The following is a 55,705-nucleotide window of genomic DNA, read 5'->3' as shown; positions in this document are numbered from 1 at the left end:
CACCTTCGTCTTCCTCGGGGTCAGCCTCACGCTGCTCTCGTTCTGGGCGACGCGGGCGCTCACCGCGCCGCTGGCCGGCCTTGCGGCGGCGGCGGAGGCCTTCGGCACGGCGGAGGAGCCGCCGCCCCTGCCCCAGCGCGGGCCGGAGGAGGTGCTGGCGCTCGCCCGCGCGCTCGACCGGATGCGCACCCGCCTGCTGCGCCTGCTCGACGACCGCACGCAGATGCTGGCCGCCATCAGCCACGATCTGCGCACGCCGATCACCCGCCTGCGGCTGCGCGCCGAGTTCATCGAGGACGAGCGCGCCCGCGAGATGACCCTGCGCGACCTCGACCAGATGAACGGGCTCGTGGAATCCGCACTCTCCTATGTCCGGGACGGGCAGGGGACGCCGGGCGAGGGCCAGACCACGCTGATCGACCTCGCCTCGGTGGTGCAGACGGTGTGCGACGGGTTCAGCGACATCGGCGCGGCGGTGAGCCTGGAGCGGACCCGCCACGTCCTCGTGCGCGGCCGGCCCGACGACCTCCAGCGGGCGATCACCAACCTCGTCGACAACGCCGTGAAATATGGCGGCGGCGCCCGCCTCGTCATGGGGCCGGCGGGCTCCGGCGACCAGCCCGGCGTGGCGATGGAGGTGATCGACGACGGCCCCGGCATTCCCGACGCCGAACGCAGCGCCATGCTCAAGCCCTTCGTGCGCGGCGACCGCGCCCGCAACCTCGATTCCGCGAGCGGCTTCGGCCTCGGCCTGTCGATCGTGCTCGCCATCGTCGAGGGCCATGGCGGGCGCCTGACCCTTGAGAACCGCCCCGGCGGCGGCTTCTGCGCCCGCATCGAGCTGCCGCTCGCCGCCGGACGCTCTCGGGAGGCGGGGCCGGCCAAGGCGGCGTGAACCCTTCCGCAAAGTATGCGCCGGGGCAGGGTAGCCGCCCCCGAGCGCCGTGTGCCCGCTCGCGCAATCGGCGGCGCACGGGCTGCGAGGTCCGGCGCCGGTGCCGGCCTTCGGCCCCTCACCGGAGACCCAGCGCCCGATCGCACCCGGCTGGCCCGTGGCGTCATCCACTGCCACGCGCCAGCCGCTGCCGCGGGTGATCTGGCAGACATCCCAGAGGAGACCCGATTCCATCCGGATCGGCGAGGCAACGCCGCACGTGTCGGGGAAGCCTGCTTCCGCCGCCGCAGCCATCGCGATCTTGGCTGCCCGCTCAGAGCTGAGCTGCCCTTGGGACACGGCTCCGTACCGGGTCGAGCGGGAGATCAGGCGTCTCAGGAATGCCGCGATCCGAACGCGTCCGCGCAGCATCGTCATCCTCACCTAGGATCACCCCCCAGGTTCTAAAACTCCATGTCGAGCTCTTCGATCTCCTCAGGCTCGCTCTCAGCGAGCGCCGCCCACTCGCTCATCAGATCCCAGGCGAGGATCGTGTCGCGGTAGGTGGCCGATGTGAAGGGGAGGGCGACGTCGTAGGTGCGGAAGCGGGTGCAGACCGGGGCGTACATCGCATCCGCCAGGGTCGGCTGGGCACCGAACAGATAGGGCCCGCCCGAGCGCGACAGGCAATCCTCGAAGATCGCGCAGATGCGCTCGATGTCGCCCTTGGCGCCGTTGAAGATCTTGAAGCCGCGATGGAGGCTGCGCAGGTTCATCGGCAGCGCCGAGCGCAGGTTGACGAAGCCGCCATGCATCTCGCCCGAGACCGCCCGGCAGCGTGCGCGCGCGGCGGGCGCTTCGGGCAGGAGGCCGGCTTCGGGCCGGATCTCGTTGAGATATTCGGCGATGGCGAGCACGTCCCACACCACGATCGCGTCGTGTTCCAGCCGCGGCACGAGGAAGGACGGCGAGAGGTGGAGCAGTTCGGCCCGCGTCGAGGCGTCCGAGCCGGACAACACCTCCACCGAGAGATCGAGCCCGGCCATCCGGCACAGCAGCCAGCCGCGCAGGGACCAGGACGAGTAATTGCGGCTGGAGATCGTGAGCGTCGCCTCGGCCATGGCCCTCTCCCCGGATGCGCGTTGCTCGGGCCTGCTGCCCGGAACCCGGCTTTCGCGATTTTTATGGCAAGCCCTGTGCCGGATCGCGGGCCCTCTCCCGGCCTTTTCGGCAATAGAATGCCTGTTTCGTAAGCCCCTATGCACGGTGATGCATCCACATCACAGCAGCGCGATATATACTTTTGATAGGTTGCGCCCAATCCAGAACCGCTTAGCCTGCTCCATCCGGCAGCGTCACGTGGGGCGGCAGTGGCGACCGGGAAATGAAGCGGGCGAATCCGGGCCGTTCGGGACGTTCGCGAGAGATGGATGCGTGCAGGCACCTTGCGCGCTTGGAGTTTGCGCCCGATGCTCTACCAAGCCTTCGATGCCCAATCGGACATCGCCCGGCACACCCGCCAATGGGGCCGCCTCCTGCAGGAAGCCTCCGCGCCGTGGATGCGGACGCCCTGGCACGATGCCGCGAAATGGTGGTCGGCGGGTGCGCGCATGATGATGCGCGCCGGCCTCACCTTCGCGCGGCCGGCCTACGGCATCCATTCCGTCATGGTCGGCAACCGCGAGGTGCCGGTGATCGAGGAGCCGGTGCTCGCGACACCCTTCGGCACCCTGCTTCGCTTCCGCAAGGACATCGACACCGTCCAGCCCAAGGTGCTGGTGCTCGCCCCCCTCTCGGGCCACTTCGCCACGCTGCTGCGCAGCACCGTGCGCACGCTGCTGCCCGACCACGACGTCTACATCACCGACTGGCACAACGCCCGTGACGTGCCCCTCTCGGAGGGGCGCTTCGGCTTCGACGATTACGTCGATCACGTGGTGCGCTTTCTGGAGACCGTCGGCGAGGGCGCCCACCTCATCGCCGTGTGCCAGCCCGCGGTGCAGGCGCTCGCCGCCACGGCACTGATGGCGCACACCAAGAACCCGGCGCAGCCGCGCAGCATGACCCTGATGGCCGGGCCGGTCGATTGCCGCGTCAGCCCAACCTCGGTGAACCGGCTCGCCATCTCGAAGCCGATCGAGTGGTTCGAGAAGAACCTGATCGAGACCGTGACCGGACGCCACAAGGGGGCGGGGCGGCGGGTCTATCCCGGCTTCACGCAGGTGTCGGCCTTCGTCTCGATGAATGCCAAGCGCCACAGGGACGCGCATACGGACCTGTTCTGGCACTATGTCGACGGCAGCGCCGACAAGGCGCAGGCGATCGAGACCTTCTACGACGAGTATTTCGCCGTCCTCGACCTCGCCGCCGAGTTCTACCTCGAGACGGTCAAGATCGTCTTCCAGGACTACACCCTGGCCCGCAACCAGCTCACCTATCGCGGCGAGCTCATCGATATGGGCGCCATCCGGCGCACCGCCCTGATGACGGTGGAAGGCGAGCGCGATGACATCTGCGCCGTGGGTCAGACCATGGCCGCCCACGACCTCTGCTCGAGCCTGCCGCCGCACATGAAGACCCACCACCTCCAGACCGGCGTGGGTCACTACGGCGTGTTCTCGGGCCGCAAGTGGGAATCGCAGACCTATCCGCTCGTGCGCAACTTCATCGCCTCGCACGCCTAGGGCCGCTTCCGACCGGATGGCATCCGGCCGGCGTCTCACGGCCTTTCATGAGAATGTGCGTTCCGGCGAACCGGTCACGGCTTCGTCGGAACGCCCTCTCGGCGAACAGGCCCCGAGCGGGTCGCGTTCGAAGCGCGCCCACCCTCTCCTCGCGCGCGAGGTTAGAGAGTGGGCCTCGGGCAGCGCTTGCGATCGGGGCTGTTTCGGCGGCCACAGGGGTTTGCAAGAGTCTTTCCTGCACTTCCAACACGAACCTGTTTCGTGTATGCCGCGCGCTCAGGTGCAAATTCTTTCGCACCGATTCGGCTGCCGTCACGACGCCTCCTCCGGAATGCAGCCCGGAGATAGGGGCGCCCGACGGCTTTTTCCCGGTTCAGCCGGGAATCCGGGGCCGGTGCGGTTCGAAACGACAAATCTAGGGGTTGATTCCGTTGCAGGTACTCGTTCGCGATAACAACGTCGATCAGGCGCTCCGCGTCCTCAAGAAGAAGATGCAGCGCGAGGGCATCTTCCGCGAGATGAAGCAGCGCAAGGCCTACGAGAAGCCCTCCGTGCGCAAGGCACGCGAGAAGGCCGAGGCTGTCCGCCGCGCCCGCAAGCAGGCCCGCAAGACCGCCATCCGCGAGGGTCTGATCGCCGCTCCGAAGCCGAAGCCCCGTACCGGCGCCCCGCGCCGTCCCGGCATGCCGAGCTTCTCGCAGCAGCCGGCGGGTGCTCCCGCCGCCGCTCCGGCCCCCGCCGCTTCCTAAGTCGCGCCGGCCGCCACGAGCGGCCCGCAGCCTCGCGATACGAAAAAGCCCCGCCGGCGCGACCGGCGGGGCTTTTTCCGTTGCCGATCGGTCCGCGTCAGGCGGCCTTGGCCGTCAGGGTGGCGCGCTCGGCCTGCCGCAGCAGTTCCAGCGGCAGCCAGGGCTTGCGCATATAAACAGCGTGCGGCGGGATCTCGGTCCGGCCCTCCTCGCGGGCGCCGGAGGTCACCACGAGCCGCACCTCCGGCCAGCGATCCTCGACCGCCCGCGCCAACGCCGCCCCATCCATCTTGCCCGAGAGGCGCGTGTCGGCGATCACCATCGCCACGGTCACGTCCCCGCGCTCAAGCACGGCCAAGGCGTCCTCGGCGCTCGAACAGGCGATGACGTCGAGGTCGGTCTCCTCGATCAGGACGGTGGCGAGATCGCGGGCGGCCTCGTCCTCCTCGACGACGAGCGCGACCGGGCTGTCTCCGGAATGAGCCATGATGTGTCCCTGAAGCTGTGCGAGCGGTTTGGAAGCGGCGGCCCGGCCATGGGCACGCCGCGGCGGAATCGGCGGCGCCGACGATGCTTGCCCTGCGACAACAAGTTTGGGGATGATCGGTTCAGCGAATTTGTGCCAGCTCGAACCCTTCCGACCGATCCCTCCCTTAACGGACTGTTCACCACACGGAACGAATTGTTACAGTCCGGCGACACGCAGCGGCCCAAGCGGACCGATGCTTGCATAGCTCGCTCCGGACCGCAAAGGAGGCTCTTGTTCCACCATGTGCCGCTTCCTCGCCTATCTCGGTGAGCCGGTCTTTCTGAACGAGCTGGTTTGCGCCCCGACCCATTCGCTGGTCCATCAGTCGCTGCACGCCTCCGAGGCGAAGACCGAGACCAACGGTGACGGGTTCGGGATCGGCTGGTACGGCGAGCATACCGAGCCAGGCCTCTACCGCGACATCTGCCCGGCCTGGTCCGATGAAAACCTCGTGAACCTCTGCCGGCAGGTGCGGGCGCGGACGTTCCTCGCCCATGTGCGGGCGGCCACCGGCACGGCGACGACGCGAGCCAACTGCCACCCCTTCGCCCATGGCCGCCACCTGTTCATGCATAACGGCCAGATCGGCGGCTATCACCGGATCAAGCGGCGCCTGGAAGCGATGATCCCCGACGAGCTGTACGACACCCGTCGCGGCTCGACGGATTCGGAGGCGCTGTTCCTGCTCGCGCTCGCCAACGGCCTCGATGCCGATCCCGTCGCCGCCATGGAGGCGACCTGCGCCACCGTGCGCGGCCTGATGCAGGAGGCGCGCATCGCCGAGGCCTTCCGCTTCACCGCCGTGCTCACCGACGGCGAGAACCTGACCGCCTTCCGCTGGGCCTGCGACGGGCGCCCGCCGAGCCTCTATTACCGCGAGAGCGAGCGCGGCCTCACCGTCGTCTCCGAGCCGATCGACGGCTGCAAGGACGGCTGGAAGGTCGTGCCGAAGGGCGGAACGCTGCGGGCGCGCCGCGGCAGCCGCGCCGTCGTCACCCTGCCGCGCACGGAGCGCGCCGCCGCCTGAAGGCTTGCCCTGAGCCCGCAGCCATGGTGAAGGTTTCGAAAGGACGAGTCCTTTCGCGGGTGCAGGGCAGAGCCCTGCAGATCGGCTGCGCCGGCTTCAGGGCTCTGCCCTGAAAACCCACCAAAGGGCCTCAAGGCCCTTTGGAATCCCCCGATGATGATCGAACTTGAGACGGTAGCCGGCCTGTTCGGCGTGGCCGTGGTGGCGGGCGCCGTCGACGCCATCGCCGGTGGAGGCGGGCTGATGACCCTGCCGGCCCTGCTGCTCGCTGGGCTCGACCCTGTGAGCGCGATCGCCACCAACAAGCTTCAGGGCAGCGCCGGCTCGGTCTCGGCCACGATCGCCTTCGCCCGGCGCGGGTTGATCCGCTGGCGCGAGGCCGGGCCCGCCGCGCTCGGGGCCGGCCTCGCCTCGGTGGGTGGCGCGCTCTGCGTCAGCCTGCTGCCGCGCCCGGTGCTTGACGCGCTGGTGCCGCTGATGCTGGTCGGCATCGCCACCTACTTCGCCACCGCGCGGCGGATGAGCAACGAGGATGCGGCGGCGCGCATCACCCCCGGCCTGTTCGCCGTGACGCTCGCACCCGCCATCGGCTTCTACGACGGGGTGTTCGGGCCGGGCGCCGGCTCGTTCTACATGATCGGATTCGTGACGCTGCTCGGCCTCGGCGTGGTGCGGGCCACCGCCCACACCAAGCTCTCGAACGCCGCGAGCAACCTCGGCAGCCTCGCCCTGTTCACGCTCCAGGGTGTGGTGATCTGGCCGGTGGGGCTCGCGATGGCCGTCGGCGCCTTTCTCGGCGCCCAGGTCGGCTCGGCACTCGCCGTGCGCCTCGGCGCCCGGCTGATCCGCCCGCTCCTCGTCGTCATCGCCTGCGCGATGGCGTTGCGCCTCTTGTCGAACCCGGCCAATCCGTTGCGTCAGGCCGTGGCCGGGTTCTTTTCGTAGAGGTGTCAGCCTCTTATAGGCCGACGTTTCAACGCGGGATGAAGGCCCAATAGTCGAGATCGAGGATCACCGACGGGTCGTAGCCCTCGCCCTGCTTGTCCGGATAGGCGCCGCAGGACTGGTTCTTGGTCGCCACCGTGCGCAGGCGCAGGGCGCCGATATCGCTGCGGCCGGGCAGTTCGGCCGTCTCCAGCACCTCGGACCACGCATAGACCGTGTCACCGGCAAAGAGCGGCGCGACGTGGCGGCCGGCATTGATGCCGCCGATGGCGAACGCGTTGGCGAGCCCGTTGAAGCTGAGCGCGCGGGCGAGGGAGATGACGTGGCCGCCATAGATCAGGCGCTTGCCGAACTTGGTCTCCTTGGTCGCCACCGCGTCGAAATGGACCTTGGCGGTGTTCTGGAACAGGCGCGTGGCGATCTGGTGCTCCGCCTCCTCGACGGTCATGCCATCGACGTGGTCGATCTTTTCGCCGACCGCGTAATCCGCGAAGCGATGCGGGCTGCCGGCCAGCGCGAGGTCGTAGGCGGCCGGATCGAGCGGGGGCAGGGCGCCCGCGAGGTCCGCCGGGTTCACCACCTTGGCGAGGCTCGGCACGTGCTCCTCGGCGATTCTAGCCTCCGGGTCGCGCTTGCGCACGAGAACCCAGCGGCAATAGCTCAGCACGGTCCGGCCCGAGGCGTCGGAGCCGGTGGAGCGCACGTAGACCACGCCGGTCTGGCGGTTGGAGCTTTCCTTCAGGCCGATCACCTCCGAGACGGTGGAGAGCGTCTCGCCGGGATAGACCGGGCGGTGGAAGCCACCCTCGGCATAGCCGAGATTGGCCAAAGCGTTGAGCGAGATGTCCGGCACGGTCTTGCCGAACACGACGTGGAAGGTGAGGAGGTCGTCGAGCGGGCTTGCCGGGTAGCCGATCGCCTTGGCGAAGGCGTCCGAGGATTGCACGGCGAAGCGCGGGCCGTAGAGGGCGGTGTAGAGGGCCACGTCACCCGTGGTGACGGTGCGCGGCGTGGCGTGGCGGATGGTTTCCCCGAGGCGGAAATCCTCGAAGAAGCGGCCCGGATTGGTCTTCATGGCGCGCGTCGCTCCCTTCACGGCTCTTGCTGGCCGAGGGGCACCGCCTTGAATATCGTATTCAGGACGAGGCCCTAAACTTCTGACATTGCATCGGCTTTTCGACCGAGCCGATGCCCGACCGCCTTAGCAACGCGCCCGGCGCCCGCGCAATGCCGCGCTGGGCCGCGCCGCCATACCAAAATCCGCCAACCCATCGGGATGGCGGATTTCGGGCTTCGTTCCAGAGCCGCGCAGACTCGGCTCGGACGATGTCCGCCCTGCGGGCGGACGCTCCTCAGAAGGCCAGTTGGACGTAGAGGTCGGTGGCGAGCTTCTGCGCGAACAGCAGCAGCAGGATCAGGATGATCGGCGAGATGTCGACGCCGCCGAGATTGGGCAGCAGGTTCCGGATCGGCCGCAGCACCGGCTCGGTGACGCGATAGAGGAACTCGCCGATCTGCGAGACGATCGGGTTGCGCACGTTGACCACGTTGAAGGCCACGAGCCAGCTCAGCACGGCGCTCGCGACGAGGACGTAGATGTAGAGCTGGATGATGGTGTTGAAGAGCCAGAGCAGGGCGTTCATGCGGGGGGTATCGGTCCTCATCGCCCCGCACGGAAACCCGGCGTGAGGGACGCGGGTGCGGCGGGAAATTTCCGGAATTGACAGGCCGAAGCGGACAAGCCTACAAGGCCCTCGCCTCGGACGGGGCTGTAGCTCAGATGGGAGAGCGCCGCAATCGCACTGCGGAGGTCAGGGGTTCGATTCCCCTCAGCTCCACCAGGTTTTCCTCTCTAGGAAAGCCGAATGGTGGCAATGGGTTATGAGAGCGAAAAGTGACCGCTCTCCCCGGCAATGTCCTTAAGGGGACGGTTTTCTCCCCCAAGCGTCTGGGCCGCGCACCTTCACTCTTGAAGGCCTCCCCCCTATTCCCTGCGGCAGGCGACACACGCGGCGCGCAAACCCGAAGAGCGGCGAACCAAGCCGGAACGCGCTGACCCGTCGAACGTCAGCCCTTCGACGGCTGTCGTCACACGCCGTCCGGTCGTCGATGCGCCTGAGCGGCTGGAGCGCCGCGCCATTCGCCCGAGTCGATCTCTGAATGATCCAGTCGGCAGGGCTTGAAGGGGTCAGAGGCTTGTGCCTCCGGCGCTCCGATAGGGCAGTCCAAGCCTTCGGCCAAAGCCGCCGAGTTGGCCGCTCGCCCCACCCCGCAGACCGTCCGGAACCCCAATCCACGGGGTGTCGCCCGCGTATGGTTCGGTGCTCCAGCCCCGATGGTGGCCAGGGTGCATTCGTCGCTCGCGCCCAGAAAAGCGCAGCCTGTCGGTGAACACCCCGGTCAGGCGCTGAGCGATGCGCTCGACGTCACGCCGCGCAACGACCGGCAGCGTTGAGGCATCCGCGCCTCGTCCGACATGGCGGGCGTCTCATCGATTTTCGCTCCCAGCTCGGTCCGGAGCAGAGGCCTGCCCTTGTAAGCCACCCCAATCACACCATCTCAGGACCATCCAACGGGATGGTTTGAGGATGGTCCTGAGATGGCAGACGATGTTCCAGACCTCCGACCGCGAGCGCCCGACAGTGAGAAGCTGACGCTCAATCTCGGCTTCGTCGATCTCGGCCGCATCGATCTGCTGGTGCGCGACGGCTTCTATGCCAATCGTGCCGACTTCATCCGAACGGCCGTGCGCAACCAGCTCGACCGTCAGGGCGAGGCCGTCACGCAGTCGCTGGCCCGCAAGAAGCTCAGCCTGGGCCTCTCGCACTACACCCGGCAGGATCTCGAAGCGGCACGCGATGCGGGCACGCCGCTCCACATCCAGGTTCTCGGCCTCGCCAGCATCGCCCCCGATGTGACGCCGGAACTCGCCCGTGCCGCCATCGCCTCCGTGCAAGTGCTCGGCGCCTTCCACGCCAAACCGGCGGTCAAAGCAGCCCTCGCCGACCGTACGGCCTGATCTCTCGCCTCAACCCCTTTCGCGGTGAGGCCGGTCTCTTCGCGCCGGCCCGTCGACCTCATTCAGGATCGTGATCATGAACGCTTTCTCCAACATCGACATGGGTGAGGTGACCCGTCTCACCCGCGCCGGCCAGCTCACGGAAGCCATGGCCCTCCTTCAGGGACGCTCGGCCGCTGCCAAGCCGCAAGCGAGCACACCGGAGGCTGCGCCCGGCAAGGGCGGCAGCACCGCACGACCCTGGTCGACGATCGACATGGTCGCGCCTCGGACCGCGGGTGGAGCATGGACCGCACCGGGCTTCGGAAAGGCGACAGAGAGCGAAGCCCCCGCTGAGGGGACAGGTGCCTCGGAACGCCAGGGGCTTGCAGAGACCCTGCGGTCCTTGCGCGAGCGCTTTCCCAAGATGGGCTCGATCTCCGGCCTCGGGGATGGCCTCGGATCGCCTCAGCGATCCCCCGTCCCGGTACCCGATGGGGCCCGATACGAGGAGCGGGCCTTCTCCAATGCGGCGGGCAGCCGGGCGTATAAGGTCTATGTCCCGAGCGGCTATACCGGCCAGGCGCTTCCGCTCGTCGTCATGCTGCACGGCTGTACTCAGTCGCCCGACGACTTCGCCTCCGGGACGCGGATGAACGAGTTGGCCGAAGAGCAGACCTTCCTGGTGGCCTATCCCGGCCAGCCTCAATCGGCCAACATGCAGAAGTGCTGGAACTGGTTCAACGCGTCCGATCAGCAGCGCGGCGCGGGCGAGCCTTCGCTGATCGCGGGGATTGCCCAAGACGTCATCCGCGAGTTCTCGGCCGATCCGAGACGGGTCTATGTCGCGGGATTGTCCGCCGGCGGGGCGGCCGCCGCGATCATGGCGGCGACCTATCCCGATCTGTTCGCGGCGATCGGTGTCCATTCCGGGCTTCCCTATGGGGCGGCCAAGGATATGCCCTCCGCCTTTGCGGCCATGAACGGCGGCGGGACGGCTCAGCCGCTGGGAACGCGCGCTTCGGTCCCGACCATCGTCTTCCACGGTGACGCGGACCGCACCGTCAACGCATCCAACGGCGACCGCATCATCGCACAGGCCAAGCCGGAGGGAGTTTTGGGGACGGCCGTCACGCGCGGGGAGAGTCCGGGCGGCATGGCCTATACCCGGAGCGTCCAATCCGATCCGTCTGGCCGGGACGTGTTGGAGCAATGGGTTCTGCACGGCGCGGGCCATGCCTGGTCCGGCGGAAGCCTGAACGGCAGCTACACGGATCCGCGCGGTCCGGACGCCAGCCGGGAGATGGTGCGCTTCTTCATGGCGCAGACAGGCGGAACCGAGACGACACAACACTAAAGCTGCGCCTGATCAAATAGAGACGGCCGAGTCATCCCCTCTCCAGCAGCTTCGGGGTGATTTCGGCACGCTTCAGGGTTGAACCGCTTGCAGACACCAAGGAAGGCGGTGCGTCGCGCTTGCCGACGTCGCCGACCTCCCGACCTCGCCCGCTCCTGGCCTTGACGGGCGGCTGGAAGCGGGGCCTTCCGAAACCCTCTCTTGAGCCGGTGCGTTTCGCGGGGCGGGTTCTTCTCGGCGCACAGTTCGAAATCGGCTTTGGCTGAAACGGGAAATTGAGTGTGCCCCTGCGGTGGATCGGTGTGACGGCTGGCGCGATCCTGGTTCGTCTGGCCGGGGTGAACGCCGTGGCTCGGCGGTGCGCCAATCATGAGCACAGCCAAGATCTGGGTCGGCTCGCGGCAAGGCACACCCGCGTCAACGGTCGGACGATGTATGCCCGTGTCTCGGTCGATCCCGTCCCCGAGGATAGTCTGCCCGTGATCCTGGTCCACGGGCTCGGGATGTCGAGTCGCTACATGGTCCCGCTTGCGCGGCAACTCGCCCCTTACCGACGGGTCTACGCGCCTGACCTGCCGGGCTTCGGCTTGAGCGACAAGCCGCGCCACGTGCTCACGGTTCGCGAGTTGGCCGATGCGCTGGCGGCCTGGATGGCGGCGATCGGGATCGATCGCGCGGCCTTTATCGGCAATTCGCTCGGCTGCGAGATCTTGGTTGAATTGGCACTCGCTCACCCGCAGCGCGTCGATCGCCTTGTCCTGCAAGGGCCGACGCCGGACCCGGAGTCACGCAGCCTCGTTCGACAAGTGATCGGCTTCTTTGCCATTGCACCGTTCGAGCGCTGGTCGCTCGCCTGGGTGGCGCTCACCGACTATGCCCGTGGCGGGATCAAGCGCTACATCCTGACCTTGCGCAGCATGGTCGGCAACCGCATCGGCGAGAAAGCACGCCGAGTCACGCAGCCGACGCTCGTGGTTTGGGGCACACGGGACCACATCGTCCCCTATGAATTTGTAACGAGCCTTGCAGAGGCCCTGCCTCGCGGCCGTCTTGCCGTCATCCCGGGCGCCGCCCACGGGATCAACTACTCACATCCGAAGGCGTTTGCGGCGGTCTTACTCCCATTTCTCCTTGCCACAGGAGAGAGGCCGGTCACACGGAGCCGAATCCCAGCGGCCCGTGCAGGCTCATAATTCCAGCCCATCCATTGGTTGGCTTTTGCTGCTGGCGTTTCGGAGGCTGCCCTCGGCGACCGCCCCAGGGACGTGCGACGCGAGGCTCACCCTTCAGGAACGGCCTGAAGCTCCGCCGTGCTGGCGAGGATTGCCTCCTGCAACGCCGTCGCGGGGGCGTGCTGGCGACCTGAGCCGAGCACCACGAACTCGACCTCGCCGACGTCAGGCAATCCAGCCGTCTCAGGGATTGGTGCCAGTCCCGGCGGCATCACCCGCGCCGAGTGCGGCGCGATGCCGAGACCCGCTTCGACGGCCGCGCGCAGCCCCATCAGGCTGCCGCTGGTGCAGGCGATCCGCCACGAGCGGCCGGCCGCCTCAAGGGCATCGAGCGCCAGGGTGCGCGTGATCGAAGGCGGCGGATAGAGCACCAGGGGCAAGGGCAAAGCCGGATCGGGAGCGAAGCCGGGCCGGCCCACCCAGACCAGCTCTTCCGCCCAGGCCAGTTCACCGCGCGGATCGCCGCGGCGGCGCTTGCAGAAGATCACGTCCAGCTCGCCCGCATCGTAACCTTGGTAGAGGGCCCGGCTGAGACCGACCGTCAGCTGCAGATCGACGGACGGGTGGCCATCGGCGAAACGCGCCAGAACCTGGGCCAGGGCCGACAGGGTGTAGTCTTCGGAGACCCCGAGGCGGATGCGGCCGCGCAGGCCGCCCGGCGAGAAGAAGGCGCGAAGCCGGTCATGCGCCTCCAGCACGTCGCGCGCGAAGCCGATCATGGCTTGACCGTCCGGCGTCGGGGCGACCCGATGCGTGTCCCGCATGAGGAGGGAGCGGTCCAGCGCCTGTTCCAGCCGCGCGATATGCCCGCTGACCGTGGATTGCCGCACGCCAAGTGTCTGCGCAGCGGCCGTGAAGCTGCCGCTTTCCAGGACGGCGAGGAAGGAGCGGATCTGGTCGAGGTTGAGGTTGCTCATCATGGTTCGTGATAGCCGATATCCTTACCGCGCTGGAGCCCGGCCGGCTTAGGGTCCAGGCCGAACCCGCTTCGCAACACCCTCGCCGAGTCTTTCTCCGTGACCGCTCCCGTTGCCATAGCCATGATCTTCATCAGCGGCTTCGTCGCCATCCCGGCATCGGGCCGATGGGCGCAACAGATCACGGAAGCGCTCGCCTTCCTTCTCGCGACCATCGTGGTGGTCATCGCGGTCATGATTCTTTGCGATATCTGGCCGGATTACTACGCCAACCCGCAGATTTCGGCTGCTATGACCGAAATGCCACTCGACGATTAGCCCATGGCAACACCTTCGCGCCCCGACACATCAGGGAAAGCCTCGTGAAGCCGCAGATCACGGGTGACGGCACGTCCGCTGGAACCGCCCTCGCTTTCGTCGCCGGCTTCGTCGATGCCGCGGCGTTCATCGCGCTGACAGGGCTGTTCACCGCCCATGTCACCGGAAACTTCGTCCTGATCGGTGCGGAGTTGGTCGCGAGCTCAACCGGCGTGCTGGCGAAGCTTCTGGCGCTGCCTGTCTTCATGGCGGCCGTGGCGGGGGCCCGCATCCTTGCGCTGCTCCTGCAGCGGCGGGACGCCGATCCGCTGCCTTGGCTGCTCGCCGTTGAGGCGGCTCTCCTCGCGGGTTTCGGCTTGTGCGGGACGGTGTGGGCGCCGCTCGACGCGCCGGACGGCGCCCCGGCTCTGATCGTTGGCATGCTCGCGGTGGCGGCCATGGGCGTGCAGAACGCGATCGGTCGTCTCTCCCTCGGCCATCTCGCGCCGACCACGGTGATGACCGTGAGCGTCAGTCAGGCGGTCATCGATGCCGTGGATCTCGCCCTGGGAACGTCACGGAACCCGGCTCAGACGCGCCTGCGGCTGCTGCGTGTGTTGCCGGCGATTGCGACCTTCGCCGCGGGCGCTCTGTGCGGCGCCTTCGGGATCGCCCATCTGGCCTTCGGCTGCATCGCCCTGCCGATCATGGTCTTAATCGGCTTGATCGTCCTTGTTGCGATGGCGCCTGCCGCAGTGAACGCCACGACGTGAGCGATATCCCAATTCGATCGAACGGCCGGGAAGACCGGAGCGCGAACACCCGCTCCTGAGCAATGCGGTAACCTTCGCCTCCGACCCGTTTCCGAGCGCCAGGATACGCCTCGCTGCTGTCCGGCCCCAGGCATTGTCGGCGATTTAATTTCAGGCAGCGTTTCGAAACACCCGCGGGATTGCCCGTGGCCACACCCAAGGTGCGGCCGGCGTGACAGGACAATATTTGCGTTTTGCGCAATCGGTTGTGGCGTTGACCGCTCCGCATCGCTGCCATGCAGCCCCAGGCGTCACCGAGCCGAGACTCTCAACCTACAACACTCCGCTCGGTATCAGCGGAGGGATAGCGTTCCCACGCCGATCGTCCCCATTCTCCGTTTTGCGGCGCGGCCTGAGCTCAAAGCCGACGGTCGGAGCGGATCGGCTGTGCAGGCTATGACCAAGACGGCACTCACATGGCCCATGCCGCCGAGCCAGAGCGAAAGCCGGCGGCTTGCCGCTTTGCGGCGCTTGCAGTTGCTCGACACGCCCGCTGATCCAGCCTTCGACCGCATCACGCAGCTGGCCCAGACGCTCTTCGATGTCCCGATCGCGCTCATTTCGCTGATCGATGAGGACCGACAATGGTTCAAGGCCAAGTGCGGCCTGCACGTTTCGGGTACACCGCGAGAACAGGCCTTCTGCAACTATACGATCCTGCACGACAGCGTGTTTGTGGTTCCCGATGCGCGCGCCCATGCGGATTTCGCCATGAACCCCCTCGTGACCGGGGAGCCCTTCATCCGCTTCTATGCGGGCGCGCCCCTCATCGTCGCACCGGAGACACGAATCGGCTCGCTCTGCATCATCGACACGGAATTGCGCGCCTTCAACGAAGAGGACAGCCGGCTGTTAGCCCGCTTGGCGCAGGTTGTGACCGATGAAATCTGGTTGAGAACGCTTGCCTCCGGACAGAGCCCGATCGTCCCGCATTTCGTGCCGGACAGACAGAAGACCGAACCTGCACCCCTGATCACAGGCGTGCAAGTTCGTGCGGCCCGGGCGATGCTCGGCTGGTCCATCGACGCGCTGAGCCTGAAAACCGGCCTCTCCCCGAACACGATCAAGCGAATGGAGGCGGATGAGCAGAGCCGTCCCAGCAGCCAATCTACGGCCGCGAAAGTTATGGATGCCTTGGAAGGCGCGGGGATTGTATTTATCGGGCACGACGCGGCCAATCCAGGCGTACAACTTCTGAGCAAACCTGCTCGCAACAAAGATCAACAGGAAATTTAACGCATTTTTAGGGCCTGGTTGCCCATCTTGTCCAACAGCAGACCGCCGGTCGGCAGTGCGGCGCTCCGGTCCTCCAAGAGGGCGTGGTTCAATCGAACAATGCCGCCTCTAGGATGGATGCATGTCGCTGTTCTTTCGCGGCGATCATGCCGTGCTGCACGCTGTCGGTCGTGCGCATGGCATGGTGGAGCTCACGCCGGCGGGCAAAGTGCTGAGCGCCAATGCATGCTATCTCGACTGGCTTGGATATACGTTCGACGAATTGCGGGGCCGCGCCCTGGATGTCGTCCGAGACCCGTACGAGGCGGCGAGCACGGAACAGCAGGAACTCTGGGCGGCGGTGACCCGAGGCGAGTCCCGGACCGCGTGCTCTCGGCATCTCACCAAGCAGCGCGACGCGATCTGGCTGCAGGTCAGCTACTGCCCCGTGCTCGACCGGACCGGCCGGGTGACCAAGGTCGTTCTGCTCTCGGTCGATGTCACCGCACAGCAGAAGAACAGCGCCGATCACGCGGCGGTGCTTCAGGCCATCAGCTGCTCGCGCGCGACCATCGAGTTTGCCCTGGATGGCACCATCCTCATGGCCAATCCCAGCTTCCTCGACGCCGTCGGCTATACGCTGGACGAGGTTCAGGGCCGGCACCACAGCCCGTTTGTGGCTCCGGCAGAGCGTGAAAGCCAAGCCTATCGCGCGTTCTGGGCCGCTCTGGCGCGCGGTGAGTTCCAGCGCGCCGAGTACAAGCGCATCGGCAAGGATGGACGGGAGCTTTGGCTGCAGGCCATCTACAATCCGGTTCGCGACCGCCAGGGCAAGCCGTACAAGGTCGTGAAGTTCGCGACCGACATCACGCAGGACAAGCTGCACCGGGCCGACGTGGCGGGGCAGATCGCGGCCATCAACCGGTCACAGGGCGTCATCCACTTCGGCATGGATGGCACGATCCTCGACGCCAACGAGAACTTCCTGAGCGTTGTCGGCTATCGGCTGGACGAGGTCCGCGGCCAGCACCATCGGACCTTTGTCGAGCCATCCGAGGCTCAGTCGGATGAGTACCTCCAGCTGTGGGAGGCCTTGCGGCGGGGCGAGTACCGGGCGGGCGTGTTCAAGCGCCTCGGCAGGGGCGGGCGGTCTGTCTGGATCCAGGCGAGCTATAACCCGATCTTCGATGCGGATGGCAAGCCGTTCAAGGTCGTGAAGTACGCCACCGATATCACGGCCAAAACAGCCGCTCAGCACGCGGCGACCGGCGCCTCGGGCCAGACGCTGATGAACGTGCAGACCGTCGCCTCGGCGGCGGAGGAGCTGAGTGCGTCGATCGGTGAGATCGCCCAGAGCCTGGCCCGCTCGCGCGCCGAAGTGGACGCCATCCACGATCAGACCCTCGTGGCGGACCGCTCCACGGCAAAGCTGAAGGACGCCGCCGCCGCGATGAACGGTGTCGTCCAACTCATCCAGGGTGTCGGTCAGCAGATCAATTTGCTGGCCCTCAATGCGACGATTGAGGCGGCGCGGGCCGGAGAAGCCGGACGCGGCTTTGCTGTGGTGGCCGGCGAGGTGAAGAACTTGTCGAACCAAGTGACGCAGGCGACGACGCGGATTGCCCACGACATCCATGGGATGCAGGGCATCGCGGAAGAAGCGGTTGGTGCCCTTCTGTCGATCGTGCAGGCGATCGGGTCGGTGCGGGAAACGGTGACCGGCATCGCCTCGGCCGTCGAGGAGCAAAGCGCCATCACCCAGGAAATCTCATCCAGCATGCAGACGGCCGCTCACGGTGTCGGCGAGATCAACACCAGCTTGCAGGCTCTGACGGGCTGAGGAGCTCGTCGCCTCGCGCGGTCGCGATATGATCCGCCCCGATGTAGGGCCTGCAGGCCGGCTTGCCGGGTCAAGGTCACGCGCGCTGCCTGCGGACCAGCCGGCTGCGCTGAAGTCATTCCCCTCTGCGAGGAGCCAATTCGCTCAAGCCTGCTGACGGCGAAGAGCGGAAACCGCACGCGGTTACGCTGCGCGTTCTTCGATCAAATGATCGGACGGCACAACCTACACTTTCATTCATTGTCTCATAGTCCGGCGTCCGGCCGCGTTCCGGCACGGCAGGGCGGCAGGCTCCCGTGATTGCGCTTCGGAGATTTCCATGCCCCTGACTGTCCGCCGCCGCCCCATCGCCTCCGTCGCCGCAGCCGCCCTCGTCGCGGGCGGCGCGGCCGGGTTCGGCCTGACCGAGCCGATGACCTCGGCTCACGCCCAGGCCTTGCCCAAGACCCCGATCGAGGCGCCCGATCAGCCGCCGGGCTCGTTCGCCAACGTGGTCGATAAGGTGAAGCCGGGCGTCGTCGCCGTGAAGGTGAAGATCGACGACAGCGCCGGCGACGACGAGGACGACAGCCCCGGCGGCCCCAACATGCAGCAGGTGCCGCCGCAGCTGCGCGAATTCTTCAAGCGATTCGGCCAGGGCGGCCCCGGTGGGCGCGGTCTGCCGCCGCGGGGCGGGGCCGGCTCGGGCTTCATCATCTCGGCGGACGGCTACGTGGTCACCAACAACCACGTCGTCGACAAAGCCAAGACCGTGCAGGTCACCCTCGATGACAGCCGCACCCTCGACGCCAAGGTGATCGGCAAGGACCCCAAGACCGACATCGCCCTCCTCAAGATCACCGAGAGCGGCAGCTATCCCTACGTCCAGTTCGGCAAGAGCGCCCCGCGCGTCGGCGACTGGGTGGTGGCCATCGGCAACCCGTTCGGCCTCGGCGGCACGGTGACGGCGGGCATCGTCTCGGCCCGGGTGGTGGCCATCGGCAACCCGTTCGGCCTCGGCGGCACGGTGACGGCGGGCATCGTCTCGGCCCGCGGCCGCGACATCGGCGCCGGCCCCTACGACGACTTCCTTCAGATCGATGCACCGATCAACAAGGGCAATTCCGGCGGCCCGACCTTCAACGTCAACGGCGAGGTCGTGGGCGTGAACACGGCGATCGCCTCGCCCTCGGGTGGCTCGGTCGGCCTCGGCTTCGCGATCCCCGCCGAGACGGTGCAGACGGTGGTCGATCAGCTCCGCAGCGACGGCAAGGTGGTGCGCGGCTATCTCGGCGTGCAGGTCCAGCCCGTGACCAAGGACATCGCCGACGGTCTGGGCCTCGACAAGGCCAAGGGCGCGCTGGTCGATCATGCCGAGAACGGCACGCCCGCCGCCAAGGCTGGGCTGAAGCCGGGCGATGTGATCGAATCGGTCAACGGCGCCCCGGTCAACGACGCACGCGATCTGTCGCGCCGCATCGCCGGCCTCAAGCCGGGCACCGAGGTGAAGCTGGCCTATCTGCGCAACGGCAAGAGCGAGGTGGCGACAGTCGCGCTCGGCACGCAGCCGGGCGACGGCAGGGTGGCGAGCCGCGGCGACGACGGGCCGAGCGGTCGGGCCCGGCTCGGCCTGAACCTCGCCCCAGCCAGCGAGATCGGCCTCGGCGACGAGGGCGTGGCGGTGATGGATGTCGATCCCGACGGGCCGGCCGCGGCCAAGGGCATCGCGCAGGGCGACCTGATCCTGGATGTCGCCGGCACCAGCGTCTCGAAGCCCTCCGACGTCCAGGCGCAGATCCGTGCCGCCGAATCGAACGGCCGCAAGGCGGTGCTGATGCGGGTGAAGAGTGCCAAGGGGCAAACCCGCTTCATCGCCGTCCCCCTCACCAACAAGGGGGACTGATCGTCCCTCATCCCGGCGGGGCCGCCTTCGGTCCCGCCGATCCGCGTGCGAGGGCTCCCGGCTCCGCACCCGCAGCGTGCCGAAGCGATCAAGATCTTTTGAGGGTCATGAAGGCAGCATAGGCACCGAGGAGCGTAACGGCGAGCCTCTCGAAGCTGAATTGCAGCGTATTTTAAGTTGCAGATCTCCGGAACCCCCGTGCGTGACGCCCGTTCACGCTATAATCGAAGCAGGTGAATTCATAGATTGCTCCGATCAATTGATTGGATCACAAATACAAATCCTTATCATTCCAACATTTGTCCCGCCCGGACCAGGAAGAATGTTTTGGGCGCCCGACAAGGGGACAAGCGGATCTCCGAACTGTGCCGAACTCTGGATCAGCTTCGGCTGAAGCGGGTGCGACCAGCAACCGGCCCGTCCCCGGCTTGTACCGAATTGACGAGCCAAACCGCTCGGGCTTGGAAGATCGACCTTCGACCGAAACGAGTCGCCGACATCATTTTCAATCAAGGGAGACCATTATGCGCGCACGCTACCTGAAGTCGTCTCTGCTTCCTGCCGTTGCGATGATCCTGTCGAGCGGCATCGTTCACGCCGAAGCCCCGAGCGGGAAGGACTCCGATACGAGTGCGGGAAAGTTGTCGGGCAAGACGCTCGAAAAGGTAACCTGCGAGGAATTCAACGGCCTCGACGAGACCTTCAAACCAAAAGTCATCGCATGGGCGGCCGGGTACAAACAGGGCCAGAAAAAGCCTGATGCCGTGGCGATCGATATCGCCGGAACAGAGAAGGTTACACCTTTTGTCGTTGAGGAGTGTAGGAAGACGCCATCCGCGTCCTTGTGGTCGAAGATCGATCAGGAACTGAAGAAGATATTCTAATGCCAATAGGATTGCAGCGCTGATTGAGATGCAGGCGCGCCGGGCAAGGTCCACATTCCGGTTCAGGAGGTGACCATCTCTGAGCGCGCCTGCACGGCCGGCATCGACGTGCCGTGTTGGCTTTCAAGCTCAAGAGAGGTTCGCCGATGATGAAGCGCCTGATCATCCTGGCCGCAGCACTTGCGACCAGCACGGTTACCCTCGCGCAGCCATTTCCACCGCCGCCTCCGCCCGGTCCTCCTCCGCCCCCACCGCCACCGTTGGTCTTTCCCCCGCCGCCGCCGCCACTGGAATTGCCGCCTCCGCCCCCACCGCCGCCTCCTCTTCTGCCTCCGCCTCCGCCTCCGCCTCCGCCTCCGCCTCCGCCTCCGCCCGTCTGAAATGTCGGTGTTCTGAGGAAGAGTGGATTCTCGGGTGGACTGTCTTGTTCACTTGAAATCTGCTTCGGGGCTGCGCGACCAAGCCGAGCGCAACAAGTCTTCAGTTCACCGCGCGATGCGGGTCGGCAGCCAGACCGATGTCGGAGCCTTGGGCTGGCACCCTGCCGGCCTGGGCAAGGGCGCGCTCCAACATCTGTCCGTAAATCGGGCGGCCGCCGAGCCACTGGGCCACGAGGCTGGCCGCCAGGCAGGCTGTCAGCATGGGCAGGACGAGCGCATAGGCGGTCGTGAGTTCAAGCACCAGCACCACGCCCACGGCCGGTGCGTGCACCGTTGCGCTGAAGAGTGCGGCCATCGCCACGATGCCGAAGGCAACGGGCGTCACCCCGAGGCCGGACAAGAGTTCGGGGAACACCATCTGCGCGAGCAGGCCGAAAGCCAAACCGAGGCAGGTCGCCAGCGACAGGATCGGCGCGAAAATGCCCCCCGGCGTGCCGACGGAATAACAGACGACCGACATGAAGAGCCGGGCGACCGCCAGCATCAGCAACACGCCGGCACTCGGGGTCAGGACGGCGATCTGTGAAATGACCTGTTCCCCGCCCGTCGCGGTGCGCGGCGCGACGATCAGCAGGGTGCCCACGAGCAGTCCGACCAGGGCAGGCCAGACATACGGGGCACGCGTCTGCCATGCGGCGGCGATGTCCAGCATCGCCAGGATGCATCGATTGAAGAGCACGCCCACCGCACCCAGGAGGATGCCCAGCACGGCGAAGGCCGGCAACGCAGCCAGCGCCGCGGGCCCGGCGGAGAGCGGCAGGTCCGGCCGCGCGCCCGAGATGATCTGGGTCACCGCGGTTCCGGTGATCGCCGCGGCGAACACCCCCATGTAGTTCCGGAAACTGTACGGGAACTGCTTGCGCGTTTCCTCGATGACGAACAGGACGGCCGCCATCGGGGCATTGAAGGCGCAGGCGAGACCCGCCCCGGCGCCGGCCGCCAGCAGAGCCCGCCGATCGACGTCCCGCACCCGGAACAGCTCGGACGCGGCGAGCGCCGCCGAACCGCCCATGTGAATGGTCGGTCCCTCGCGGCCAAGAACCAGGCCCGAGCCAATCGCCGCGATGCCGGCGACGAACTTCACCGGCAGCACGCGCTCCCAACGCAGATGCCGGATGCCGGCGATGGCCCCCTCGATCTCCGGAACCCCGCTCCCGCTCGCTTCCGGGGCGAAGCGCTTCGTGATGAACACGGCAAAGACCGTGGCCGCCATGGTGAGGGTGGCGCTCGCTGCGACCAACCGCCAACCGGCGGTCTGGCCGGCGAGCCATGTCGGCCAATCGATGATCGCGTCGATGGCGAGGTGGAACAGGCCGCCGAACACGCCCGTGAGGGCCCCGACGATCAGGGCCACGGCGACGAAGCGTGCCTGCTGCCAGGGCGGAGCGGGTCGATCTGCCGGGCTCATTCGCGCGCTCCTCTTGCGATCGCCAGCAAACCCCGGACTGCGCGCGGTCCGTCGCAGGAACGAGGTTCCCGACGGGGCTCACCGGAGCCCCGCCGAAGCGGTTTTGCGGGTGCTACCCGTCAGGCGGTCTGCTTCTGCCTCGCCGTCCCCCGCCTCACGCGCTCGCGCAGGGTCTGGACCGTGACGTACAGCATCGGCACGAGGAAGATGCCGATCGAACTCGCCGCGATCATCCCGCCGAAGACCGCGGTGCCGACGTCGCGACGGCTGATCTGGGCCGCGCCGGTCGCGATCACGAGGGGGACGAGACCGAGGATGAAGGCGATGGAGGTCATCATCACGGCGCGGAACCGCTGCTCGGCGCCGCGGATCGCGGCCTCCCGGATCGGCAGGCCCGCCTCCCGCTGATCCTTCGCGAACTCGACGATCAGGATGCCGTTCTTGGCCGCGAGCGCGATCAGCACCACGAGCCCGATCTCGCTGTAGAGGTCGAGCGACAGGCCGGCGAGCTTGACGGCCAGGTAGGAGCCGAAGGCGCCAACCACGACGGACAGAAGGACCGGGATGGGGATCGTCCAACTCTCGTAGAGCGCAACGAGGAACAGGTAGGCAAACAGGAAGGCGAGGCCAAGGACGATCCAGGTCTGCCCGGAGGCCTGCTGCTCCTGATAGGCGGTCCCGGTCCACTCGTAGCTGTAGCCGGACGGCAGGGTCCGGTCCGAGATCTGCTCCATCGCGGCCATGGCGGCGCCGGAGGAGATGCCGGGTGCCGCGCTGCCGTTCACGCTCACGGCCCGGAAGTTGTTGTAGCGCGTGAGCACCTGCGGTCCGAGCACGAAGCGCTCGCTCGCGACCGAACGCAGCGGCACCATCTGGCTCGAGGCGTTGCGGACATAGATGTCCCAGATGTCGCGAATGTCGCCCCGGTTGTCCGCCTCGCCCTCCACATTCACCTGCCAGGTGCGGCCGTAGAGGTTGAAGTTGTTGACGTAGACGCCGCCGAGCGTCGCCTGGAGCGAACTGAAGACGTCGCTCATCGCCAGCCCGAGCACCTGTGCCTTCGTGCGGTCGATGTCGAGGTAGATCGAGGGATTCGACGCCGTGAAGGTGGAGAAGACGCGGGCGAGTTGCGGGTCGCGGTTGGCCGCCGCAACGAGCCCGCGCACCACCGCGTCGGCCGCATCCGGGTCCTGTCCCTCTCGCGCCTCGAGCACGTATTCGAATCCACCGCTCGTCGAGAGCCCGACGATGGGCGGAAGGTTGAAGGGCAGGACCGTCGCCTGCCCGATCTTCGCAGCAGCCGCGTAGGTGCGCTCGATCAGGGCCTGGGCCGATTCCGCCGCGTTTCGGCGATCGGCGAAGGGTTTGAGCTGCGCCACCAGGAATGCGGAGTTCGGTTCGGCCGCCCCGTCCAGAAGCGAGAAGCCGACGATCGACAGCACTTGGTTGACGCCCGCCATGTCCTTCAGGAGCCTCTCGACTTCGGCCGCGACCGCGCTCGTGCGGGCCACCGATGCGCCGTCGGGCAGTTGGACCGAAACGAAGAACGCGCCCTGATCCTCCTCCGGGAGGAAGCCGGCCGGGGTGATCCGCGCGATGCCGAAGATGCCGCCTGCAAACAGCAGAACCAGCACGAGCGAGAGCGCGGAGACGCGGACGAGGCGGCGGACGCCCGCCGTATAGCGGTCCCGCACCCAGTCGATCCCGCCGAGCACGCGGCCCATGATGCCCCGCCGTGAGCCGGTGGGACGCAGGAACACCCCGCAGAGCGCGGGCGAAAGCGTCAGGGCGTTGATCGCCGAGATCACCATCGCGGCGCTGATCGTGACGGCGAATTGCCGAAACAGCGTTCCCGACACGCCGGGGATGAAGGCGATTGGAACGAAGACCGACAGGAGGACGAGGGTGATGGCGATGATGGGCGCCGTGATCTGCGTCATGGCGAGCTTCGTCGCCTCGACCGGCGACAGCTCCGGATGCTCCTCCATCACCCGTTCGACATTCTCGACGACGACGATGGCGTCATCGACCACGATGCCGATGGCGAGCACCATCGCCAGGAGCGACACGGTGTTGGCCGAGTAGCCGAGCAGGTAGAGCACCGCGAAGGTGCCGATGAGGCTCACCGGCACGGCGAAGGCGGGGATCACCGTCGCGCGCAGATTTCCGAGGAACAGAAACACCACGAGGACGACGAGGACGAAGGCCTCGGCAAGCGTCCGCAGCACTTCGGAGATGGTGTCCTTCACGAAGGTCGTGGAATCGTGCACGACGGCGTATCGCAGGCCCGCCGGGAAGCGTGCCGAGAGCTTCTCCAGGGTTGCCTTCACGGCGGTCGCGGTCCGCACCGCATTGGCGCCCGGCACGAGATAGATGGCGACGGGAACGCCGGGGCGGCCGTCGAGCCGGGATTCGCTGTCGAAGCTCTGCGCGCTGAGTTCCACCCTGGCGACATCGCGGATCCGCACCACGGAGCCGTCGGAATTCGTCCGCAGGACGATCGCGCCGAACTGGGCCGGCGTCGACAATCGACCCTGCGTCTGCACGTTCATCTGGATCTGCTGCTCGTCCGTGATCGGCGGCGCGCCGATGCGGCCGACCGGCGCCTGTACGCTCTGCGCCCGGATGGCATTCACGACGTCCGAGGGCGCCAGATTCAGGCTCGTCAGGCGCTGCGTGTCGAACCAGACGCGCATCGAGTAGTTCATCCGGGCGAACAGGTTGGCCTGGCCCACTCCGGCCGTGCGCGAAATCTCGTCGAGCACGTTGATGATGGCGTAGTTCGTGATGAAGAGCGGGTCCTGCGCGCCCGTCTCGCTGTAGAGGACGGCAAACAGCAGGATCGCGGACGATTTCTTCTCGACCTTGAGCCCTTGCAGCTGCACTTCGGACGGGAGCTGGGACAACGCCGTCTGGACGCGGTTGTTGACGCTGACCGCGTCGATGTCCGGGTCGGTACCGAGCTGGAAACTCACCGAGAGGCTGTAGCTGCCGTCATTGGCGCTCGTGGACTTCATGTAGATCATACGGTCGACGCCGATGACCTGCGCTTCGAGCGGCTGGGCCACGCTCGCCTCGACGACCTCGGCCGAGGCCCCCGGATACATCCCCGACACGCTCACCTGCGGCGGCACGATGTCCGGAAACTGCGCGACCGGGATACGGAACAGCGCCAGCCCCCCCGCGATGGTGATGATCAGCGCGATGACGATCGCGAGCCGCGGGCGGTCCACGAAGACGGATGAGATCATGACACGCCTCGGGCTGGGTCGCCTGGGACAAGCGGCATTCGATCCGGGACGAGGGACCGCGGAGCGGGAGACGAGACGGCGCAGGGGAGGCGGCGTCCCATGCTGGGCTAGCGCCGGCTGTTCGGGCTGCCGCCGGCGGGTCCCGCCGGGGCCGTGGGACCAGCGATCGCCGCGCGGCCCTCCTTCGCGGCTGAATTCCGCATCATCTTCTGAAGCGTGGCGTCGGCGGGCCTGGGCGAGACCGTCTCGCCCGCGCGGACCCGCTGAAGGCCTTCGGCGATGACCTGTTCTCCGACCTTGAGGCCGCTCGTCACCGCCGCGAGCGTCGTGCTCGATTGGCCAAGCTGAATCCGACGCTCCTCGGCCTTGTTTCCCGGCCCGATCACGTAGACGTAGCTGCCCTGCTGGTCGGCCAGGACGGCGGCGCGGGGGATCGCGACCACTTCGACCGGCTCGACGCCTTCGAGGAACACGGTCACGAACTCCCCATCCGTGAGCTCGCGGATGGTGGCGGCGGTGCGGGTGTGAGCGAAGATTGGGGGGTTCGGCAGCACGCCGCGAAGCAGGATCGTATCCGTATTCGTCGCGATGGTGTTGTTGACGAAATCGAGCTTCCCGGTGTGATCGTAGAAGCGGCCGTCCGGGAGTTGCGCCCGGATCAGGACAGCGCTGAATCCACCCGTCGGCCCATAGCGCGCTCTCAGATTGATCGCATCGCGGACCGGCACCGGAAACGTCACGAACATCGGGTCCTGGCTGATGATCGTCGTTAGCACCCCGGAGCTCGGCCCGACGACGTTGCCGATTGTCAGGGCCGTGCGCCCGATTTGGCCGGCGATCGGCGCGCGGATCTCGGTGTAGCCGAGATTGATCTGCGCCGTGTCGAGCTGGGCCTGTGCGGCTTGAAGCTGCGCCTCCAAGGCCCGCTCGTTCGCGAGCGCCGCGTCGTAGGTCGATTGCTGCCCGGCCGGCCCGCCGAGCAGGATTCGGGCGCGCTGCGTCGTGAGACGCGCGTTTCCCAATTGCGCTTCAACCTGTGCGATCTGCGCCTTCTGAGCGGCCACGGCCGCCTGGAACGGGCCCTGCTCGAGCAGGTAGAGGAGCGTCCCTACCTCGACGTCTGTGCCCTCGACGAAGAGGCGCTTCTCGATGAACGCCGTCACCCGGGCGACGATGTCGACACGCTGCTTCGCCTCGATGCGGCCGATGAACTGCTCCGTCTGCGTGATCGGCTCCTTGCCGGCCGCAATGATGCCGACGATCGGTGCGCTGACCGGCCCGGCCTGCGCGAACGCCGCCGACATTGCGAGTGGGCCCGCGGCGGAGAGCGTTGCAGCGGCCACCCAGACCCGGAGCTTGAACATGCCGGTCATCGTCATGTTCGCCTCCGGGGGATCGTCCGCCGACGCTCGACGAGCGGCCGAAAGCCCTGTCCGCCGCGCCCCGTCATTGGCACCGTGCCGGAGTGGCGGGAGGTGGCCGCTGGCGCGACACACTCGGAGCCTTGCACGGCCCGATGCCCGTCGCGCGCATCCGCGATGACAGAAGGCCCCAGACCCGAACCCTGCGCCTCTTCGCAGATCCGGAGACCGAAAGTGCCGCCCCGAACGCTCGATCCGGGACGACACGAGGGATGCGCGCGCGGCATCATCTGTCCAGACATCAGCGAAAGTGTTTTCAAGCGATGCTCTCGCGCTGCACCCGACCCGATTGCATCAGGCCGGCCTCTCTCGTTCCTTGTTTTGGCGCGCATTCTTTCGGCGAACCGGCGGCCCCTTCGTCGGAATGCGCTCTAGAACGACGGTTTATTGCCGATGCATTTGCATCGCTTCGATTTCAGAATCCGGCAGCGGCCGCTGCAGCAATCCCTCGCACCGCGTCCGACCCATCCATTGCCGCGGCACTCGATGTTCATGTCGCGCGTCGTCATGATCTGACCCGGTCGGCTCATCGCCATCGTCGAAGTATAAATGCTTACTCCCATGAGCATCGCCGGAACAGCCGCGAGCATTGCAACGCTTCGCATGACGCATCCTCCATATTGATTGATCGGTTGGCAGACACGCACTTGGCGCGGCGCCCAATCTTACCACGAGGCGATTTTATTTGAATTATACTATGCTATTTTAGAGAACGAATGACTTTGCTCAGCGCCGGATGTACTGAGAATTCCAAACGCTCTTAAACAGACAAGATTTGACCGGGCCAGAGCTTGAACCGGACCTCTTCGTAGATTGCTCATTGCGGCCGCCAGGACGGGCCGGACGATCCGCTTCGAAAAGCCGTTCAAGGCATAGGGGCGCCGTCGCAATCGACGATCATCACCCGGGCCCGGCACTGGGGCCGACGATCGCCTCGCCGAGGTTCAGGGCGCCCTGGCCGACGTCGGCGACGTGGTTCCTCATGTCGGTGCCGGCAAACGGATCGAACTGAGGCATGGTCAATCTCCGCAAGACCGACAGTATAGCCGAGACGGGCAGGCCGGCACCTTGACGGTGATCAATCCAATTCCTGTTTCCCGATGGGCGTATTGTTCAAGCCATCCTGCCCACACCCCTGTTGGGAGCACCGATCAGGCCGATTTCAGCAGCCATCGAAGCGGGAGGGCGATGAGCGTCAAGCTCACGACGCTCATCGCCCAGAGCAGGACGAACCAGCCGATCCGCCTGAGCGTGCCGGTTCTCGTCGCCCGGCGCATGTGTGCTGTAGCGGGCACGAAGGCAGGCTCCGCCGTCGGCTGATGAAGATCCATCAATGGTATCCGGATTCCGGTGTGACCTTGCCGCGGAACAGCCAGTAGACGTAGGCCGTGTAGCCGAGCACCATCGGGATCAGCACCACCGCACCGGCCAGCAGAAAGGCTTGGCTGCTCGGATGCGTGGCCGCGGCCCAGATCGAGATGTCCGGGGGCACGATCATCGGCCAAAGGCTGATGCCGAGGCCGATATAGGAGAGCAGGAAGAAGCCGAGCGCGCAGAGGAAGGGCATGAGTTCCTCCCGCCGCTCCAGCGAGCGCAGGAAGCGCAAAGCCAGCAGCCCGACGAGCACGGGCACCGGCGCCCCGATGAGGAGGCCGGGAAAGGAGAGCCAGCGCCCGCGGAAGGAATCGCTGAGGACCAGCATCGTGAGCGAGATGACCGCGATCAGCAGCAAGGTGGCCAGACCCATAGGGCGGGCGAGGCGGTAAGCGCGGATCTGCAATTCGCCCCCCGTCTTCCAGATGAGCCAGCAGGCGCCCAGGAGCGCGTAGCCCACCACCAGCGCCACGCCGGTCAGTAGGGAGAAGGGGGTGAGCCAGTCCCACCAGCCGCCGGCATAGGCCCGCCCCTCGACGCGGATGCCCTGGACGAGGGCGCCGAGCGCGATGCCCTGGCAGAAGGCCGCCACGTAGCTGCCCCAGGAGAAGGCCCGGTCCCACCAGAGCTGTCCCCGCGCCGTGACCATGCGGAAGCGCATTTCGAAGGCGACGCCGCGGAAGACGAGGGCGAGCAGCATCAGGATCAGCGGCATGTAGAGCGCCGGCAGGATCGTCACGTAGGCCAGCGGGAAGACCGCGAAGAGCCCGCCGCCGCCGAGGATCAGCCAGGTCTCGTTGCCGTCCCATACCGGGGCGACGGAGTTCACCATCACGTCCCGATCGGCCTTGGCCGACATGGCCGGGAACAGGATGCCGATGCCGAGATCGAACCCGTCCATCGCAACATAGAGGAACACGGCGGTGGCGATCAGGACGGCCCAAATCAGCGTGAGGTCGAGAGACATCGAAACCGCTTCCTTCACTCAGCGGGCTGGGCATTCGGACCGGCGGCGAGCGCCGGGGCCGGGGTAATGCCGGCGGTGCGCACCGGCTGGCCGGCGGGCAGACCCGCCTCGTGCGGCCGCGGCGGCTGATTGAAGAGGTGCAGCAGGAACCAGATGCCGGCCCCGAACACGACGAAATAGACCACGGCGAACGCGGCCAGCGAAGCCGCGACCGCGGGGGCGGCGATGGGTGAGACGCTGTCGGCGGTGCGCAGCAGCCCGTAGACCGTGAAGGGCTGGCGCCCGGATTCCGTCACCACCCAGCCCGCCGTGACGGCGACAAGGCCGGACGGGCCCATCGCGACCGCGCAGCGGTGCAGCCATCGCGCGGTGTAGAGTCGGTCTTTCCAGCGCAGATAGAGGGAGGCCGCGCCCAAGGCGATCATCAGGACGCCGAGCCCGACCATGACCCGGAAGGCCCAGAACACCAGGGGCAGGTTCGTCGGCCAGGTGTCGCGCGGCAGCGCCTTGAGCCCGCGCACCTCGGCGTTGAGGTCGTGGGCAAGATACAGGCTCGCGAGCCCCGGTATGCCGATCGCCCAACGCGTCGTCTCGGTCTGCGCGTCCGGCCAGCCGAACAGGATCGAGGGCGCGCGCCGCTCGCTTTCGAAGTGGCCTTCCATCGCCGCGACCTTGGCGGGCTGATGGTGGTAGGTGTTGCCCCCATGCAGATCGCCCAGGACGAGTTGGATGGGGGCGACGATGGCCGCCATCCACATCGCCATCGAAAACATCAGGCGGGCGCGCGGGTTCGACCGGTCGCGCAGGAGATGCCACGCCCCCACGGCGCCGACGATCATTGCGGTGGTCAGGTAGGCGGCGGTGACGGTGTGGGCGAAGCGGAAGGGGAAGGACGGGTTGAAGACCACGGCCCACCAATCCTGGGGCGCGAAATGGCCGTTGGCGTCGATCACGTAGCCCGCCGGCGTCTGCATCCAGGAATTGGCCGAGAGGATCCAGAAGGCCGAGGTCAGCGTGCCCACCGCGACGAGGCAGGTCGCCAGGAAATGAAGGCGCGGGCCCACGCGCTCCAGACCGAACAACATGACCCCGAGAAAACCCGCCTCCAAGAAGAAGGCCGTCAGAACCTCGTAGCCGAGGAGAGGACCGAGAATCGGAGCCGTCTTGTCGGAGAAGACCGACCAGTTGGTGCCGAACTGGTAGCTCATGACGAGCCCCGAGACGACGCCCATGGCGAAGGCGACGGCGAAGATCTTGAGCCAATACCGGTAGGAATCGAGATAGACGGCGCGTCCGGTGGCGAGCCAGAAGGCTTCGAGCACGGCAAGAAAGCTGGCCAGCCCGATGGTGAAGGCCGGGAACAGGAAGTGCCAAACGACCGTGAAGGCGAATTGGCTCCGAGCGAGATCGAGGGCGCTGGGGAGGTAGCTGTCCGGCATCTTTGAAACTCGATCGGCGGAAGTGAAGTACGGCTCGAATTTGAAACGACACAGCCACGGTGGTCCAGCGGCCAGCGAGGGCGCTACGGTGCCAAGTATCGGCGATTGGCCGTCTCACCGGCGATCACCGACACCGCGAGGCATCCTCCGATAGGCCAGACGGCCTCATCCGCGACTTTCCCAGCGAGACCGCCGCCTGGATTGTTTGCCTTCACCCCAGCAGTATCGATTGCCTGTTTTCGGGTGCTTGCGCGCAGTTCAATGGAATACGGACCCATCAGGACACACCCTCGATTGGAAGCACCCGCGAAGTACGCGCCCCGACAGGGAAGCGCATCATGTTCAAAGCCGCATTGATCGAGATCAGGCGGGAGCGTCGAGGCTTCGATGACGGATCCGCCCGACAGGGGCCGGCCGCTTTTCTGAATCATGGTCAGGCGCGCGACACTCGCGGATCGCGCCGACAGAGGAACCCGAACCCACCGGATGCACGGTTTCGAGAGGTGAGGCGGCTATCGGCCACCGCTCGAACTCGCCTGAATGGCAAAGTACTGACCGTTGTTACGTCATGGCCGTGCTTGTCCGGTAGAGCATATAAGCGGCGACCGTGAAGATGAGAGACGCGAAGATCCGATCGAGCGTGCCCTTCTGTCCGGCGAGACGGCAGGCGAGGCGCATGCCGACCCAGCCGCCGATGAGGCCGCCGGCGATGTACTGGGCCGCGACCGGCCAATCGATCATGCCCGAGAGGGCATAGTTCGCCGCCGTCGCAATCCCGAAGGCCCCGACCGCGAAGAGCGAGGTGCCGATGGCGTTGATCATCGGCATCCCGGTCGCGAACACGAGCCCCGGCACGATCAGGAAGCCGCCGCCGATCCCGAAGAACCCGGACGTCACGCCGACCGCCAGCGCCACCGCGGCCAATCGCGGCGTGAAGGCGGGGGCGGACGGCGCGCCGGCCGCTGGGGCACATCCGGCGCCATTGCGCCTGCCGGATCGCAGCATCAGCAGCCCGACGGCGATCATGACGAGGGCGAACAGGAAGAGCAGACGCTCGCCGTCGAAGGCCTTGCCCAGCGTCGAGCCAAGGAGGGCGCCGACGACTCCGAAGGCGGCGAAGACGAGCGCGTTGCCCCAGCGCACATTGCCCGCCCGCCAATGGCCGGTGAAGTTTGCCATGGCGCTGACCGCCACCGCGAGCGCGCCCGTGCCGATCGCGACATGCGGCTGTCCCACGCCCACCACGTAGAGCAGGAGGGGCGTGGCCAGGATCGAGCCGCCACCGCCGATGAGGCCGAGGCTGAACCCGACGAAGCCGCCGGACAGGAGTGCGAGCACGACGCTCATCGCGTGGTGGGCTCCGGGAGATCCGGGCTCCGGCCGGTCGCCGCAGCGCCGGCCTGGGCGAACAGGGCCGCCCCGCCATTCCGGTTGCGTCCGCTCGCCTTCCTGCGAAGCGGACGGCTCTGCGGCTCGTCCGAGCCGAACATCGCGTGCAGGATCTCGACGAGTTCGAGCGCACGGGGCGCCGTCAGCGTGTAGAACACCGTCTTGTGCTCGCGGCGGGTCGAGACCAGCTCGGCCTCGCGCAACTCGCCCAGATGCTGGGAGAGGCTCGGCTGGCGGATGCCGAGTTCGCGCTCCATCTCGGCGACGGAGCACTCGCCTTCGGACAAGCGGCTGAGGAGGCGCAACCGCCCCGGATGGGCGAACACCTTCAGGAGGTCGGACACCTCCCGCGCCCTGTCCTCGGGAAGCGATTCCGTCGGGTTCATTCCCACACCGCCCCTTCCAGGGCGTTGAGCGGGAACTTGAGATAGCGCCGGCCATTCGCCTCGGGCTCCGGCAGCCGGCCGCCCCGGATGTTGACCTGCAAGGCGTGCAGGATGAGCTTGGGCATCGGCAGGGTGGCGTCGCGCGCCTCGCGGATGCGCACGAACTCCGCCTCGGTGCGCGCCGCGACCATGTGGGTGTTGGCCGCCTTCTGCTCAGCGACGGTGCTTTCCCAGCGCGCTTCGCGGCCGCCCGGCTGGTAATCGTGGCCGGTGAAGATGCGCGTTGAGTCCGGCAGGGCGAGGATGGCCTGGATCGAGCGCCAGAGCGCGACGGCGCTACCGCCGGGGAAGTCGGCCCGCGCGGTGCCCGAATCCGGCATGAACAGGGTGTCGTGCACGAAGGCGGCGTCGCCGATCACGTAGGTGACGGAGGCCAGCGTGTGGCCGGGCGAGAACAGGACGCGGGCCGGCACCTCACCGACCGAGAAGACGTCGCCCTCCGCGAAGGTCCGGTCCCAGTGCGAGCCTTCGGTCGGCCGGTCCGTGAAGCCGTAGACGGCGTTCCAGAGCCTCTGAACCTCGACGACCCGCTCGCCGATGGCGGTGGGGGCCCCCGTGCGCTCCTTCAGGTAGTGAGCGGCAGAGAAGTGGTCGGCATGGGGGTGCGTATCGAGGATCCATTCGACCGAGAGCCCCGCCGCGCGCACGTAGTCCAGGATCTCATCGGCGCAGCGCGTCGCGGTCGCCCCCGACTTCTCGTCGAAATCGAGCACGGGATCGACGATGGCGCAGCGCTTCGTCCGCGGGCACGCGACCACGTATTGGATACTGCCCGTTCGCCGCTCGTAGAACCCCCGGACGAGGGGGTGCGGGTCGTCCGTCTCCGTCATGGTCACAAGGTCCCCGTTCGAAAGTACCAGTCGCCGGCCTCGCCCTCCGGGCGGGCGGCGGCTCCGTGGAACGTCAGCGGCGGCGCGGCGAGGATCGGGTCGCCCGGCCGCCAGGCCTCCGGCGTGACGACATCCGCCTCGTCGGTGACCTGCAGCGCGGCCACGAGGCGCAGGATCTCCTCGACGCTGCGCCCGACCGTCATCGGGTAGGTGGAGGAGGCCCGGATGATCCCGTCCGGATCGATGACGAAGGTCGTCCGCACGGTCGCGCTCGACACGGCGCCCGGCGGCAGCATGCCGTAGGCGCGCGCGACGGCCATGGAGGGATCCTCCAGCATCGGGAACGGAACGCGGACGCCGAAGCGCTCCTCGATGTTGTGCGCCCAGGCGAGGTGCGACGACAGGCTGTCGACCGAGAGGCCGAGCAGGTCGCAATCCAGCGCCTGGAACCGGGGATAGGCACGCGAGAAGGCGAGGAACTCGCTCGTGCAGACCGGCGTGAAATCCGCCGGATGGGAGAACAGGACCAGCCAGCGACCGCGGTAATCCTCGAGCGTGCGCTCGCCCATCGTCGTGCGAGCCCGGAAGCCCGGAGCCGGATCGCCCATCACCGGGGGGCAAACCGGCTGGCCGGCCGCCGCGTCGAATGTTTCAATATGCGAATTCATATATCGTTGTTCCTGGCTTTTCGCCGGCACAGAGCCAGCTACTCCCTGCTTTGCACCGCTGTCAATATTGGATATGCTTTAGTCGATCAAGATCAATATGCAATTACATATATCGACGGGACCACCCATGGACGCCCATTCCATCACGAGCGACTTGTCCGTCGCGCCCCAGATCCGGCCTGACGACATCCCGGCGATCGCATCCGCCGGATTCCGGTCGATCCTCTGCAACCGCCCCGACGCGGAGAGCCCCGACCAGCCGAGTTTTCGCGAGATCGAGCAGCGGGCCGAGCAGGCCGGCCTCGTCGCCCGCTACCTGCCGGTCACGTCGGGTCACATCACCGATGCGGATGTCGCGGCCTTCGAGGCGGCGACGGAGGCCCTGCCGAAGCCGGTGCTCGCCTATTGCCGCACCGGCACGCGCTCGGCGACGCTGTGGTCGCACGCCGAGGCGCGGCGCGGCCAGGCCGAGGCGGAGATCCTGGCTGCCACGAAGGCCGCGGGCTACGACCTGGAAGGCGCCGGCCCCCGGATGGCGGGTCGCAGCGGCGCGGCGGCCGAGAGACGCTTCACGGTCGTCATCGTCGGCGGGGGCGCGGCCGGCATCGCGGCGGCTTCAAGCCTGAAGGCGCGCAAGCCCGATCTGGAAGTCGCCGTGATCGACCCGGCCGACGTCCACTACTACCAGCCCGGCTGGACGATGGTCGGCGCCGGCGTGTTCGACCAGGGGGTGACCGCCCGGTCCATGGCCTCGCTGATTCCGGACGGCGTGACCTGGATCAAGGCCGGCGTCGTCGCCTTCGAGCCCCAGAGGAAGGCCGTGGTGCTGGAGGGCGGCCGGACCATCGGCTACGACCGCCTCGTCGTCGCCCCCGGACTCACGCTCAACTGGGCCGGCATCGAGGGGCTGGAGGAAACGCTCGGCCGGAACGGGGTGACCTCGAACTACCGCTTCGACCTCGCGCCCTATACCTGGGAGCTGGTCCAGGGTCTCGGCGCAGGACGCGCCGTGTTCACCCAGCCGCCCATGCCGATCAAATGCGCGGGCGCGCCGCAGAAGGCGATGTATCTCTCCGCCGACCATTGGCGGCGCGCGGGCCGCCTGAAGGATATCGGGATCGACCTCTTCACGGCGACCCCCGGCCTGTTCGGCGTGAAGGAATACGTGCCGCCCCTGATGGAGTATGTCCGGCGCTACGACGCGAAGCTGCACTTCCGTCACAACCTCACGCGCATCGACGGTTCGGCCAAGCGCGCTTGGTTCACCTCTACGGCCGAGGACGGCACCCCATCGACGGTCGAGACCGCCTTCGACATGATCCATGTCGTCCCGCCCCAGCAGGCCCCCGATTTCATCAGGCAATCCCCGCTGGCGGATCCGGGCGGCTGGGTCGAGGTGGACCCGGCAAGCCTGCGCCACACGCGCTTCGCCGACATCTACGGGCTGGGCGACGCGTGCAGCACGCCGAACGCCAAGACCGCCGCCGCGGCGCGCAAGCAGGCGCCGGTGGTGGCGCACAACCTGCTGCGCGACATGGGCTTCATCTCGAGGCCGGAGGCCGTCTATGACGGCTACGGCTCGTGCCCGCTCACCGTCGAGCGCGGCAAGATCCTGCTCGCCGAGTTCGGCTATGGCGGCAAGCTGCTTCCCAGCTTCCCGTCCTGGCTCCTCGACGGCACGAAGCCGAGCCGGGCCGCATGGCTGCTCAAGGAGCGCATGCTCCCGCCCATCTACTGGCGCGGCATGCTCAAGGGGCGCGAGTGGATGGCAAAGCCCAAACTGGCGGTTTGAGAGCGGGCAGCGCCAAGCGAGCAGCGCCAAGGGATCGGTTGAGGGGTCAACCAAGGCCGTCCCTTGCGTTTCCCGGGATTACCTGTCCTGAGACAGGGACGCGGACCGTGCTTGCGGAGGCTGTCGCCCTCCCGACCCGTGCCATCGCAACCTCCGTCGCGAGCCTCGGCCGATGTTGGACATCCTGCCCCCGCATCTGCTCCGGGCGGCGCTCGGCCTCGTCCTGGGCGCGCTGCTGGGCCTCGTTGCCCGCCACGGGCGCTTCTGCACGCTGGGTGCCATCGAGGATGCGGTCTACGCGCGGGATACGCGCCGGGCCCGCGCCTGGATGCTCGCCGCCGGGATCGCGATCCTGGGCACGCACCTGCTGGAGACCTTCGCGGGCCTCGATCTGCCGCGGTCGATCTATGCGGGGCCCCGCCTCGAATGGGGCGCCGCAATCGTCGGCGGCCTGATGTTCGGGTTCGGGATGGCGCTTGTGGGGACGTGCGGCTTCGGGGCGATTCTGCGCCTCGGCGGCGGCGACCTGCGCGCCTTCCTCGTCCTGCTCGTGCTCGGTCTCTCCGCCTCCATGGCCATCGGCGGCCTCACCGGCCTCGCGCGGGTGGCCTTGCTCGAACCGCTGAGCGTGGATCTCGGCGCGGCCGGGGCGCAGCGGCTCGGGAGCCTCCTCGGCCTCGACCGGGGCCGCTACGGCACGCTGGGCATCGCGGCAGCCGCCGCGGCCGGCCTCGGCATCCTGGCTCTGGCCGGACGCGATTTCCGGCAGCGCCGTCGGTTGCTCTACGGTGCGATCGTCATCGGCGGCGTGATCGTCGCCGGATGGTGGACCAACGGCGTCGCCGGTTACGACGAATTCGAGACGCGGGCGGTCGGCTCCTTCAGCTTCGCCCGCCCCGTCGGGGACACGCTGCTCTACGCCATGCTCGCCAGCGGGATGACGGTCGATTTCGGCGTCGGCTCCGTCCTCGGGGTGCTTCTGGGCGCCTTCGCCGCCGCGCGCAGCGCCGGCGAGTTCCATTGGGAGGCACCCGACGACGCGCGCGAGGTCCGGCGGCACGTCTTCGGGGCGTTCCTGATGGGGACCGGCGGCGTGACCGCCCTGGGATGCACCATCGGCCAGGGCTTGAGCGGCCTCTCGACCCTCTCGGTCGGCTCGATCCTCGCCCTCGCTGCGATCCTCGTCGGTGCGCGGGCCGGCCTGTACTGCCTCATCGACCGCCACGCCTGACCACCAGCGAACGGGCGCGGTGCCCGCGGGACTCAGCGCGGGCGCGTCTCGCAGAATGCGCGATGCAGGGCCGCGATGATCTCGCGGACCTCGGGGCGCGCGAGGGTGTAGTAGATATTCTTGCCGTCCCGGCGCGCCTCGACGAGGTCGTCGGCGCGCAGGCGGGCGAGCTGCTGCGACACCGCTGGCTGGCGCAGATTGAGCAATTGTTCGAGTTCCGAGACGGACCGCTCGCCCTCAACCAGAAGGCAGAGGATCACGAGCCGCGCCTCGTGGGCCAGCGCCTTCAGGAGTTCGCTCGCGTCGCGGGCGTTGGCGAGCAGCAGATCCAGCTCGGGGGATCCCGCAGCCAGACCGTTCGTCGCCGTCTCCGCCTGCTGCAGCGGCATCGTTCCATCCTCTTGCTGATCGTTCGCGGGCAGGATTCGTGCCGTCCGGTCCATTTCAGGGCGCGGCGGGCGACAGGCCGAGCAGCCGCTCGGCACGTCCCCAGAAGAAATCCTCGCCCGGATATCCCTCGATTCGGCCGACCTCGTGCCCGTCCTCGACGAGAACGAAGGTCGGTGTGTAGCGGATCGGGCGCTTGAGCGTGAGTCCCGGCGGCAGGTCGGCAGCGAGGTCAATGCGCCGCAGCGGCGCCCGCCGTCCCACCTCCGATCGCGGATAGATCGGGCCGATCGCCGCGTCCCATGCCCGGCACCAGGGGCAACCCGGCCGCTCGAACAACAGCATCTCGGCAGCCTCCGCCGTCGCGGGCAGCAGGGCGAGCCCGCCCGCCCACGCCATCATCGACCGCCGCGTTGCGTGCATCGGCCTTCCCAACCGCATCATCCACGCGCATGATATAGGAAAAATCGAATATATTCGAGGGGGCACCGTGACGGCCGATATCGGGATCCTGACCGCCTTCGGGGCAGGGCTGCTCTCGTTCCTTTCGCCCTGCATCCTGCCGCTCGTGCCGCCCTATCTCTGCTTCCTGGCCGGCGCCTCGTTGCAGGAGCTGGTCGAGCGGCCGGACCGCAGCCTCGCCCGTCGGGCCGTCCTGCGCGCCCTGGCCTTCGTGCTCGGCTTCTCGGCGATCTTCGTGGCGCTCGGCGCGAGCGCCTCCGCGGCCGGCCAGTTCCTGGCGGACCATGTCGGCATCCTGTCCCGAATCGCCGGCATCGTGATCGTCGGGCTCGGGCTTCACATGATCGGCGTGTTTCGCTGGATGCCGCTCCTGCGGGACGTGCGTTTTCAGGTCGAGGCCCGTCCGGAGGGCGTCGTCGGGGCTTTCCTCGTCGGGCTCGCCTTCGCGTTCGGATGGACGCCCTGCGTCGGGCCGGTCCTGGCCTCCATCCTGCTGCTCGCCGGGGGTGAGGACGAGGTCGCCCGCGGCGCGTGGCTGCTCGCGGCCTATGCCGCCGGGATCGGGTTGCCCTTCCTCGCCGCGGCCTTCTTCACCGGCCCCTTCCTGAGGCTGGCCGGCCGGTTCCGGCGCCACCTGCGCACCGTCGAGGCGGCGATGGGTTTCGCCCTCGTGGCGACCGGGCTCGTCATCTTCGGCGGCTGGATGCCGCTGGTCGGCGCGTGGCTGACGGATGCGGTGCCCGTCCTCGGGCGCGTCGGCTGAGCGTCCGACGCGCAGGCTCACCCGTAACGGAACGCCAGGAGCCGCTCGAAGGCCCGCAGCTCGATCAGCAGGCGGTGCAGACGCGCCGGGTCGCGGGCCTCGAGCGCCGCCGGGATCTTGGCAAGGCTATCCGACATCCCGTCCGCCAGCCGCCGGAATTCCGGGTCGGACCGGATGCGCGCGCCGGCCTGCCCGTCGCAAAGTCCGATGGCTGTGGCCACCTCGGCGGCGGCGGTCCCGACCCCGGCGCGGACCTGCACGTCGCCGAGATCCGGACCGGCCTGACGATACCGGTCCAGGGCGTCGTAGCGCCCGGAGAGATCCGCGATGCAATCGGAGAAGAGGCGCAGGCCCTCCGCGCGCCGCCACGCATCGAGGGGAGCGGTCGCCGCCTCGACGAGCGCGCGGGCCCGCGCAAGATCCGCGCGCTCGACGGCCTGCGCCGCCTCGGCCAGGGACGCATCCAGTGCCTCGAGAACGGGGCCCGGGTCGGAGCGCCCTTGCCGGGCCGCGGCGAGCCGCGCGCCCTCCGCCCGCAGCGTCGCGCGCCAGCGGTCGAGGGCGGTCAGGGCGAGGTCGGGATTGTCGTGGGCGAGGTAGGCCAGGACCACGCGCCGGTCCCCCTGGAGGCGCTCGAGGATCACGCCGATCTCGGGACCGGGTGGCGGGCCGGCTTGCGCCGCGAGCGCGGTGACGAGGAGGGCGCCGAAGACGGCCCGGCGCAGGGCGGCTGGCGGGCGTCGCGGGTGCACGGAACGCGTTCTCCGGATTGCCAGGCGCCGCGGAAGCGCCCTACACATGCATGAAGCAGAATATTTTGAGGGAACGCCATGTCCAACCGGCGCCGGTTCCTCGCGGGCGTTCTCGCACTCGGCTTGACGCGGCCCGCCGGAGCCGAGCCGATGCTGGAACCGATCCTGGGCGATGACGGCCTCTACCGGCAGCCCTGGTTCCTCGAAAGCTTCCTCGACCTGCCCGACGACCTGAAGGCGGCGCAGGCGCGCGGCAAGCGCCTCGCCGTGCTCTGGGAGTTGAAGGGCTGCCCCTATTGCAAGGAGATGCATCTCGTGAACTTCGCGAATGCGGAGGCGAGCGCCTTCGTCCGCGACCGGTTCGAGATCTTGCAGCTCAACATCATCGGCGCGCGGGAGGTGACGGATTTCGACGGGGAGCGCCTGTCCGAGAAGCGCTTCGCGGAGAAGTACGGCATCCGCTTCACGCCGACCCTGCAATTCTTCGCGGGCGCGGCTCTGGCGGGCAAGCGCCCTCGGGAGCGCGAGGTTCTGCGCATGCAGGGCTACGTGGCGCCGGAGGACTTTCGCCGAACCTTCGCCTTCGTGGCCGAGCGCGGCTACGAGCGGACGAGCCTGCGCGAGTACCTGCGCAGCTCGGGGCCCGGCCAAAAGGGATAGGAAGTGCTGACGACTTCGGCTCCCTGAAATATTTCGACTTGACTCGGAGCCTCTCACCGTCAAACTTGCAATAATTCGCATATGTCGATGGGTTGGACCCCGCCGACGCCGCGAGCGGCCAGAAACGGCCGCGCAAGCCGCCCAAGACGGCCTACCGGGGAAACGCCAGATGCGCAGGCAGATTCATGCCTTTGCGATCGCGGGAGCCTGTGCTCTGGCGACCGCTGCCGGAGCAGAGCCGGCTCCGGGCGGCTTGGCGCCGTTCAAGATCGTCGCGCTCGACGGCACCGACGCCATTCCCGATCCGCTCACCGATAAGCCCGGGGACGCCGCCGCCGGCGCCAAGGTCGTGGTGAACCGCCGTCAGGGCAATTGCCTCGGCTGTCATCAGATTTCATCGCTCAAGAGCGAGTCGTTCCACGGCGAGGTCGGCCCCTCCCTCGACGGCGTCGCGAGCCGCTGGGACGCGGCGCATCTGCGCATGATCGTGGTCAACCCCAAGCACGTCTTCAGCGAGGCGACGGTGATGCCGGCCTTCTACCGGGTCGACGGACTGAGCCGCGTGCGCGCCGAATTCCAGGGCAAGCCGATCCTCACCGCCCAGCAGGTCGAGGACGTGGTCGCCTACCTCACCACCCTGAAGTGACCCAGGAACCGCCCCCGATGAGACACGCAATCAACCGACGCCACGCCCTGGCCCTCGCCACCGGCGCCGTGGTGGCGACGACGCTGGCGCTACGCGCCGGCCCGGCTCACGCGGCCAAGAACGCCAGCGACGAGGCCATCAAGGCCTTCACCCGCGGGAAGGAGCCGGTCCGGGGCAAGGTCAGGCTCGAACTCCCCGAGATCGCCGAGAACGGCAACACCGTGCCGATGACGGTGACCGTGGAGGCACCGATGACGGAGGAAAGCTTCGTCGAAGAGGTGATGATCCTCGCCGAAGGCAATCCGAACCCCGGCGTCATCAGCTTCCGGTTCACGCCGTCGAGCGTCGCCGAGGCCAACACGCGGATCCGCCTCGCCGAGACCCAGAACGTCATCGCGCTCGCCCGCATGAACGACGGCTCGGTCTTCAGCGACGTGAAGCAGGTGAAGGTCACCATCGGCGGCTGCGGCGGCTAGAGCGCATTCCGACGAACCGGCGACCACGTCGTCGCAATGCGCTCTACCGCCGAGACCAATCGATTCAAGCACGAGACCGGGAGGACGACATGGCCGACGTGAAGCCGCGGATCAAACTGGACAAGAAGGAGGTCGCCAAGGGCGGTGTCATCGAGGTGAAGACGCTCGTCTCGCACACGATGGAATCCGGCCAGCGCAAGGACAAGGACGGCAAGACCATCCCACGCAAGATCCTGAACACGTTCAACTGCGACCTGAACGGCAAGACGATCTTCAGCGCCAACATGGAAGGCGCCGTGTCGGCGAATCCGTACTTCCAGTTCAAGATCAAGCCCGCCGAATCCGGGACGCTGACCTTCACCTGGATCGACGACGACGGCTCCAAGATCCAGGCGACCGAGCAGATCAAGGTCTCGTGACACTCTCCTAGAGCCGCCTCCGGCCTGACGGCATCTGCGTCGCCGGAATGCGCTCCGGGGCGATCGCCCCGACGCTCTCCCGGAGCATCCCGCCCCGGAGGCCCGCCACCACCCAGTCGGAGCTTCCATGCCGTCCGTTCCCCTTCGTGTGGCCCTGGCCGCCGCCGCGATCCTCGTCTGTGCCGCCGCCCCGCACGCGCAGGACGCCTCGGAGCGCCCGGCCTGGCAGGGACACGGCATCAAGCCGCAAAGCCCCGATTCCCCGTTCGAGGAGGTCGTCTCGGGTCTGTATTTCCGCTCCAAGGAAACGCAGGCCATGCAGGCCGACGACTTCAACAATCCCGGCTTCCTCGCCGTGGAACAGGGCCAGGAACTCTGGTCGAAGGCGGACGGCGCGGCGGGCAAGTCCTGCGCGAGCTGCCACAACGAGGCCGCGACATCGATGAAGGGCGTCGCGGCGGCCTATCCGAAGTGGAACGAGAGGCTCGGCAAGCCGGTCAACCTCGAACAGCGGATCAACCTCTGCCGCAGCGGGGCGCTGAAGGCCGAGCCCTGGGCCTTCGGCACGCCGGAGCTGACCGCAATGACGACCTACCTCCGCAACCAGTCGAGCGGCATGCCGGGCGCCGTGACGGTCGACGGGCCGATGACGCCGTGGTTCGAGCGCGGCAAGGCCCTCTACTATCAGCGCAACGGCCAGCTCGATCTGGCCTGCGCGAGTTGCCACCAATCGAACCACGGCAAGTACCTGCGCGCCGACTTCCTCAGCCAGGGACAGAGCAACGGCTTCCCGGTCTATCGCCTGCGCGACCAGCGCCTCGTGCCGCTCCACGAGCGCATGGAGGGCTGCATGCAGGATGTCCGGGCCACCCCCTACGCCCCGCTATCCGACGAGTTCGTCGCGCTTGAAACCTACGTCGCCTGGCGTGGACTCGGCCTGCCGGTCGAGACCCCGGCCGTCCGCAACTGAGTGTCGGAACCCGCCATGACCTCACGCCGCGACTTCCTGCAGATCGCCGCTGCCACCGCCGCCCTGGTGCCGTCGGGCTGGACCCGCGCCTTCGCCCAGCAGCGCCTCGCTCAGGACGACCTGCTGGCCTTCGAGCCGATGGGCAACGTCACCCTGGTCCACCTGACGGACATCCACGCGCAGTTGAGGCCCGTGCTGTTCCGTGAGCCCTCGACCAATCTCGGCGTCGGCGAGGCGCGGGGGCAGGTGCCCCACATCACCGGTCGCGCCACGCTCGAGATGTTCGGCATCCCCGGCGGCTCGCCGCTCGCCCATGCCCTGACCCCTGAGGATTACGTCGCGCTGGCGCGCAGCTACGGCCGCATGGGCGGTCTCGACCGCATCGCCACGGTGCTCGACGCGATCCGCGCCGAGCGCGGCGACAAGGTTCTGTTCCTCGACGGCGGCGACACCTGGCAGAACAGCTATACGTCGATGCTGAGCAAGGGCCAGGACATGGTCGACTGCATGGCGCTCCTCAAGCCGGACGCCATGACGGGCCATTGGGAGTTCACCCTCGGCACCGAGCGCGTCAAAGAGATCGTCGAGGGGCTCGGCTGCCCCTTCCTCGGCCAGAACGTGCGCGACGCCGAGTGGAACGAGCCGGCCTTCGAATCCACGAAGATGTTCGAGCGCGGCGGCGCCAAGGTCGCGGTGATCGGGCAGGCCTTCCCCTACACGCCCATCGCCAACCCGCGCTGGATGATCCCGAACTGGTCCTTCGGCATCCGCGAGGAGGACGTGCAGGCCAGCGTCGACAAGGCCCGCAAGGAGGGCGCCGACCTCGTCGTGCTGCTCTCGCACAACGGCTTCGATGTCGATCGCAAGCTCGCCGCGCGGGTGAGGGGGATCGACGTCGTCCTCACCGGCCACACCCACGATGCGCTGCCGCAGGCGGTGAAGGTCGGCCAGACCCTGCTCATCGCCTCGGGCAGCCACGGCAAGTTCCTCACCCGCGTCGATCTCGATGTGCGCGACGGGGCGGTGAAGGGGTTTCGCTCGAAGCTGATCCCGATCTTCTCCGACGTCATCGCGCCGCAGAAGGCGATGGCGGCCAAGATCCAAGCGATCCGCGCGCCCCACGAGGCGATGCTGACGGAGGAACTCGGCCGCACCGAGAGCCTGCTCTACCGGCGCGGCAACTTCAACGGCACCCTCGACGACATGATCTGCGACGCGCTGCTCGCCGAGCGCGAGGCCGAGATCGCCCTCTCGCCGGGCTTCCGCTGGGGCACGACCCTGCTGCCGGGCCAGCCGATCACCCGCGAGGATGTCTACAACGCCACCGCCATCACCTATCCGGCCGCCTACCGCATGGCCATGACGGGGGCCCGGCTCAAGGACGTGCTGGAGGACGTGGCCGACAACCTCTTCAACGCCGACCCGTACTACCAGCAGGGCGGCGACATGGTGCGGGTCGGCGGCGTCTCCTACGCCATCGACGTCGCCCGCCCGGCCGGCCAACGCATCTCCGACCTGATGCTGCTGCGCACCGGCAAGCCCATCGAGGCCGGGACCTCCTACACCGTGGCCGGCTGGGCCAGCGTCAACGAGGGGACCGAGGGACCGCCGATCTGGGACGTCGTGGCCGCGCATATCCGGCGCAAGGGCACGGTGAATCCGACACCGGCCCAAGTCAGTGTCCGGGGCGCCTAATCATCCGCAATACATTCACATATCATAATACATGAAAGAGTTCGGAGGGCCCATGTCTGAACCGAAGCAGCGCCCCGACCCATCGGGCCGGACGTCCCGACGGTCCTTCCTGCGCAGCGGTCTGGCGCTCGGCGGCGCGGTCGGGGCCGGCACCCTCGCCGGCCGGGCCGCGGCCGGAACGCCGGACGCGAAGAACCTGCCGCCGAACGTGCCCGAATGGTCGCAATCCCTCGGCGACGGCGTCGTCAGCCGCCCCTATGGCCGCCCGTCGAAGTTCGAGGCGGACGTGATCCGGCGCGATGTCGAGTGGCTCACCGCCTCGCGCCAGAGTTCGGTCAGCTTCACGCCGCTGCACCAGTTGGAGGGCATCATCACCCCGAACGGCCTCGGCTTCGAGCGCCATCACGGCGGCATCGCCGAGATCGACCCGACCGAGCACCGGCTGATGATCCACGGCCTCGTCGAGAAGCCGCTGATGCTGACGCTGGAGGACCTGAAGCGCTTCCCCCGCGTCAACCGCATCGCCTTCCTCGAATGCGCGGCCAATTCGGGCATGGAGTGGAAGGGCGCGCAGCTCAACGGCTGCCAGTTCACCCACGGCATGATCCACTGCGTGATGTATACCGGCGTCCCGCTCAAACGCCTCTTGGAGGAGGCGGGCCTCAAGACCAACGCCAAGTGGCTGCTGCCCGAGGGCGCCGACGCCTCCGGGATGACCCGCTCGGTGCCGATCGAGAAGGCGCTCGACGACGCCATCGTCGCCTATGCCATGAACGGCGAGGCGCTCTACCCCGAGCACGGCTATCCGCTGCGCCTCGTCCTGCCCGGCTGGCAAGGCAACATGTGGGTGAAGTGGCTGCGCCGGATCAAGGTCGGCGACGAGCCCTGGCACACCCGCGAGGAGACCTCGAAATACACCGCCCTGCTGCCGGATGGGCAGGCGCGCCGCTTCACCTGGGCCATGGACGCCAAGTCCGTCATCACCAATCCGAGCCCGCAGGCGCCGATCCACCACAAGGGCTTCACGGTGCTTTCGGGGCTCGCCTGGTCCGGGCGCGGCGCGATCAAGGGCGTGGACATCTCCCTCGACGGCGGCCGCAACTGGCGCGCCGCCCGCCTCGACGGCCCCGTGCTCGATAAGGCGCTGACGCGCTTCTATTACGAGTTCGACTGGAACGGGGATCCGCTTCTGCTGCAATCCCGCGCGATCGACGAGACCGGTTACGTGCAGCCGACCAAGGCGGCCCTGCGCCAGCACCGCGGCCTGAACTCGATCTACCACAACAACGGCATCCAGACCTGGCACGTGCTGCCCAGCGGGGAGATCGAGAATGTCGAGGTCGCGTAACGGCATCGGGGCCGCCCTTGCGGCCCTCGTCCTCGCCGCCTCGCCTGCGGCCTCGGAGCGCCTGAACATCGGACGCGTCGCGACGCCCGAGGAGATCAAGGGCTGGGACATCGACGTGCGGCCGGACGGGCAGGGGCTGCCGGTCGGCAAGGGCACGGCGGCGCTCGGCGAGACGATCTTCCAGGAGCGCTGCGCCAGCTGCCACGGCGAGTTCGGCGAGGGCGCCGGCCGCTGGCCCGAGCTGGCGGGCGGGGCTGGCACGCTCAAATCGGACAGCCCGGTCAAGACCGTCGGCTCCTACTGGCCCTACGTCTCGACCGTGTTCGATTTCGTGCACCGGGCGATGCCGTTCGGCGCGGCGCAGACGCTGACACCGGACGAGACCTACTCGGTCACGGCCTACCTTCTCCACCTCAACGACATCCTGAAGGATCAGGATTTCGAGGTGAACGAGCGCAACCTCGCCACGATCCGCCTGCCGAACGAGAAGAACTTCGTCATGGACGACCGCGAGACCGCGGAGAACGAATTCTGGACGGCCAAGCCCTGCATGACGAACTGCCTGCCGAAGGCGGCGACCATCACCGGCCGCGCCCGCATCCTCGACGTGACGCCCGAGAAGGCATCGACTTCGCCGCCGGTCCAGTAATGTCCGGCCGGAATGCGGGAGACCCGTCGATGCGCGACGCCCACGAGACGGCTTGGCGGAGATCATCCGCCCTGGGCTGCGACCGGCGAACCCTCGTCGCCGGCATGGCGGCGATGCTGGCCTCCGCCTGGCCGGGCGGACGGGCGCAGGCCACCGCCCTGACCCCGCTTCGGATCGGCGCGGCCACCGTGGAGACGGCGAGCGACGGGACCCTGTCGTCCTCCCTGGCCTTCATGCTCCCCGACGCGAAGCAGGCGGAGGTGGAGGCGGCGTTCAGGGCCGAGGGACAGCCGGCGGAGGCGAGCCCGATCCCGACCAATGCAAGCCTCGTGCGGGTCGGCCGCGAGGTCATCCTGATCGATGCGGGTTCGGGAAGCTCGTTCCAGCCGACGGCGGGAAAGCTCGGGGAGGCCCTGGAGCGCCGGGACGTTCCGCGCGAGGCGATCACCACGGTGGTGTTCACCCACGCCCATCCCGATCACCTCTGGGGCGCCATCGACGATTTCGACGACAGCGAGCGGTTCCCGAATGCCCGCTACGTCGTGCCGGCCGCGGAATGGGACTTCTGGACCCGCGACGACGTCGAGACCCTGGTGCCGGATTGGCTGAAGGGCTTCGCCGTCGGCTCGCGGCGTATTCTGAGGCGCCTCGAAGCCAAGGTGGAGCGGCGCAAGCCCGGCGAGGCGATCGCGCCCGGCCTCACCTACGTGGCGACGCCGGGGCATACGCCCGGCCACGCCTCCGTCCTCGTCGAGGCAGGGCGGGAGCAGGTCCTGATCGGCGGCGATGCCCTGAGCCACGCCGTCATCTCCTTCCGTCGCCCCGCCTGGGCCTTCGGGAGCGACCTCGACCGCGACCTTGCGATCCGCACCCGCCTCGCCCTGCTCGACCGGTTGGCCAACGAGCGGGCGACGCTGGTCGGCTTCCATCTGCCGGGCTCGGGGATCGGCCGCGTCGAGCGGTCCGGAGATGCCTATCGGTTCGTGCCGGCATGATACGCTTCCCGCTTGAATCAAGCGGGAAGCGCGCCGCCGAGGGCAGCGCGGAGCCGGGAGGGACGGAGATGATGGTGTCGCGCAGGGGCGTCTCGGGCATCGCGGCGCTGATCGCCGGCCTCCTGGCCGCCAAGTCGGCGAGCGCCGCGGAAACGGGTGCGAAGACGCACCGGGTCGCGATACAGGTCAGCACGAACGATGCCGGCGTCTTCGATCTCGCCCTCAACAATGCCGTGAACCTCGCGCGCGAATACGGCGAGGCCGCCGAGGAACTCGAGGTCGAGATCGTCGCCTACGGGCCCGGCCTGCACATGGTCCGGGCCGACACCTCGCCGGCCAAGGCGCGCCTCCACTCGGTGACGGCGAGTGTGCCCGGCCTCGTCATCTCGGCTTGCGGCAACACCATCACGGCCATGGAGCACGCGGAAGGGCGCAAGCTGGAACTGCTGCCGAATGTGGGCGTGGTCCGCGCCGGTGCCGTCCGGCTCGTCGCGTTGCAGGAAGCGGGCTGGAGCTATCTTCGCGTCTGATCGGGCTCTCGGGCCGAGCGGTCCTGTCCTGCCGTCTTCGCCGTCCCTTTCAAGCGCCGAACGGCGCCATCCGCCCGCGCACCCTTGCATGAAAAAACCCCGCCCTTGCGGGCGGGGTCGGGTCAGGCTCGGCTCCGCATTGGGATCAGGCGGCGCGCACCGTGGCGAGGAAGCGGTGAACCTCGGTGGAGAGGTGTTCGGACTGGCGCGACAAGGCGGAGGCCGAGGCCAGGACTTGGCTTGCCGCCGCACCCGTTTCCTCCGCCGCGCCCGCGACGCCCGCGATGTTGGCCGTCACTTCACCGGTCCCGACCGCGGCCTGCCCGACATTGCGCACGATCTCCTGCGTGGCGGCACCCTGCTGCTCCACCGCCGCGGCGATGGAGGCGGCCATCGTGCTGATCTCGCGGATGCGCACGCTGATGGTGCCGATCGCCGTCACCGCCTGGCCGGTGGCGCCCTGCACCTGCCCGATCTGCCGGCCGATCTCCTCGGTCGCCCGGGCCGTCTGGGAGGCCAGTTCATTCACCTCGGCGGCCACCACCGCAAAGCCGCGCCCCACTTCGCCGGCCCGCGCCGCCTCGATCGTGGCGTTGAGGGCGAGCAGGTTCGTCTGGGAGGCGATCCCGGAGATCATCACCACCACTTCGCCGATCTTGGAGACCGTGGTGGTGAGTTCATGCACGAAGGCCGCGGTCTGGTCGGCCTCGTTCACGGCGATCCGCGCCAGGTCGGCCGATCCCGCCACCTGCCGCCCGATCTCCTGCACCGACGCGCCAAGCTCCTCGGCGGCGGCCGCCACCGTGTTGACGTTCGAGGCCGCCTCTTCCGCCGCGGCCGCGACGGTCGTGGATTGGCTCGCCGTCTGGTTCGCCGTCGCCGTCATCGTCTGCGCCGTGCCCTGCAGCTCGCCGGCCGACGACGACACCCGGCCGACGATGCCGCCGACCGCAGCCTCGAACGCATCCGCCATCTGACGCATGCCCGCCTTGCGCTGCTCCTCGGCCGCCAGCCGCGCCTGCGCGGTCTCGGCCTCCAGGGCCCGCATCCGGATCATGCCTTCCTTGAAGACCTGCACCGCGTCGGCGATCTTGCCGAATTCCGTCGAACGCCCGCGTTCCGTCACCTCGGTGGAGAGGTCGCCGGCCGCCAGGGCCTGCATCGTGCCGATGATGCCCGCGCAGCTGCGCCCGACGCTCCACACGATCAGGCTACCGACCAGAACCGATGCGAGCACCGCGAAGAGGGACGCGCCGATGGCGATGTTGCGTGCCCGGTCGTAGGTCGCGGCGGCGACCTCGCCGGCCTTTGCGGCCGAGGCCTTGGCGAAGGTGTAGAGCTGCTTGGCATCATCCAAGGCACGCTTGCGATGCGGGGTCACGACCGTGTCGATCATCTTGCGGGCTTGGTCGATGTCGCCCGTGCGTGCTACCGTCATCAGGGCCGGCATCGATCCGAGATAGGTCGCCCAATTCTTCTTGAAGCTTTCGAGGACCTTGGCCTCCTCGTCCGATTTTTCGAATTGCTCGTAGCGTGCAACGAGTTTCCCGACCTCGCTGATCCGGGCGTTGATCTCGGCATCGACCTCCTTGGCCGTCTGCGCATCGCTGCCATTCAAGGTGTAGCGAAACAGACTGATGGTCAGGCGCCCGGCCCAATCGTTGAGTTCGCCGACGGTCTGAGTTTTGGGAAGATCCCGCAACTCGGTCTCCAGCAGAAGGTCGTTGATCGTTGCGGCACTGCGCGCCCCGAGAAAGCCGAGGGTGAGCACGAAGCACGTGAGGAGACCAAACGCGGCAATGAGCTTCGTGCGGATAGTGATATCGCGGCGCACCATATAATCCCTTCAAGAGGCTACAAATCATCGCGATTGGGGATTAATAAAATCTCTAATATTCACAATTGATCGAAATTTTTCCCTGCGGCCGAATGGAATACGGTCCGTGGCGGGCAACTTCCAGCACGTGAAGCGCAAGCCGATCATGGCTTCGCTCGCATCGAGACAACGGTCGATCCCGTCATCAGAGCGGAGCGGCCATGACGGCATAGAACACGCAAGACGTCATTCGCGCAAAATGGCTACGCTTGTTCACATAAATCAATCCGCGCGCGAATGATCAGACTTTTTCTGCTCCCGCATCTTTTGGCAGAACCCTTTTGTCATTTGCGACGTTTCGAGCGTCTCAAGTTTCGGAGGATACGCCATGAAGACGATTGCGATGGGTCTTGCCGCGCTGCTCATGAGCACGTCGGTCTACGCTCAAAGCGCCGCGACCGGTGGGTCCGAGCGCGGCGGCATGCGGGCCGGTGCCGAGCAGTCCGGCGGGCAAGCCGGCCGACAATCTGGAATGTCGGGCGGCGAGCGCGGCGGCATGGGTGCCACGGGCAGCGAGGCGCGTGGGGGCGGAAACGCCATGGGCGGTGAGCGCAGCGCCGCCCGGAACGACCGGGACGGGTCTGAGGCCGGCCGGGGCAGGGCGGATCGCGGCGACATGGCCCGCGGCGAGCGCGGTTCGGAGCGCGGCATGAGCGGCCGCGAGACGGCCGAGCGCGGAGAGCGGAACGACACGATCCGTAGCCAAGCGCGCGCCGAGCGGAGCGACCGGATCCAGGATCGCACGCATGACCGCACCCATGTCAGCAGCCGCACCGATCTACGCTCCACCACTGTCGAAGGCGGCCATCGCCGCGAGGGCCGGTACGTGTTCATCAGCGGCCGACGGGTCGTGTACGGTTCTCCCGAATATCGCCGTCTGATCGTCACCGAGCGCCGCAGCACCGGCCCGCGCCGCTACGTCACCATCCGCGGTCACCGCGTGATCTACGGCTCGCCGGAATATCGCCGCCTCGTCAGCGTCGGCGAGACGCGCCGCTTCGTCACCATCCGCGGCCAGCGCGTCATGTACGGCTCGCCCGAGTACCGCCGTCTCTCCACCACCGTCTCGACCACCGAGCGGCGCGGCGGCACGGTCAATGCCGGCTTCCGCGAGCGCAATGAGGTCCGTGGGTCGGAGACCCGCACCGATCTGCGCAGCCGCAGCAGCGAGACCCGCGGTAGCGAACGCAATACGATGCGCGCCTCCGAGCAGACCCGCGGGGCTGAGCGCGGCGGCCGCTCGATGGAGCAGGGCCGGGGCGGCGAGGGCATGCGCAATGTCGGCATGCGCGGCGAGGGCAACGAGCGCGGCGGTGCCCGCAACGCCTCCGAGCAGGGCGGCGGCATGGGCAACACGGGTGGCAACCGCGGCAGCGAGACCCGCGGTGGGTCCGGCGCGCGTGGCGGCACCGAGGGCGGCGCCGGCATGAGCGGCCGCTGAGAGGCGGTAAATCCAAAGGGATCATCCCTTTGGCGGGGTGCCGGGGCAGAGCCCCGGCATTCCTCGAAAGTGGTCTACGACCGCCCCAGAAACTCGATCAGCGCGGCGTTGACCGCTTCCGGCGCGTCGTGCTGCACCCAATGGGTCGCTTTCGGAAAACGCTGCAGGCGGCCCCGCTCGCACAGGTCCAGGCTCGCCTCGGCGAGGCCAGTCTGGAGCGCCTGATCGCGCTCGCCCCATAGGATCAGGGTCGGCGCCGTGACCTTCGGCGGGTGTCGCTCGCGGGGCAGCTGAGCGAGCGCCCGATACCAGTTCAGCATCGCGGTGACCGCGCCGGGGCGCAGCCATTCGCGCGCGTAGCGATCAAGCTCGGCCTCGGTGAAGGTGCCGGGCGCGCTCGACCGGCGCATCAGGGCCCGCAGGAGGCGCCCCTCCCGCGCCGTCAGTACCCGTTCGGGCAGCAGGGGGAGCTGGAAGAAGCCGGCATAGGCGCTGCGCAGGGCTTGCCCCGGATGGCGCCGGAGATAGGGGCCGAACACGCTGGGATGGCAGGCGTTCAGCACGGCGAGCCGTTCGACCCGTTCGGGGTGGAAACTCGCGACCCAGAACGCGACGAGCCCGCCCCAATCGTGTCCGACGAGGTTGAAGCGCGCGAGCCCGTAGGCATCGGCCAGCGCGATCACGTCCCCGGCGAGCCGGTCGAGGTGGTAGGCGGCGATGCCCTTGGGCCGGTCGCTCAGGCCGTAGCCGCGCTGGTCGGGGATGAGGAGGCGCAGGCCGCTTCCCGCGAGCGGCCCGATCTGATGCCGCCAGCCGAACCAGAATTCGGGAAAGCCGTGCAGCAGGATCGTCGGCTCTCCCCCCGCCGGCCCCGCCTCGGCGACGTGCAGGCGCAGACCCCGGAGGTCGATATGGCGGTGGCTGACGGCCGGATCGGGCATGGGTTCGGGGACACTCGCGCGAGGTCGGTCCTGATATCAGGGCTTTGGCCAACCCGGCAGGGCCGGCGCGGTTCGGGCGCGGCGCCAACCGGAGTGGAAGCGGCTATAGGGAACGTCCGATCACGGGAGACGCCCTTCCCCGATGCCGCTGCTCCGCTGCCTTCTCGCGCTCGCCTGCCTGTGGCTGTGGCCCTGCCTCGCTTCGGCCCGGCCCTTCACCGACGCCGCCGGGCGCCGGGTCGAGGTGCCGGACAGGGTGCTCCGGGTGCTCGCCGCCGGCCCGCCCGCGGCGGTGCTGCTCTCCACCCTGGCGCCCGACAAGATGATCGGCTGGCCGCGGGCGCCGAGCTCGGAGGAGCGCGCATTCCTCAACCCCGCGCTGCGCGACCTGCCCGCCACCGGGCGGCTGACGGGGCGGGGCGGCAGCGCCAATGTCGAGGCGGTGCTGGCGCTCAAGCCCGACCTCATCGTCGATGTCGGCAGCACGGCGGCCACCTACGCCTCGCTGGCCGACCGGGTTCAGGCGCAGACCGGCATTCCCTACCTGCTGCTCGACGGACGTTTCACCGCAACGCCCGAGACCTACCGCACCCTGGGGGCCTTGATCGGCGCAGCGGAAGAAGGCGAAGCGCTCGCCGGCGAATCCGAAAAAATCCTGAAGGGGGTGGCCGAGGCGGTGGCCGCGGTGCCGGAAGACAAGCGCCCGCGCGTCTATTACGGCCGCGGCCCCCGCGGGTTGGAGACGGGCCTGTCCGGCTCGATCAACACCGAGATCATCGAGGCGGCGGGCGGGCGCAACGTGGCCGGCGCCGGGGCCGGCGGGCTCGCCGCCGTCTCGCCCGAGCAGGTGCTGGTCTGGAACCCGGACGTGATCATCGCCCTCGATCCCGACTTCCCGAAGCTCGCCGCCGCCGACCCGCTCTGGAACGGGCTGAAGGCGGTGCGCGAGGGCCGCGTCCACGCGGTGCCGACGCTGCCCTTCGGCTGGGTCGATGCCCCGCCGGGGGTCAATCGCCTGATCGGCCTGCGCTGGCTCGCCGGCCTGTTCTTCCCCGAACAGTTCCCGCAGACGCTCGGCGACGCCGTGCGCGACTTCTACAAGCGCTTCTACCGGGTCGAGCTTACGCCCGAGCAGCTCGACCGCCTCCTGCGCGACGCCGCCGGACCGGGGCCGACCCGGTGAGCGAGGCCGTGCGCGCCGCTGAGGCCCGCCCCGCACGGCGCCGCTTCCTCCCGCTGGCAGCCCTGGCGCCGCTCGCGCTGATCCTCCTCGTGTTCGTCTCCCTCGGGATCGGCCGCTACCCCGTGCCGCTCGCCGACGTTTTCGGGGTGCTCGTCGCCAAGCTCTTCGGCCAAGCCTCCGCCCTCGATCCGGCCGCGCAGATTGTGGTGCTGAACGTGCGCCTGCCGCGGGTGTTCGGGGCGCTCGTGGTCGGGGCCGGGCTCGCGGCGGCGGGGGCGACCTATCAGGGGCTGTTTCGCAATCCCCTCGTCTCGCCGGACATCCTCGGGGTTTCGGCCGGCGCAAGCCTCGGCGCGGTGCTCGGCATCGTGCTCGCCCTGCCCGTGGCGGCGATCCAGTGCCTCGCCTTCGCTGGCGGGCTCGCCGCGGTGGGCGCCGTCTACACCGTCGGGCTCGCGGTGCGCCGGCACGATCCGGTGCTGACGCTGGTGCTCGCGGGCGTCGCCGTGGGCGCCTTGCTCGGGGCCGGGATCTCGCTGCTCAAGGTGCTCGCCGACCCCTACAACCAGCTCCCCGCCATCACCTTCTGGCTGCTCGGCAGCCTCGCCTCCGTCACTGCGAGCGACATCGCCGCGATCCTGCCGGCGATGACCCTCGGTCTCGCTCCGCTGGTGCTGTTGCGCTGGCGCGTGAACCTGATGAGTCTGGGCGACGAGGAGGCCCGCGCGCTGGGCGTCGAGACGCGCCGGCTGCGCCCGCTTCTCGTCGCGGGCGCGACGCTGGTGACCGCCGCCGCAGTCTCGGTGACGGGCGTCATCGGCTGGATCGGGCTGATCGTCCCGCATGTCGCCCGGCTTCTGGTCGGGCCGGATTTCCGCCGCCTGCTGCCCGCCTCGATGCTGCTCGGGGCGGGCTATCTCACCGCGGTCGATCTCCTGGCCCGCACTTTGGCGACCATCGAGGTGCCGCTCGGCATCCTCACGGCGCTCGTCGGCGCGCCGTTCTTCCTCTGGCTGCTGGCCGCGGGAAAGCGGGGCTGGGCGTGATCCTGGAGATCCGCGACCTCGCCTTCGGCTACGGCGCCCGCACCGTCGGCTCCGGGGTCAGCCTGACGCTTCGGGACAGCGAGGCGCTCTGCCTGCTCGGGCCGAATGGCGGCGGCAAGACCACTTTGTTCAAGACCCTGCTCGGGCTGCTGCGCCCGCTCGCCGGCCGTGTTCTCTTGGACGGCACCGACCTGTCGGAGTTGCCACGCCGCGAGATCGCAAAAACCATCGCCTACGTGCCGCAGGCGCATGCCGCCTTCTTCCCCTTCACCGTCCGCGAGGTGGTGCTGATGGGCCGCGCGAGCCGGCTTTCCGCCTTTGCCAGCCCCGGCCCGGCCGATCGCGCGGCGGCGGAGCGGGCGCTGGCGACATTGGGCATCGGCCACTTGGCGGAACGGATCTACACCGAGATCAGCGGCGGCGAGCGCCAGCTCGCGCTGATCGCCCGCGCCCTGGCCGGCGAGCCGCGGCTCCTCGTGATGGACGAGCCGACCGCGAGCCTCGATTTCGGCAACGAAGCACGGGTGCTGACCCAGGTGCGGCGTCTGTCGCAGAGCGGCATCGCCGTGGTGCTCTCGACGCACGATCCCGGCCACGCCTTCCTCTGCGCCGACCGGGTGGCGCTGCTGCATGGCGGGCGCCTCGTCGCTTTGGGCCCTCCGGCGGAGACGGTGACGCCGGAGACCCTGCGGCTGCTCTACGGGGTCGAGGTGGCGGTGGTGCCGCTGCCGGGGCAGGGGCGGACGGTCTGCACGCCGCTGATCGGGTGAACCGCCCCCTCAAATCCCCGCGTACCAGGAAAATCCCATCTCCGAGACCATGCTGCCGCGGCCCTGGCCGAGCCCGTCCACCCGGTCGGTGGCCTCGATGCTGGCGAGGTATTTCAGCGACTTGTAGCCGAGCTGGCGCTCGACCCGCAGGCGGACCGGCGCGCCGTGGGCCACGGGCAGGTCGCCGCCATTCATGCCATAGGCCAGGATCGTCTGCGGGTGCAGGGCGTCGAACAGGTCGTAGCTGTCCCACCAGCCGTCCACGGTTCGAATCACGATGAAGCGCGCTTCCGGTTTCAGCCCGACACTCGCCAGAACATGGGACAGCGGCACGCCGGTCCAGCCGCCGATGGCCGACCAGCCCTGCTCGCAACTATGCAACGTCACCTGCGTGCGGGACGGCATCGCCTTCAGTTCGGCCAGCGTGAAGGCGACGGGCCGCTCCACGAAACCGCTCACCGGCAGGCGCCAGTCGGAGAACCCGACCGCCTTCGAGCGGCGGTAATCGGAATTGTCGGGGTCGGTGGTGTTGATGGTGGGAAACACCGCCGAGATCGCCTCCGGCCCGAACTCCCGCACCAGCGGCTGGTCGCGCAAGAGGAAGCGCTGGGTGGCGAGCGTCAGGGTGTCGCTCAAGCCATAGAGGCCCGGCCGGCGCGGGCCGTTCTCGATCAGCTCGCAGCCGCCGAGAAGGCCGCCGATCCCGAGAGCTGAGGAGCCGAGCATCAGCCGTCGGCGGGTGAGATCGCTCATCGCGGGTCCTCCTCTCGAGCCGTATCCGACCTGATTGCATCAGGC

At 68.1% G+C, this 55,705-nt stretch carries 53 protein-coding genes and 1 tRNA gene (2 of these 54 running past the window's edge); 33 read left to right on the top strand and 21 right to left on the bottom strand.

The window, feature by feature from the left end:
* A protein-coding gene (locus ASF53_RS18180) for an ATP-binding protein (protein WP_056201615.1) crosses the window boundary here: on the top strand, positions 1-895 show its 3' portion. 617 nt of this gene lie to the left of the window's left edge; the window shows 895 of its 1,512 coding nt (coding positions 618-1,512); its start codon lies beyond the left edge, outside the window; the stop codon is at positions 893-895.
* A 443-nt stretch (positions 896-1,338) separates the two neighbouring features.
* Here ASF53_RS18180 and ASF53_RS18175 read toward each other — a convergent pair whose 3' ends face one another.
* Positions 1,339-1,995, bottom strand: coding sequence for a glutathione S-transferase family protein (locus ASF53_RS18175; RefSeq protein ID WP_056201612.1), 657 nt, complete (start codon positions 1,993-1,995; stop codon positions 1,339-1,341).
* 348 nt (positions 1,996-2,343) lie between these two features.
* Here ASF53_RS18175 and ASF53_RS18170 point away from each other — a divergent pair, with 348 nt between their 5' ends.
* Positions 2,344-3,558, top strand: coding sequence for a polyhydroxyalkanoate depolymerase (locus ASF53_RS18170; RefSeq protein ID WP_056201609.1), 1,215 nt, complete (start codon positions 2,344-2,346; stop codon positions 3,556-3,558).
* A 431-nt stretch (positions 3,559-3,989) separates the two neighbouring features.
* The gene (gene rpsU, locus ASF53_RS18165; RefSeq protein ID WP_056201606.1) at positions 3,990-4,307 is read left to right on the top strand and encodes a 30S ribosomal protein S21; all 318 of its coding nucleotides are present in this window, start codon (positions 3,990-3,992) and stop codon (positions 4,305-4,307) included.
* A 97-nt stretch (positions 4,308-4,404) separates the two neighbouring features.
* Here rpsU and ASF53_RS18160 read toward each other — a convergent pair whose 3' ends face one another.
* Positions 4,405-4,794 carry a response regulator gene (locus ASF53_RS18160; protein WP_056201603.1) on the bottom strand — a complete coding sequence of 130 codons (390 nt, stop codon included), beginning with the start codon at positions 4,792-4,794 and terminating at the stop codon, positions 4,405-4,407.
* A 283-nt stretch (positions 4,795-5,077) separates the two neighbouring features.
* On the opposite strand from ASF53_RS18160, the gene ASF53_RS18155 reads away from it, so the two are divergent.
* Together ASF53_RS18155 and ASF53_RS18150 are read left to right on the top strand one after the other, a co-directional pair.
* Entirely contained in the window at positions 5,078-5,863 is a 786-nt protein-coding gene (locus ASF53_RS18155; protein ID WP_056201600.1) for a class II glutamine amidotransferase, read from the top strand.
* A 153-nt stretch (positions 5,864-6,016) separates the two neighbouring features.
* The gene (locus ASF53_RS18150) at positions 6,017-6,808 is read left to right on the top strand and encodes a TSUP family transporter (protein ID WP_056201598.1); all 792 of its coding nucleotides are present in this window, start codon (positions 6,017-6,019) and stop codon (positions 6,806-6,808) included.
* A 28-nt stretch (positions 6,809-6,836) separates the two neighbouring features.
* Here ASF53_RS18150 and ASF53_RS18145 read toward each other — a convergent pair whose 3' ends face one another.
* Both ASF53_RS18145 and ASF53_RS18140 read right to left on the bottom strand, forming a co-directional pair.
* A complete protein-coding gene (locus ASF53_RS18145) occupies positions 6,837-7,883 on the bottom strand; it encodes a MaoC family dehydratase (protein WP_056201595.1) in 1,047 nt (348 codons plus the stop codon).
* A 277-nt stretch (positions 7,884-8,160) separates the two neighbouring features.
* Positions 8,161-8,451, bottom strand: a complete 291-nt coding sequence (locus ASF53_RS18140; protein WP_003604312.1) for a YggT family protein — start codon at positions 8,449-8,451, stop codon at positions 8,161-8,163.
* A gap of 122 nt (positions 8,452-8,573) precedes the next feature.
* Here ASF53_RS18140 and ASF53_RS18135 point away from each other — a divergent pair.
* The 4 genes from ASF53_RS18135 (at position 8,574) to ASF53_RS18120 (ending at position 12,356) form a co-directional block, all read left to right on the top strand.
* Positions 8,574-8,649, top strand: a tRNA-Ala gene (locus tag ASF53_RS18135).
* A gap of 758 nt (positions 8,650-9,407) precedes the next feature.
* Entirely contained in the window at positions 9,408-9,827 is a 420-nt protein-coding gene (locus ASF53_RS18130) for a ribbon-helix-helix domain-containing protein (RefSeq protein WP_056201591.1), read from the top strand.
* Between the two features lie 76 nt (positions 9,828-9,903).
* Positions 9,904-11,163, top strand: a complete 1,260-nt coding sequence (locus ASF53_RS18125) for an extracellular catalytic domain type 1 short-chain-length polyhydroxyalkanoate depolymerase (protein WP_056201586.1) — start codon at positions 9,904-9,906, stop codon at positions 11,161-11,163.
* 281 nt (positions 11,164-11,444) lie between these two features.
* Positions 11,445-12,356 carry an alpha/beta fold hydrolase gene (locus ASF53_RS18120; RefSeq protein ID WP_156635638.1) on the top strand — a complete coding sequence of 304 codons (912 nt, stop codon included), beginning with the start codon at positions 11,445-11,447 and terminating at the stop codon, positions 12,354-12,356.
* An 86-nt stretch (positions 12,357-12,442) separates the two neighbouring features.
* Here ASF53_RS18120 and ASF53_RS18115 read toward each other — a convergent pair whose 3' ends face one another.
* The gene (locus tag ASF53_RS18115) at positions 12,443-13,312 is read right to left on the bottom strand and encodes a LysR family transcriptional regulator (protein ID WP_056201583.1); all 870 of its coding nucleotides are present in this window, start codon (positions 13,310-13,312) and stop codon (positions 12,443-12,445) included.
* A 99-nt stretch (positions 13,313-13,411) separates the two neighbouring features.
* Here ASF53_RS18115 and ASF53_RS18110 point away from each other — a divergent pair, with 99 nt between their 5' ends.
* The 6 genes from ASF53_RS18110 to ASF53_RS18085 all read left to right on the top strand — a co-directional run bounded on the left by ASF53_RS18110 (position 13,412) and on the right by ASF53_RS18085 (position 20,242).
* Complete coding sequence (locus tag ASF53_RS18110) at positions 13,412-13,630, top strand: hypothetical protein (protein WP_056201580.1); 219 nt, start codon at positions 13,412-13,414, stop codon at positions 13,628-13,630.
* A gap of 44 nt (positions 13,631-13,674) precedes the next feature.
* On the top strand, positions 13,675-14,382 hold the full coding sequence (locus ASF53_RS18105) for a YoaK family protein (RefSeq protein ID WP_056201576.1): 708 nt from the start codon (positions 13,675-13,677) through the stop codon (positions 14,380-14,382).
* Between the two features lie 435 nt (positions 14,383-14,817).
* Positions 14,818-15,657, top strand: a complete 840-nt coding sequence (locus ASF53_RS18100; RefSeq protein WP_286134516.1) for a GAF domain-containing protein — start codon at positions 14,818-14,820, stop codon at positions 15,655-15,657.
* A 121-nt stretch (positions 15,658-15,778) separates the two neighbouring features.
* A complete protein-coding gene (locus ASF53_RS18095) occupies positions 15,779-17,476 on the top strand; it encodes a methyl-accepting chemotaxis protein (protein WP_056201573.1) in 1,698 nt (565 codons plus the stop codon).
* A 319-nt stretch (positions 17,477-17,795) separates the two neighbouring features.
* On the top strand, positions 17,796-19,358 hold the full coding sequence (locus tag ASF53_RS18090; protein ID WP_056201571.1) for a trypsin-like peptidase domain-containing protein: 1,563 nt from the start codon (positions 17,796-17,798) through the stop codon (positions 19,356-19,358).
* Positions 19,359-19,882: 524 nt separating this feature from the next.
* A complete protein-coding gene (locus tag ASF53_RS18085) occupies positions 19,883-20,242 on the top strand; it encodes an acid-activated periplasmic chaperone HdeA (protein ID WP_056201568.1) in 360 nt (119 codons plus the stop codon).
* Positions 20,243-20,722: 480 nt separating this feature from the next.
* Here the strand turns inward: ASF53_RS18085 and clcA are convergent, their stop codons facing one another.
* From clcA to ASF53_RS18065, 3 genes are all read right to left on the bottom strand, one after another.
* Positions 20,723-22,090 (bottom strand): H(+)/Cl(-) exchange transporter ClcA, encoded by a 1,368-nt coding sequence (gene clcA, locus ASF53_RS18075; protein WP_056201560.1) that lies wholly within the window; start codon positions 22,088-22,090, stop codon positions 20,723-20,725.
* A gap of 119 nt (positions 22,091-22,209) precedes the next feature.
* Positions 22,210-25,341, bottom strand: a complete 3,132-nt coding sequence (locus tag ASF53_RS18070) for an efflux RND transporter permease subunit (RefSeq protein ID WP_056201557.1) — start codon at positions 25,339-25,341, stop codon at positions 22,210-22,212.
* Positions 25,342-25,448: 107 nt separating this feature from the next.
* Positions 25,449-26,720 (bottom strand): efflux RND transporter periplasmic adaptor subunit, encoded by a 1,272-nt coding sequence (locus ASF53_RS18065; RefSeq protein WP_056201554.1) that lies wholly within the window; start codon positions 26,718-26,720, stop codon positions 25,449-25,451.
* A gap of 1,230 nt (positions 26,721-27,950) precedes the next feature.
* Here ASF53_RS18065 and ASF53_RS26840 point away from each other — a divergent pair.
* The gene (locus ASF53_RS26840; protein ID WP_286134538.1) at positions 27,951-28,082 is read left to right on the top strand and encodes a hypothetical protein; all 132 of its coding nucleotides are present in this window, start codon (positions 27,951-27,953) and stop codon (positions 28,080-28,082) included.
* 10 nt (positions 28,083-28,092) lie between these two features.
* On the opposite strand, the gene cydB is transcribed toward ASF53_RS26840, so the two are convergent.
* From cydB to ASF53_RS18030, 6 genes are all read right to left on the bottom strand, one after another.
* Positions 28,093-29,103 (bottom strand): cytochrome d ubiquinol oxidase subunit II, encoded by a 1,011-nt coding sequence (gene cydB / locus ASF53_RS18055; protein ID WP_056201547.1) that lies wholly within the window; start codon positions 29,101-29,103, stop codon positions 28,093-28,095.
* Positions 29,104-29,117: 14 nt separating this feature from the next.
* On the bottom strand, positions 29,118-30,542 hold the full coding sequence (locus tag ASF53_RS18050) for a cytochrome ubiquinol oxidase subunit I (RefSeq protein ID WP_056201543.1): 1,425 nt from the start codon (positions 30,540-30,542) through the stop codon (positions 29,118-29,120).
* Positions 30,543-31,103: 561 nt separating this feature from the next.
* Positions 31,104-31,889, bottom strand: coding sequence for a sulfite exporter TauE/SafE family protein (locus tag ASF53_RS18045; RefSeq protein ID WP_056201540.1), 786 nt, complete (start codon positions 31,887-31,889; stop codon positions 31,104-31,106).
* Positions 31,886-32,317, bottom strand: a complete 432-nt coding sequence (locus tag ASF53_RS18040) for an ArsR/SmtB family transcription factor (RefSeq protein ID WP_056201537.1) — start codon at positions 32,315-32,317, stop codon at positions 31,886-31,888. The genes ASF53_RS18045 and ASF53_RS18040 overlap by 4 nt, the downstream gene beginning before the upstream one ends.
* On the bottom strand, positions 32,314-33,207 hold the full coding sequence (locus ASF53_RS18035; protein WP_056201534.1) for an MBL fold metallo-hydrolase: 894 nt from the start codon (positions 33,205-33,207) through the stop codon (positions 32,314-32,316). Before ASF53_RS18035 ends, ASF53_RS18040 begins: the two co-directional genes overlap by 4 nt.
* Positions 33,208-33,209: 2 nt before the next feature.
* On the bottom strand, positions 33,210-33,875 hold the full coding sequence (locus tag ASF53_RS18030; protein WP_056201530.1) for a peroxiredoxin: 666 nt from the start codon (positions 33,873-33,875) through the stop codon (positions 33,210-33,212).
* A gap of 127 nt (positions 33,876-34,002) precedes the next feature.
* On the opposite strand from ASF53_RS18030, the gene ASF53_RS18025 reads away from it, so the two are divergent.
* Positions 34,003-35,667: a bifunctional protein tyrosine phosphatase family protein/NAD(P)/FAD-dependent oxidoreductase gene (locus ASF53_RS18025; RefSeq protein WP_056201527.1), complete on the top strand. Its 1,665-nt coding sequence runs from the start codon at positions 34,003-34,005 to the stop codon at positions 35,665-35,667.
* Positions 35,668-35,839: 172 nt separating this feature from the next.
* Positions 35,840-36,898 (top strand): YeeE/YedE family protein, encoded by a 1,059-nt coding sequence (locus tag ASF53_RS18020; RefSeq protein WP_056201523.1) that lies wholly within the window; start codon positions 35,840-35,842, stop codon positions 36,896-36,898.
* A gap of 32 nt (positions 36,899-36,930) precedes the next feature.
* Here ASF53_RS18020 and ASF53_RS18015 read toward each other — a convergent pair whose 3' ends face one another.
* Both ASF53_RS18015 and ASF53_RS18010 read right to left on the bottom strand, forming a co-directional pair.
* Entirely contained in the window at positions 36,931-37,287 is a 357-nt protein-coding gene (locus ASF53_RS18015; RefSeq protein ID WP_056202021.1) for an ArsR/SmtB family transcription factor, read from the bottom strand.
* A 55-nt stretch (positions 37,288-37,342) separates the two neighbouring features.
* The gene (locus ASF53_RS18010; protein WP_200943277.1) at positions 37,343-37,684 is read right to left on the bottom strand and encodes a thioredoxin family protein; all 342 of its coding nucleotides are present in this window, start codon (positions 37,682-37,684) and stop codon (positions 37,343-37,345) included.
* Between the two features lie 91 nt (positions 37,685-37,775).
* On the opposite strand from ASF53_RS18010, the gene ASF53_RS18005 reads away from it, so the two are divergent.
* Positions 37,776-38,510: a cytochrome c biogenesis CcdA family protein gene (locus tag ASF53_RS18005; RefSeq protein ID WP_056201519.1), complete on the top strand. Its 735-nt coding sequence runs from the start codon at positions 37,776-37,778 to the stop codon at positions 38,508-38,510.
* A gap of 17 nt (positions 38,511-38,527) precedes the next feature.
* On the opposite strand, the gene ASF53_RS18000 is transcribed toward ASF53_RS18005, so the two are convergent.
* A complete protein-coding gene (locus ASF53_RS18000) occupies positions 38,528-39,262 on the bottom strand; it encodes a hypothetical protein (protein WP_056201514.1) in 735 nt (244 codons plus the stop codon).
* 78 nt (positions 39,263-39,340) lie between these two features.
* Between ASF53_RS18000 and ASF53_RS17995 the strand changes: the two genes are divergently transcribed.
* From ASF53_RS17995 to ASF53_RS17950, 10 genes are all read left to right on the top strand, one after another.
* Positions 39,341-39,922, top strand: a complete 582-nt coding sequence (locus tag ASF53_RS17995; RefSeq protein ID WP_056201510.1) for a thioredoxin family protein — start codon at positions 39,341-39,343, stop codon at positions 39,920-39,922.
* A gap of 169 nt (positions 39,923-40,091) precedes the next feature.
* On the top strand, positions 40,092-40,568 hold the full coding sequence (soxX, locus tag ASF53_RS17990; protein WP_056201507.1) for a sulfur oxidation c-type cytochrome SoxX: 477 nt from the start codon (positions 40,092-40,094) through the stop codon (positions 40,566-40,568).
* Between the two features lie 17 nt (positions 40,569-40,585).
* The gene (gene soxY / locus ASF53_RS17985) at positions 40,586-41,044 is read left to right on the top strand and encodes a thiosulfate oxidation carrier protein SoxY (protein ID WP_056201502.1); all 459 of its coding nucleotides are present in this window, start codon (positions 40,586-40,588) and stop codon (positions 41,042-41,044) included.
* A gap of 89 nt (positions 41,045-41,133) precedes the next feature.
* Positions 41,134-41,463, top strand: a complete 330-nt coding sequence (gene soxZ, locus ASF53_RS17980) for a thiosulfate oxidation carrier complex protein SoxZ (RefSeq protein ID WP_056201499.1) — start codon at positions 41,134-41,136, stop codon at positions 41,461-41,463.
* A gap of 127 nt (positions 41,464-41,590) precedes the next feature.
* The gene (gene soxA, locus ASF53_RS17975) at positions 41,591-42,433 is read left to right on the top strand and encodes a sulfur oxidation c-type cytochrome SoxA (protein ID WP_056201496.1); all 843 of its coding nucleotides are present in this window, start codon (positions 41,591-41,593) and stop codon (positions 42,431-42,433) included.
* Between the two features lie 15 nt (positions 42,434-42,448).
* The gene (gene soxB / locus ASF53_RS17970; RefSeq protein WP_056201494.1) at positions 42,449-44,128 is read left to right on the top strand and encodes a thiosulfohydrolase SoxB; all 1,680 of its coding nucleotides are present in this window, start codon (positions 42,449-42,451) and stop codon (positions 44,126-44,128) included.
* 52 nt (positions 44,129-44,180) lie between these two features.
* A complete protein-coding gene (gene soxC / locus ASF53_RS17965; protein ID WP_056201492.1) occupies positions 44,181-45,476 on the top strand; it encodes a sulfite dehydrogenase in 1,296 nt (431 codons plus the stop codon).
* Positions 45,460-46,125, top strand: coding sequence for a c-type cytochrome (locus ASF53_RS17960; RefSeq protein ID WP_056201490.1), 666 nt, complete (start codon positions 45,460-45,462; stop codon positions 46,123-46,125). The genes soxC and ASF53_RS17960 overlap by 17 nt, the downstream gene beginning before the upstream one ends.
* A 29-nt stretch (positions 46,126-46,154) precedes the next feature.
* A complete protein-coding gene (locus ASF53_RS17955) occupies positions 46,155-47,120 on the top strand; it encodes an MBL fold metallo-hydrolase (RefSeq protein WP_056202016.1) in 966 nt (321 codons plus the stop codon).
* 68 nt (positions 47,121-47,188) lie between these two features.
* Positions 47,189-47,650: a DsrE family protein gene (locus ASF53_RS17950; protein ID WP_056201485.1), complete on the top strand. Its 462-nt coding sequence runs from the start codon at positions 47,189-47,191 to the stop codon at positions 47,648-47,650.
* A gap of 145 nt (positions 47,651-47,795) precedes the next feature.
* Here the strand turns inward: ASF53_RS17950 and ASF53_RS17945 are convergent, their stop codons facing one another.
* Positions 47,796-49,487: a methyl-accepting chemotaxis protein gene (locus ASF53_RS17945; RefSeq protein WP_056201480.1), complete on the bottom strand. Its 1,692-nt coding sequence runs from the start codon at positions 49,485-49,487 to the stop codon at positions 47,796-47,798.
* 367 nt (positions 49,488-49,854) lie between these two features.
* Between ASF53_RS17945 and ASF53_RS17940 the strand changes: the two genes are divergently transcribed.
* Entirely contained in the window at positions 49,855-50,967 is a 1,113-nt protein-coding gene (locus ASF53_RS17940; RefSeq protein ID WP_056201477.1) for a hypothetical protein, read from the top strand.
* A 74-nt stretch (positions 50,968-51,041) separates the two neighbouring features.
* Here the strand turns inward: ASF53_RS17940 and ASF53_RS17935 are convergent, their stop codons facing one another.
* Positions 51,042-51,908 carry an alpha/beta fold hydrolase gene (locus ASF53_RS17935; RefSeq protein ID WP_056201474.1) on the bottom strand — a complete coding sequence of 289 codons (867 nt, stop codon included), beginning with the start codon at positions 51,906-51,908 and terminating at the stop codon, positions 51,042-51,044.
* Positions 51,909-52,050: 142 nt separating this feature from the next.
* Here ASF53_RS17935 and ASF53_RS17930 point away from each other — a divergent pair, with 142 nt between their 5' ends.
* Genes ASF53_RS17930 through ASF53_RS17920 form a run of 3 tightly spaced genes read left to right on the top strand, consistent with a single transcriptional unit; the run spans position 52,051 to position 54,907 of the window.
* Positions 52,051-53,091 carry an iron ABC transporter substrate-binding protein gene (locus tag ASF53_RS17930; protein ID WP_056201471.1) on the top strand — a complete coding sequence of 347 codons (1,041 nt, stop codon included), beginning with the start codon at positions 52,051-52,053 and terminating at the stop codon, positions 53,089-53,091.
* Positions 53,088-54,137, top strand: a complete 1,050-nt coding sequence (locus ASF53_RS17925; RefSeq protein WP_056201468.1) for a FecCD family ABC transporter permease — start codon at positions 53,088-53,090, stop codon at positions 54,135-54,137. The genes ASF53_RS17930 and ASF53_RS17925 overlap by 4 nt, the downstream gene beginning before the upstream one ends.
* Positions 54,134-54,907, top strand: coding sequence for an ABC transporter ATP-binding protein (locus ASF53_RS17920; RefSeq protein ID WP_056201465.1), 774 nt, complete (start codon positions 54,134-54,136; stop codon positions 54,905-54,907). Before ASF53_RS17925 ends, ASF53_RS17920 begins: the two co-directional genes overlap by 4 nt.
* A gap of 9 nt (positions 54,908-54,916) precedes the next feature.
* Here the strand turns inward: ASF53_RS17920 and ASF53_RS17915 are convergent, their stop codons facing one another.
* Both ASF53_RS17915 and ASF53_RS17910 read right to left on the bottom strand, forming a co-directional pair.
* Positions 54,917-55,660 carry a molybdopterin-dependent oxidoreductase gene (locus tag ASF53_RS17915; protein ID WP_056201462.1) on the bottom strand — a complete coding sequence of 248 codons (744 nt, stop codon included), beginning with the start codon at positions 55,658-55,660 and terminating at the stop codon, positions 54,917-54,919.
* Between the two features lie 39 nt (positions 55,661-55,699).
* A protein-coding gene (locus ASF53_RS17910; protein WP_286134514.1) for a cytochrome b/b6 domain-containing protein crosses the window boundary here: on the bottom strand, positions 55,700-55,705 show its end. Its footprint extends 771 nt past the window's final position; 6 of the gene's 777 nt are visible here — the last part of the coding sequence; its start codon lies off the right edge, out of view — the gene reads right to left on this strand; the stop codon is at positions 55,700-55,702.

The sequence above is a fragment of the Methylobacterium sp. Leaf123 genome (assembly GCF_001423405.1).
Classification (GTDB): domain Bacteria; phylum Pseudomonadota; class Alphaproteobacteria; order Rhizobiales; family Beijerinckiaceae; genus Methylobacterium.
Note: the sequence above shows the minus strand (reverse complement) of the source record. Positions and strands in the feature narration are given on the sequence as shown.

Bases quoted from the DNA above. Each gene is read 5' to 3' on its own strand.
- ASF53_RS18175 (WP_056201612.1), bottom strand. From the start codon at position 1,995: ATGGCCGAGGCGACGCTCACGATCTCCAGCCGCAATTACTCGTCCTGG.
- ASF53_RS18170 (WP_056201609.1), top strand. From the start codon at position 2,344: ATGCTCTACCAAGCCTTCGATGCCCAATCGGACATCGCCCGGCACACC.
- ASF53_RS18160 (WP_056201603.1), bottom strand. From the start codon at position 4,794: ATGGCTCATTCCGGAGACAGCCCGGTCGCGCTCGTCGTCGAGGAGGAC.
- ASF53_RS18155 (WP_056201600.1), top strand. From the start codon at position 5,078: ATGTGCCGCTTCCTCGCCTATCTCGGTGAGCCGGTCTTTCTGAACGAG.
- ASF53_RS18150 (WP_056201598.1), top strand. From the start codon at position 6,017: ATGATGATCGAACTTGAGACGGTAGCCGGCCTGTTCGGCGTGGCCGTG.
- ASF53_RS18145 (WP_056201595.1), bottom strand. From the start codon at position 7,883: ATGAAGACCAATCCGGGCCGCTTCTTCGAGGATTTCCGCCTCGGGGAA.
- ASF53_RS18140 (WP_003604312.1), bottom strand. From the start codon at position 8,451: ATGAACGCCCTGCTCTGGCTCTTCAACACCATCATCCAGCTCTACATC.
- ASF53_RS18130 (WP_056201591.1), top strand. From the start codon at position 9,408: ATGGCAGACGATGTTCCAGACCTCCGACCGCGAGCGCCCGACAGTGAG.
- ASF53_RS18125 (WP_056201586.1), top strand. From the start codon at position 9,904: ATGAACGCTTTCTCCAACATCGACATGGGTGAGGTGACCCGTCTCACC.
- ASF53_RS18115 (WP_056201583.1), bottom strand. From the start codon at position 13,312: ATGAGCAACCTCAACCTCGACCAGATCCGCTCCTTCCTCGCCGTCCTG.
- ASF53_RS18100 (WP_286134516.1), top strand. From the start codon at position 14,818: ATGACCAAGACGGCACTCACATGGCCCATGCCGCCGAGCCAGAGCGAA.
- ASF53_RS18095 (WP_056201573.1), top strand. From the start codon at position 15,779: ATGTCGCTGTTCTTTCGCGGCGATCATGCCGTGCTGCACGCTGTCGGT.
- ASF53_RS18090 (WP_056201571.1), top strand. From the start codon at position 17,796: ATGCCCCTGACTGTCCGCCGCCGCCCCATCGCCTCCGTCGCCGCAGCC.
- ASF53_RS18085 (WP_056201568.1), top strand. From the start codon at position 19,883: ATGCGCGCACGCTACCTGAAGTCGTCTCTGCTTCCTGCCGTTGCGATG.
- clcA (WP_056201560.1), bottom strand. From the start codon at position 22,090: ATGAGCCCGGCAGATCGACCCGCTCCGCCCTGGCAGCAGGCACGCTTC.
- ASF53_RS18070 (WP_056201557.1), bottom strand. From the start codon at position 25,341: ATGATCTCATCCGTCTTCGTGGACCGCCCGCGGCTCGCGATCGTCATC.
- ASF53_RS18065 (WP_056201554.1), bottom strand. From the start codon at position 26,720: ATGACGATGACCGGCATGTTCAAGCTCCGGGTCTGGGTGGCCGCTGCA.
- ASF53_RS26840 (WP_286134538.1), top strand. From the start codon at position 27,951: ATGAGCGTCAAGCTCACGACGCTCATCGCCCAGAGCAGGACGAACCAG.
- cydB (WP_056201547.1), bottom strand. From the start codon at position 29,103: ATGTCTCTCGACCTCACGCTGATTTGGGCCGTCCTGATCGCCACCGCC.
- ASF53_RS18050 (WP_056201543.1), bottom strand. From the start codon at position 30,542: ATGCCGGACAGCTACCTCCCCAGCGCCCTCGATCTCGCTCGGAGCCAA.
- ASF53_RS18045 (WP_056201540.1), bottom strand. From the start codon at position 31,889: ATGAGCGTCGTGCTCGCACTCCTGTCCGGCGGCTTCGTCGGGTTCAGC.
- ASF53_RS18040 (WP_056201537.1), bottom strand. From the start codon at position 32,317: ATGAACCCGACGGAATCGCTTCCCGAGGACAGGGCGCGGGAGGTGTCC.
- ASF53_RS18035 (WP_056201534.1), bottom strand. From the start codon at position 33,207: ATGACGGAGACGGACGACCCGCACCCCCTCGTCCGGGGGTTCTACGAG.
- ASF53_RS18030 (WP_056201530.1), bottom strand. From the start codon at position 33,875: ATGAATTCGCATATTGAAACATTCGACGCGGCGGCCGGCCAGCCGGTT.
- ASF53_RS18025 (WP_056201527.1), top strand. From the start codon at position 34,003: ATGGACGCCCATTCCATCACGAGCGACTTGTCCGTCGCGCCCCAGATC.
- ASF53_RS18020 (WP_056201523.1), top strand. From the start codon at position 35,840: ATGTTGGACATCCTGCCCCCGCATCTGCTCCGGGCGGCGCTCGGCCTC.
- ASF53_RS18015 (WP_056202021.1), bottom strand. From the start codon at position 37,287: ATGCCGCTGCAGCAGGCGGAGACGGCGACGAACGGTCTGGCTGCGGGA.
- ASF53_RS18010 (WP_200943277.1), bottom strand. From the start codon at position 37,684: ATGGCGTGGGCGGGCGGGCTCGCCCTGCTGCCCGCGACGGCGGAGGCT.
- ASF53_RS17995 (WP_056201510.1), top strand. From the start codon at position 39,341: ATGTCCAACCGGCGCCGGTTCCTCGCGGGCGTTCTCGCACTCGGCTTG.
- soxX (WP_056201507.1), top strand. From the start codon at position 40,092: ATGCGCAGGCAGATTCATGCCTTTGCGATCGCGGGAGCCTGTGCTCTG.
- soxY (WP_056201502.1), top strand. From the start codon at position 40,586: ATGAGACACGCAATCAACCGACGCCACGCCCTGGCCCTCGCCACCGGC.
- soxZ (WP_056201499.1), top strand. From the start codon at position 41,134: ATGGCCGACGTGAAGCCGCGGATCAAACTGGACAAGAAGGAGGTCGCC.
- soxA (WP_056201496.1), top strand. From the start codon at position 41,591: ATGCCGTCCGTTCCCCTTCGTGTGGCCCTGGCCGCCGCCGCGATCCTC.
- soxB (WP_056201494.1), top strand. From the start codon at position 42,449: ATGACCTCACGCCGCGACTTCCTGCAGATCGCCGCTGCCACCGCCGCC.
- soxC (WP_056201492.1), top strand. From the start codon at position 44,181: ATGTCTGAACCGAAGCAGCGCCCCGACCCATCGGGCCGGACGTCCCGA.
- ASF53_RS17960 (WP_056201490.1), top strand. From the start codon at position 45,460: ATGTCGAGGTCGCGTAACGGCATCGGGGCCGCCCTTGCGGCCCTCGTC.
- ASF53_RS17955 (WP_056202016.1), top strand. From the start codon at position 46,155: ATGCGCGACGCCCACGAGACGGCTTGGCGGAGATCATCCGCCCTGGGC.
- ASF53_RS17950 (WP_056201485.1), top strand. From the start codon at position 47,189: ATGATGGTGTCGCGCAGGGGCGTCTCGGGCATCGCGGCGCTGATCGCC.
- ASF53_RS17945 (WP_056201480.1), bottom strand. From the start codon at position 49,487: ATGGTGCGCCGCGATATCACTATCCGCACGAAGCTCATTGCCGCGTTT.
- ASF53_RS17940 (WP_056201477.1), top strand. From the start codon at position 49,855: ATGAAGACGATTGCGATGGGTCTTGCCGCGCTGCTCATGAGCACGTCG.
- ASF53_RS17935 (WP_056201474.1), bottom strand. From the start codon at position 51,908: ATGCCCGATCCGGCCGTCAGCCACCGCCATATCGACCTCCGGGGTCTG.
- ASF53_RS17930 (WP_056201471.1), top strand. From the start codon at position 52,051: ATGCCGCTGCTCCGCTGCCTTCTCGCGCTCGCCTGCCTGTGGCTGTGG.
- ASF53_RS17915 (WP_056201462.1), bottom strand. From the start codon at position 55,660: ATGAGCGATCTCACCCGCCGACGGCTGATGCTCGGCTCCTCAGCTCTC.